Raw genomic sequence first — 57,671 nt, forward strand, 5'->3', positions numbered from 1 at the left:
AAACAGTGGCAAGAAGAAGTAAACCAGTTTAACTGGTAAGTGAAAGTGACAAATAACACTGAGCCTGAACAATTGAATTGTCAGGCTAGCGTCTTTAGGCGCAGTTTGGCAACAAGGGGTTATACCCCAAGAGCAAACCACCCGTTGGACGGGTGGTTATGATTTTGGGGAGACGGACTTTATCGAAGGCCCTGACTACTCAGTTTTTGCTCCCCGTCCGATCTTCCGGCATGGTATGATCTTTATCGGAGGGACTGCCATGCACGAAATGAACGAGAATCATATATTGCTCTTATCCAAAATCAATAAGCCTGGAAAAATCCAGGCGCCAGTGCCGCGTCCCCGGCTAATCGACCGGCTAAACGAAGGACTGGGCGGTAGGGCGACCTTGATCTCGGCTCCGGCCGGATATGGGAAAACGACTTTGCTCGGCGAATGGGCCAATCAATTGCATCGTCCGGTAGCTTGGCTGTCGCTGGATGATAAAGATAATGATTTGATCCGCTTTTGGCACTATGTTACGGCTGCGATCGAGGGGGCGGTGGGCCGGTTATCCGACGCGTTTCATGCGTCGTTTGCTATGCTGAGTCCCGGCCAATATGAACCGATGGTCATCGCGTTACTTAATGAGCTTAACGACTTGGCTCAGCCGCATGCCTTGATCCTGGACGATTGGCACGTGATTCAAGACCCGGACATTCTGACTTCCGTCGCATTCATGCTGGAATATCTGCCTCAAACGATACATCTCACTTTCGCTGCCCGGCATGATAACGACTTTATCAAGGCCCGGTGGATCAGCCGAGGTTGGGTATCGCAGATTCATGACGTGCAAATGCGGTTTGATAGGCCGGAAACGGTCGCGTTTTTTCGACTGGCTGCGCACAGGGAGTTGAATCACGATCAGATCGAACATGTTCTTCTGCAAACCGAAGGCTGGGTAACGGGGATTAAGTTGATTGCCTTGTCCTGGCGTCATGACGAAGGGCTCCGGGCACTGAAATTGCCGTCTTTTGAACGCAGCGGGGTGGAGGATTATTTATTCCAAGAAGTGTTCGACGCACTGGACGAGCCCATCCAACAATTTCTGCTCGATGTTTCCGTGCTGCAGCGATTGCACGGCTCTCTATGCCAAGCGGTTGCTGGAGAAGACGGGGCGGAAAGGCTCGATGAGGTTGTCCGGCTGAACCTGTTTTTGCTTCCGCTGGACGACGCTCGGCAGTGGTATCAATTCCATCGTTTGTTTGGCGATTTCTTGCGCAAGGAGGAGGAGCGTCGGCGACCCGGGAATGCCGCTATTCTTCTGCGCATGGCGGCGGAATGGTGCGAATCACGAGAACTGCTGGAAGAAGCGGTGGATTATTACTTAGCCGGAGCTTGCTACAAAGAAGCCATTCGACTTCTCGAGCAAATGAGGAGCGTCCTCATTCGCCGAGAGTTTTCAACGATGAAGTCCTGGTTGTCAGCCATTCCCGAAGATCTGTTGTTGCTCCATCCGTATCTTTATTTCTCCTACACGCATTCCCTGTTATGGTCGCAGGACGTCGACCTTGCGGAAACGTATCTGCGCCGAGCGGAGCTGCATGACGAAGAGATCGGGGGCAACTGGGAACCGGCGGAGAGAAATCGCTATTTGGGTTATCTGTATTACGTCAGGAATTTTAAGGCTACCCAATACGAAATGGATATGGTGAAGGGGCTGAAATATATTCAGCTTTCCTTGCAGTATAGTCCGGAGGGAACGGATCTGATTTTTGCCTCCCCCTTGATGCCGCTGTTGCCTTCCGTATTCCGTTCATATAACGGGAAGCGGGGGCTTCATTTGCCTCGCGGGTTAGCCGACGGTTTCTTCTTGAGCATGATCGACTTCATGGGAAGAATGGGTTTGCAGGATTCGGTGGTCGTCTGCTATGGGGAACTGTTGTATGAACGCAATGAGTTGGAACAGGCGGAAATTTATTTGAAAAGGGGTTTGCAGGGACAAAGCCAAGCGCATTATCAACCAGAAAAAGTATACGTCCCCGCTTCGTTATTCCTGTCTCGAATCCATCAAGCGAGACGAGATACGGAACAGGCCGAGGGCTGGATCAATGATGCGATCCGGCGAGCCGTTGAGGGGGGTGCCAACGAAGCTCTCGTCTTACTGGATACGGAGCGGGCAGCGATGCGTCTGCGTCAGGGAGACTTAAGCCAGGCGCTGGAATGGCAGGAGCGCTACGGCCTTTCGGTAGATGATCCGGTGTCTGTCCATCAGTTGTTCCCTTATACGTTCCTGGTTCGGCTGTTGAGCGAAACGGGGCGGTTAGACGAAGCGTGGCGTTTATCCGAAAGGTTGCTGTCGATCGCCGTGAGAGGCCACCGGCCGATGGATGCGCTGGATCTCGAAACGCTGCAGGCGATCATTTTACAATTGGCGGGAAAACCGCAGGAAGCACTGCTCAAATTGGAAACGGCGCTTAAGCTGGCGAAGCCGGACGATTACATCCGGGTGTTCACGGACAAGGGCCAACGTTTATCCGATTTGCTTGCCGAATACATTGAGCAGCGACAAAAGGGGAACCTGCGCGATGACAACGCCCCGCCGCTTGAGTATGTACGCAGAGTATGGTCAAGCTTTGATCGACCGGCGAAGGGGGCTGCTGCATCCTCGAAAGGCTTAGAGACGTTACTCACGCCGCGAGAACTTACGATCTTTCGCTGCATGGAGGAAGGGATGGATAATCCAACGATTGTAGAAGCATTAGGCATCGGTATGGGGACGCTTAAAGCTCACATTAACCGGATTTACGGCAAGCTGCAGGTGAAAAATCGCGTGGAAGCGATCAAACGGGGGAAAGAAATCGAAGGCTGAACCGGCGTGGTCTCTAAGAGTCGCACGTCCGGCTCAGCCTTTTTTTTCTAAGATGAAGATCAGATGGCTTATTTCTTTAGGAGATTGATGTGATCCAGGTCCGTGCTGCTATTAAATATGAATTCGAGTTTGTAATCGCCGCGGATATAGGTCAGTTTGGTCTGCTTGGCGTTGCCGTTCTTGATCGTGCTGCTTGCGTCCGGTGCAAACCAGTTTTGCTTCAGCATTTTCATGGTAATGCCGCCGATATTGGTTTGGCGTTCCACGTTGGTGCCGAAGTAGCGCATTTCCTGAATCTTATCTTTTGCATAGGAAAAAGCGTAACCCGGATTGCCCATGTTTGCGCTGTACAAGTCAAATGCCAAGCTTCCTTTGCCGGCGATAGAAGGCTCGCCGATCAGCTTGATCACGTCTTTCTTGCTGCTTTTGCCAACCGTCAAACCGGCGACGGCTCCAGGGAACTGCCCTTTTAATGCCGGTTTATAGAAGCTGTTTAAGGTATCTAAGGCATGCGCGGCGGCTTCCTTCTGGATCTGGGCAGCTGTGGGCTTCGGTGACTGCGCCTTAACGACACTGCTGGATGTAGCCCATGTGCTAATGCCAAGGATTCCGGCTGCGAGGAGTGCAATAACAGCTTTACTACTGATCATTTTATGGTTCATATTCAAGCTCCTTCTCAACCCTATGAAATGGAATGGGTTATGACGACGATGATCTACATTCCATATGATAGGGGAAACCGCAGGAGAACAAGTGTCGAATTCGTTAAATAGAAATTTCAATTTCGCAAGAAAATGGATTTACATTTTTCAAAATGAAGCATATACTAATGCTATAAAGTTGCACTAAGGAAACATTAATGGATATAGACAACATTGGATGGTTTAAGGGAGGGATAGTCAAGATGGAACAAAGTGTTGCGCATCAAACCACTCCAGTCACATCAAGAGGATTGGATCACAAATCGTCTGCGCATGCCGCACTGGATGGCAGAACGAAAGGATTGAAACGACTGCTGCCGTTTCTTGGACCTGCGTTCATCGCGGCGGTTGCTTATATTGATCCGGGTAATTTCGCGACGAATATTACCGCGGGATCCAAATACGGGTATCTTCTGTTATGGGTGATTTTTGCTTCCAATTTAATGGCGGTGCTCATTCAATCGTTATCGGCCAAACTGGGGATCGCCACTGGCAAGAACCTGCCCGAGGTTGCTCGTGAGCGGTTTCCGAAGGGGGTATCGATCTTCCTGTGGATCCAGAGCGAACTGGTCATTATCGCTACGGATTTGGCCGAATTTATCGGAGCGGCATTAGGATTATATCTGTTGTTTGGCATACCGATGCTGCCGGCTGCGGTTATTACCGCGATTGGTTCCTTCGCGATTCTGGAACTGCAGCGGAGGGGATATCGTGCGCTGGAAGCGGGAATCGCTGCGATGGTGCTAATCGTGGTATTGGCCTTTGCTTTTCAGGTGATTGCGGCGAATCCGGATTTCGGTGCGGTTGGAACAGGCATGATTACTCCGCGATTTGACGGGGTGGATAGCATATTGCTGGCTGCCGGTATTTTAGGGGCCACGGTAATGCCACATGCGATCTACTTGCATTCTTCGTTGACGCAAAACCGTATTGTCGGCCGTAATGAAGCTGAGAAGAAGAGAATATTCAAATTGGAATTTGTCGATATCGTGTTGGCCATGTTGATTGCCGGGGCGGTGAATATGGCGATGGTGATCGTATCCGCAGGACTGCTCTTTAAGAATGGGCTGGTGGTGGAGGATCTAGACGTTGCTTTCCACCAATTTGGAACGATAGCCGGACCCGTCACCGCCGTCTCCTTCGGGCTTGGCTTGCTGATTGCCGGCCTGTCGAGTTCTTCGGTAGGTACGATGGCAGGGGATGTCGTGATGCAAGGTTTCATCAACAAACGAATCAACCTGTACGTTCGGCGGGCCATTACGACCATTCCGCCGCTCGCCATCATTATTTCGGGCGTCAATCCGACAAGTGCGTTGGTCATGAGCCAAGTGATTCTATCGTTTGGCATTGCCTTTGCCTTGATTCCCTTGATCTTGTTTACTTCGAATCGCAAAATCATGGGTAGCCTGGCGAATCACCGGATTACCACGACGTTAGGTTGGATCATCTCCGCCTTGGTGGTCGGCCTGAATCTGTTCTTGATCGTTCAAATGCTGTTTTGATGTCGTGCAGACCCTGAAAAGGGTTATGAAGTGGACCTCCATTTCCGCTGAAGCGGGGATGGGGTCCTTTTTTATTTATTAATATGACATGCTGTTGTCAATATATAGGGCTTATGATGGAATCGTTAACAAGACATTCAGGTGAGGATCGGAGAGATAAAGGATGAACATGAATCAGGAGATTTTCGCATTTAAGCGGTTTTGCGAATGGCTCAACCTGTTGAACAACGTCGATTCAAAATTCTGGCTGAAGCCCGTGGCAAGAGGAAAGTGGTCTTCTGCCGAGATCGTATCCCACCTCATGAACTGGGATCGGTTTATTCAAGACTCGGTTATTCCCGCTGTAAGGCAGGGTCAAATGATTCGCTTCCCCGACGAGGACAGCTATAACCAACTTGCGGCGGATTACGCGAGATCAGGTATTTCACAATCTGAATTGATCAAGGAAACCATTCGGGAGAGGGAGCGGGTCGTTGCCGAACTCTTGGCGCTGCCGGAAGAGATTTACCAACTGAAAACGAACTATTCGTTAGCCTTTCTAATCCCCGAATTTGTAGGGCATGATGAACATCATAAAGGCCAAATCGAGCGGTTTCTCAGAAGCGAAGGGATCCTCCTCGTATAACAAAAACAAACGTCTCATCAACCGCCGAGAAAGCATGAGCTTCATCATCGTTAAGAAGGTCAATCGCAAAAAAACAAAGAGAACAGCCCTCAGGTTGTTCTCTTTCGTTGTCTGGTTTTAGAAGCACGTGAACGAGCGAATCTGATTCAAATCGATGCCGAAGTACCCCCAGAAGAACCCAAACCATCGGAACCCTGCAATGGAATTCCGCCCGACGAAAACCGGGAAGAACCAGAATTGCTCGCCGTTGTTCAGCCAAACGTAGGTGTTGCGAAACAGGCAACGTCTGATCCCGCCGGGATCGATGGCAAAGGTGCCGACCTGCATTTGCGGTACGAATTGCGGGGGTGGCGACGTTGGCGCTTGAACGCCTCCTGGTGAACCTCCCGGGAATCCTCCCGGCCCTCCGCCTGGAAACCCTCCAGGCCCCCCTCCCGGAAACCCGGGCCCTCCCGGTACGCCGGGCCCGCCTGGAAATCCCGGAAATCCTCCGCCGGGTCCTGGTGATGGAAAAAATCCCATATGTGATCGCTCCTTTTTTCGATGAATAGGCATTATCATCATATGCATTCGCGGAGAGAGCGGTTGGGCGGATGTCTATATACACCTCAAGATTTCGGATTCTCATTATTGGACGCAATTTAGCAGAGGCAAGTTCCTCTTAGAAGCTGGATTTTTCCGGTTGAGCGAAAAAGTACTTCATCATTGGCGGAGTAACGATCGTTGTTACCAACACGACTAGCACGATCACGGCAAACAGGTCGTCTTGGAGTAGACCGGCATCCTGACCGATGGCGGCGATGATTAAAGCAACCTCTCCACGCGAAACCATAGCCGATCCGATCCCTAATGCACGGCGCCAGCCGAATCCGGCCATTCGAGCTCCATAAGCTGAACCTACGAGCTTGGTGGCGATGGCCAGCACGCTTAAACCAATGATCAACGGAATCTGGGAAGCTAGCCCGGTGAAATCGACCTTCACGCCGATTGTGGTAAAGAATACGGGGACGAAGACCGCATAACCAATCGTTTCGATCTTCTCGGTCACTTCATGCTTGTAATCCGTCAAACTGAGAGCGACACCCGCGATATATGCACCGATAATAGCTGCTACGCCGGCATATTCAGCCATGTAAGCATACAGGAAGCAGATGATTAATCCCGCGGAGATCACCGATTCGGATACCTGCAGCGGAGCAAACTTGCGCATGACCCACGGAACGACTTTCCAACTCAAAACGATGACGACCGCAAAAAATATGAACTTCTTCAAGATGACCAACCCCAGGTTGACGTCCCCGCCCGCAAAACTCATGACGAAGGCCAACAGGATGATGACGAGGACGTCATCAATGACGGCCGCCCCGAGAATCGTGGTGCCTTCTCTGGATTTCAGCCGCCCCATTTCCTTTAATGCTTGTACAGAAATGCTAACGCTTGTTGCCGAGAGCAGCAGCCCGAGAAAAATTGCTTCAAAAAGGGGCATGCCCAACAGTATGGCCGCCAAATAACCAAATCCGAAGGGGAGAGCGATCCCTGCGAGTCCTACGTAAGTCGAGGCTTTCCCAGTCCGTTTAAACTCGTCGACATCCGTTTCAAGACCTGCGAGGAACATTAATAAAATCACGCCGATTTGGCTGATCTCTTCCAGTACTTCGGTTTCGTTAATCCAGCCCAGAAGGGCAGGCCCCAGGACAATCCCGATCAACAATTTACCTAAAACCGCCGGTTGTTTCAGCCGTACACTTAATTCTCCCGCTAGTTTGGAAGCAATCAAAATAATGGCCAGTTCTAAAATCAACATCTTATCATCCTCCGTTTGCTGTTAATTTGCGGAATTTGCAAAAAATAAATACAAAAAGAGCCTGCAACCACGGGCGGAATATACCGATAAACGGCATAGTCCACCCTTGGTGACAGGCTCCTCCGGGCAAAACATATCAAATTTAAATTAACAGAATCGATTATAACAAATCTAGCTGATAGGCGCCAGATGATTTTTGATCTCTTTTAAAGGACGGTGTATTACGACTGCTCGTCGCGGCCAATCAGATGGTAAACTCTCGATTTGTACTCATCCAGACCTTCGCAGCAACCGTACATCCGATTTGCGATTGTCTTCCCATTGCCGAAGAAGAAACGCTCGAACTGGTTTTGCCTTCCTCCGAATGCACCGCCGCCCAGTTCCCAAGCTAGTCTAAAGAGGATGATGCGATCCTTGGCGGGGCTGGATAATCCCTGTAAATAGACCTCGAGAGAGGTTTGGTTCTCCGAGTTGAAATCCGCTTCGAAGGGATTCATGATCAGCTGGCTCGCGCTAATCGAGCGGACCATGCGCAGCATTTCCTCATGCAAGTCGGGAAACTGAATTCCCGCCGCAGTCAGCGGAGCAAGCGCAGGTACATAGCAACCGGATTCCGTCATCGTCCCGCCGGTTTCGGCGGCGAGTCGCAACGCTTTCAGGTTTTCCAGCATCGCCATAACTTTGACGATTTGACTCACGAACGAGTTCTCGGTATCCGTATTTTGCTCCTCGGCCAACGCTTGCAGGAGTCCCAACAGAAATTCGGTCTTGGCGATGTACCGAGTGATAATGTGATGGCCCGCGTAAGCGTGGAAGTGCCCTTCTTGAAAGAGCTGATCGTATAGGCGTTCTTCTCCAACAAAGAATACCCGGTCATGGGGGACAAGGACCCGATCGAAGATGACCATCGTGTCCATCTCCTCATATCGACTCGAGAGCGGATGATCATAACTCGAATCATGCGCATGGCTCTCTCGGCAAATAAAGGTGATTCCCTCCAGATCATTAGGTACGGCAAAAGCGAATGCACTAGGGTTCACTTGTCCGTCTCCCATCATAAAAGATGGCGTAGGGAGGACAAGGATTTCTTCGCAAGTGGGTCCCTGGGTCGCCATGAGGAAAGCGCCGCTCACGACCCGTCCTTCCGGACGGGTCTCGATCACTTTGGCGGCAAGAGACTCTTCCGCATCCGCGGGTCCCGACCATTTGCTGGCCATAGGCTGCACAAAAGCGTGAGACAACGTAATATCGTGGTCCCGGCAATATTCGTAATAGTTACGCAGATTTTGGGCGTACTCTGTCGATGCTTTCTCCAATACAGTGGCGGCGGTATAAAAGGACATCAAAGCGGTGTTCATATAGTCGGGAGAGCGGCCGAGAAAGCCGTGATGGTAGTTAGCCCAGATTTCGGACATCTTCCTTCTGCGGATCAGGTCCTCAGCATTAGCCGGGGGGAGAAATGAAAGCCCGACGCGTTCGCCGGTTGCCGGAGACGCATACGACATGTCTTCACTCCGGCTTGCTTCACACTGCATCTCATACATCGCGGCCTGCGTCCGGATGAGCCCGCGAAAGGCGGGGTGCTCGGATAACGGCCCATTCACGCGTTCGCCGTTATACCATAGCTGAAGGCGCTGTCGATTGATCCGTTCGATATATTGCATTCCGTTTTTTATTGGCATGGATCCCCTAATCCCCCTTACGTTACTCTTTTATATATAGTGCATAGACGAATGGGGTGTGTATCGGCGAACTTCACGATTTTGCTTTCCGGAACGCCCATTTTTGAGGATAATCTAGATAAAACCCGTTATTTTCAAAAAAAGGGGGAGTTCGTATGGATTTGCATAAGGTCGTCGTGATTGACGACGAGGTGCTGGCGATCGAGCATCTGCGCCATTTGATCGACTGGCCATCGGCCGGTTTTGTCATAGCCGGCGAGACGACAAGGCCTACGCGCGCGCTTGCGCTCATTCAGGAGGTGAAGCCGGACTTGATCATATCGGACATCAAAATGCCGATGTTAGACGGAATTGAGCTTTGCAAGCAGGTCGTTGCCGCCGGGCTGCATTGCCGAATTCTGCTACTGACTTCTTATAAGGAGTTCGATTATGTGAAGGAAGCTTTAAAGTTCGGGGCATCCGGGTATCTTGTCAAACACGAGCTGGAGCCAGAGATCCTGCTTCGTGAGCTGGAAGCGATCAAACCGCAAATCGAGGAAGAACGGGAACGGCTGAAAACACAGCTGCGGCAATTGTTGATAGGACTGATCGATGGTAATTCGCTCGGCGAGATGTCGCTTGGTCCTTTGTTGGAGTCACTGCGACTAGTAGGCAGTAGCTTGACGTACGTGATGATCGCTGCAGGCAATGTGGTACCTCTCAAAGAACTGGGACAAGCATCGGTCTTCTTACCGGGCCTACCGCCGATTGATGCCCACCTGTTGTCTGAGAAAGTGATAGAGGTGTTCAATCTCTACAGCAAAGAGGGACAAGTAGGGATGGTGTTGGCCTTTCAACCCTCCAATAGCCGTTTGAAGTTAGCCGAAGCGCAATTCGAGGCGGTTTCGGAACTGCGGCGGCTATACCAAGAGGCTAATCCCGCGGAACCAATCTATGCCGCGTACTCCTCACCTTTTTCGGAATGGCGGTCCCTGGCTGAGGTTCATGCCGCAACGATGGAACGATTGAAGCAACGTTGGTTTAGTGGAAGCCAGCCGGTCATTTCCCCCGAATCGAGGGGGGGCAGCGGCAATGAGGCGGCACGAACCAACTATGAATGGCGGGAGCGGTTGGAGCGAGCCCGGAAAAATGAAGACCCCGAACAATTGTTGCAATTGATCACTGAGACATTCGACATCGCCAACCAGACGAAAGACGCTTTTATGTTGGAGCAGCTATGTGACGAGCTCGCCGGGTTGCTGAAAAACGAACGTCGAGCCAAGAAGATGGAAGCGCTTACTAGTCGGGCCGAAAATGACGAATTCGATATGCTGGAGTGGAGGGGGGCGGACGGGGTTAAGGAAGGTTTTCTGCGCCTATACCGGAACACCTTTCTCGAGAATTCAGCTTCCCGGTATACCGGGAAAGTACGCGAGGCAATCGAGTTTATCTCGCAAGCGTACAACACGGAAATCAGCACCGATTCCATCGCCAATCGGTTGGGAATCAGCGGAGATCATTTACGCCACCTGTTCAAGGAGGAGACCGGGCAGACGTTGCTTGAGTACATTACCGTTTATCGGATGGAGAAGGCGAAACGCTTGTTGAGAACTGGCCGGTACAAGCTATACGAGGTCGCGGATCGGGTTGGGTATCGCAGCAGTCACTATTTCAGCAAAATTTTCCACAAAACGACAGGCCTCCTGCCTCTGGAATACGCCAAGCGAAAGGAAAGGGAGGGGGACGAATGAAGCTGAAGCTGAGCTTCCGCAATAAAGTCATTACGGGCACAGTGCTGATCGTCTCGGTCTCTTTGATCGCGTGCAGCTATATTACTTTTAACTATGTGACCCAAATCGTCCGTGATCAGGCGGTCCGTGACAATATGACGAAGTTAGCGCAAATGTCTTCTTCGATCAAGCGGATGCAGGAAAGGCTGGAGAATACGGCAGAAACGATCATCGCTGCCGAAGAAATCAACAAACCGATCCTCTTGCGGGAAAGCGACAGCCTGCAGGAACGTTATTTCAAGAAAGTAGCGGTCCAAAAACAGCTTCAGCGTTTTGTCGCCCTGGATTCTAATTTGTTGAACATGATGATCATTCGGCCGGACCAGGAGGTGTTCTCCAACTATAGCGGATACGAAAGCTACTATGCTGATTATTTGCAGGGTGCTTGGTTAACGCCTTTCCTGTCGGGCCAGATCAGTCCGGGTCATTTCTCCGCTCCCCATGAGTTTCGTTATATCAACGGCAATCAGAAGGTGATCAGTTACGTAACGGCCTACAAAAACTGGGAGGATCTAAGCGCCGACGCAGCCCCTTATATCCTGGTGCTCGACTTGAAGCTGACTGAGGTGGAGAAGATTTTCGAGGATAGTGAGAAAGACTTTGCACGGCTCGCCTTGTCGATGGAAGACGGGATCGTCGTTTACGACAGCGCCGGCGTAAATCGGGAGAGGCCGAATGCAGCAACGCAACAGCAACAGCGTGTGATTCCATTGAAATATCAGGCCGATGACGGGAAATGGGTTCTGGAAGCCTTCTTATCCGAAAGCAAACTGATGGAAAGTGTACGCCCGATCCTGTATTTCTATCTGCTTATCGTGTTCGGCAGCCTGCTGTTTGCCATGGCGGTCATTCCGCCCGTAAGCGCCAAGTTTACCCGTCCGATCTCCCAACTGGCGCGTGCCATGCGCCGGGTGTCGGCCGGCGAGTTGAATACCCGCGTTTCCTTCCGTACCGGAGACGAGATGGAAGAGCTCGCAGCCGGCTTCAATCAAATGGTGAATGACCTGGATTTGTGGATGAAATCTTCCCTGCGCGAGCAAGAGATGAAACGCAAAATGCAAATCAATTTGCTATTGTCCGAAATTAACCCGCATTTTATATACAATACGCTGAATACAGTCATTTATTTGTCCCACGCTGGAAGAAACCAGGATACGATCACGATGACCAAGGCGTTCATTGACATCTTGCAGGATACGATCAAAACCGGGGAGGGCGCTTATTTCTGCACTTTGCAGGAGGAAATCGATATGATCCGGAAATACGTCGTCATTCAGCAATACCGCTATCCGGGCAGATTCCGGCTCGAATGGGATATCCCGAGCGAACTTCATTCCTGCCAGGTGCTGCGCATGATGCTCCAACCCTTAGTGGAAAACGCGTTATTTCACGGAATCGAAGATAACGGCTTAATCCGGATTAGTGCAGCGGTTCGGGAGGGGGGGCTGCATATTTGTGTTAAAGACAACGGGATCGGGATGGAACCGGAACGTTTACGGGAGCTCAGCTTGCCAAGGAAGGAGATGCCGGTCAAGAAGGGCATCGGCTTAGCCAATGTGATGGAGCGGATCACCTATCATTACGGAGAAGCCTATGGGATCGAGGTGGACAGCGAGCCGGGACGCGGTACCGTCGTTTCTCTGAGGCTGCCTTACCTAAGGGAGGAGGTCTCCGCCATTGACCCCCTTTTTTGATAAATCCCCGGATCATGAGCGAAATCGCCGAATCGTGAACTTTTGTTGAGGTGGAGCAAGCGTTATTTTAGATCTGTAAGCGATTTCAATCTTAGGGAGGGGTTCTGATGGAACGAGTACAGACAAGGCAACTGCCGGTCATGCTGATGGCACTTCTCATGGCATTCATTCTGGTCATAACGGGTTGCTCGTCAGGAGGGAACACGAAGTCTGACAATTCGAACGGGGCGGGGAACACCCCCGCCAATCAAGCAACGAACGGAGGCGCGGAGAATGCCGCTACCGGGAGCGAATCCGTCTCGCCTGCTGATTTGCAAGGAACGATCAAGGTGTGGGACTGGGACGAGGCTTTCCTCACGAAGATGGTTCCGGAATTCAACAAAGTGTATCCCAACGTCAAGGTGGAATACACCGTCGTCAACAACAACGACTATATGCAGAAAATTCAAAGCGGCATCGCTTCCGGCTCGGATGTACCGGACGTGATTCTTGGCGAAATGAATTATCGCGGGCAATTGTTTGACCTGGATATTCTCGACAATCTGGAGCAAGCTCCCTACAATTTCTCGAAAGACCAATTGCTTGATTATTTGGCGCCGATTCTTTCCAATCCCAAAGGAGAATTGGTTGGGGTAGATCAGTCGATTACGCCGGCCGGCTTGGCTTACCGCAGGGATTTGGCGAAGGAATATTTGGGCACGGATGATCCGGACCAGGTCGCTGCGTTATTCCCGGATTGGAATGCATTTATCGAGAAAGGCAAGGAGGTCGTCTCGAAGAGCGGCGGCAAAGTCACGATGTTTGCCAGCTTCGACGATGCTTACCGCATTTTGCGCGAGCAAACGTCCAAGGCGTACGTAGACGGGAACACGATCAATTTGACCGAACGATTGACGAAACCGCTTGGCACTGTGTTCCAAATGAGGGACGCCGGCATCCTAGGCAAATACGAAGCTTATACGCCAGGTTGGAATGCTTCGTTCGCGAAGGGCGACACCCTCTTCTATCCGATGGCGCCTTGGGGGGCCAAATGGAATATCGCCGCAAACGATCCGGACGGAGAAGGCCGGTGGGGCCTCATCGCGGCACCGGAAGGCAGCTACACGTACGGCGGGACTTCGATCAGCGTGTATAAAGGCAGCAAAAACAAGGAAGCGGCTTGGGCCTACATTCAATTTGCCTACATGTCCGACGAAGGCATGGAGGTCAATTACAAAGAGTTCGGCAATATGGCTGGTACAAAGGCTTTCTTCGAGAACCACAAGGATTGGATCGAAGCCGGTACGGAATATGACAAATTTTTTGCCGGGCAAAACCTCAATAAAACATTCTACGAAAAAATCGTCCCGACCGTCAAAGCAGAGCCGCAAACGAAATATCATTCCATCGTGCAAAACGCCTACAACTCGTTATATCCGCTCTGGATGAAGGATACGAGCATCGACTTGAACGCCGCGCTCGACAAGTTAAAGAGTGAAGTCCAAAACATGGCGCCGGATGCAACGGTAAATTAATCATTCGGCTTGAAGAGCGCAAAAGGAACGACTGCACTTCGCCAAGGGCGTTGGCAGCCGTTCCTTTCGTCCATGAAGTTGAAGGGAGTGGAAACGCATGAAGCTCAATACCGCAGCGGAATCGGCTCCGGTCACCGGACTGCCTTCCCCTAGCAAAAAACGCCTCAATCTTTGGCCGTACTGGTTCGCTTTGCCATTCATCGGTTGTTATCTTGCCTTTCAGTGTTACCCGCTGCTTTATTCGTTCTATCTCAGCTTACACGAATGGAATGGGATCGGCAGCAAGACGTTTATCGGCTTGAAGAACTATGTCATGCTGCTGACGAAGGACCCGCTGTTCTACAAGTCTTTATTCAATACGGTCGTCATTATGGCCTTGTCCGTGCCGTTCATGATCTTGCTCGGCATGGGGCTGGCTTACCTGATCTTTAATCTGACGAAAGGACGTACCCTCGCGCAAACGATTAACTTCTTGCCGTATATCACGACGCCGGTGGCCATCGGATTTATCTTCTCGTTTATGTTCGACTGGCAAACCGGCATCGTCAACATGCTGCTCGTCAAGCTGGGATGGATGACGGAAGGCTTCTATTGGTTGATGGACCCGTGGATGTCCCGCGTCATCATCGCGGTTATGATCATCTGGCGCAATTTGGGATACTTCATGGCGATTTATTTAGCGGGGATGACGGCGATCCCACAGGATATCTACGAAGCGGCGCGTGTGGATGGCTCGACCGGGCTGCATACGTTCCGCCGAATCACATTGCCGCTACTACGGAATATCACGGTATTTCTTGTCGTCACTTCGATCATTGGCGGCCTGCAGTTATTCGATGAACCGAAGCTGCTTTACGGCGGTTGGACGGCCAGCACCTCAGGAGGACCGGACAATGCGGCGCTGACGGTCATCTGGAAATTCGTCAACGATTCCTTTATTACGGGCACGAGGTTTGGCTACGGCTCGGCGATTGCTTACACGTTGTTTCTCGTCATCGTCCTATTTTCGATCTTCAGCTACCGGCTTAGCGCAGGGAAGGAGGAGAAGGAGTGAAAATCGTAAAATGGGGATTTATTGCGGCGATCTCACTCATATCGTTATTTCCGTTCTACGTCATGATCATGATGTCCACTTATTATTCGGAGGACATCTTCAAGGGTTTGCCGCTGGTGCCTTCCGATTACGGGCTGAACAACTTGCGAACCGTGCTGCAGACCGACTTTTTTCGGGTGTATGCCAATAGCTTAATCGTTTCCATTACGTCGGTGTTGTTGGGCGTAACGACCAGCATGCTGGTGGGTTATGCTGTAGCCAAGTTTCGGTTCAGGCTGAAGCGATTTTTGAATTACTTCATCATCATCACGATGATGGTGCCAACCCAAGTGGGCCTAATCGGCTATATCATCGAAATGAAAAACCTCGGGTTCGGCAACACGCTGATGCCGATTATTCTCACGTGGAGCGCTTGGCCGTTCGGAGCTTTCTTTATGATCCAGTTCATGCGCGACACAGTGCCAAACGAGCTGCTCGAATGCGCGCGGATCGATGGGGCGCCGGAGCCGCTGATCTTCGGTAAAATCGTGCTTCCGCTCGTCAAACCTGGCCTATCTACCTTGGCAACGCTCGTGTTCCTGTGGTCCTGGAACAATTATTTGCTCCCGTTGGTGACGATCAACAACTCGAAGTGGTTTACATTGCCGTTGTTCGTCTCTACGCTGGGGATCGTCCATCGGACGGATTACGGGGCGCGGATGGCGGCGCTCTGTATGGCGACGATACCGGTGCTGCTGATCTTCCTTATGGGCAGCCGCTCCTTCATTAAAGGGATTACGGCCGGCGCGATCAAGGGTTAATGTGATGAATTAATAAGAGGAAGGAGCTGAGCTAGAATGAGGATTCCCGACCATTTGCCTCGCAAGTTAACGATTTCGCTATGGGATTTCTCCTGGTATACAATGACAAGGCCGGGGGAGCCGTATTGCGATTTGGCGTCGCGGTTCGATGAGCTGGTCGAGCGGGGGTATAACACGATTCGGATTTGCGCTATGCCGTTTTTCCTGTTCGACGAGCAAGGGCGGCGTCCCGGTCCGCTTCGATTCAGCAGTCTGGGGGAGATCGGCCGGCGAACGCGATGGTATAACTGTCAGGGGGGAGCCGAGCTGGACGGGCATGCGCATTTGCTGGAGCTGTTCCGACAAGCTCAAGCCCATGGCTGCTACGTGATCTTGTCCTCATGGGAATATCAGCAGAGTCCGGCCTTTCTTGAGAGCCGGGAACTGGCGGACCAATTACAGCAAATTCCGCCGCACGAGCGATTTATGACGTTGGCTCGATCGATGAGCCGGTTGATCGATATGTTGAAGGAACGGGGGTACCGAGACCAAATCGCTTATGCAGAGCTTCATAACGAAGTCGAGTTCGGCGGGTTGGCGCAAATCGGTTTGGATCAAGGAATTCCGTTCGAGGATAGCCCGGCTATCATCGAGGCAATGAAGCCGTATCTAGAGGAAGCCGTCGGCTACTTGAAGGATCGCCATCCGGATATACTGATCACCGCGTGCTACACCTTGAACAGCGACTATGGAAAGGAGCAGGTGGCGCAAAACGTCCAGATCGCGCATTTCCACCTGTATTTAAACGGTGTACTGCAAGAGTTGATGGATGCAACGAACCTGCGCTCCCAAGCGGGGGACTTTCCGAACGAGATGGTGAAGGCGATGCTTCGTGAGGAGGCGCCACCGTTTGAGAGTTACCGCCTAGCGAAGGAAGAGGTGTGGCGGTTACAAGGGAACCCCGTAGGTTTGCGATTGTTCTACTTGCATGATTGGGCGGACCCGGACAAGTGGGACCTGTTCCTTTATGACCGATATCATGCCCATAAGTTGTCGATGCTGCAAAAAACGGACCAACGTTATGCAGAAGTCGGACGCTGGGCCAGACGACAGGGGATTCCGGTCGTGATTGGGGAAGGTTACGTCGGCTACACGCCGCTGCTAACTGGTTTCGAGGAGGGCCCTGTCGGCAAGTTCATTGCCGAATATGCGGTTCAGAAAGGGCTGGAGCAGGGTTTCTGGGGCATGGTGCTGTGCTCCAACTGCGCGCCGCATCACCCGTTCTGGCAGGATGTGGCGTGGCAAAAAAGGTTGAATCAACGAATTCTTGAAGAGGCGTAAACATGAGGCCGGATAAGCTAAACAAACGTGGAGTATCTTTCAATAAGACACTCCACGTTTATTTTATCGATTGGGGTCACGGCTAGCTGGAACTATATCTTCTGGATTTATAATACCCTTGGCCCATATGGCCATGACGACGCTTGTGATCAGAGGAGGAGCCTATCGGCCTCGCATAACCTTGGCTGCTGCTGTATCGTTTGCCGTTGTAAGGTCCCTGTCCATATCGTCTGGCAGAGCTACTGTAATGCCTTCGGTGACTATGCGATGCTGAGTGGAGGAACTTATTGATGAATCTCCGTAACATGTCATAAACCCACCTTTCTGATTTGAATTGCTTTTTATTCTATTGTATTCGGTGTTGGACATAAAAGAAACCCGGCGTTCAACGCTGCAGACTCCGCAAAGCTTTCAGATCCGCAATCGCTTCCGATGCATGAGCATATGGATCCCGGAGTTGAAGGAGTCGTTCGACCCGGGTTGTCAGCTCACCAGACAGGTGTAATTCGTCTTGCCAGCTTGACTCTGAAATTTGACGGTTCCCATGAGTCGGGTGCGAGGACTGACGCTTCGTATCAAAGGAGGAGTAGAGCAGAAATAACAAGAAATGACCAACGTCTTCCAGATCGGATTGCGGTTCCGCGGGAATGAAGGCGCGGGAGGCCGCATGTTCTCGTTGATGCCAGCGCCCCTGAGACTGCAGAGCAATCGGCGACTCGCCAATTCCGCGGGACAAGCCAAAATCGATGAGATATAACTCTTCTTCCTGAAATACGACGTTGGGGATACGCAAATCAAGATGAACGAATCCTTGACGATGAATATCGTCAACCAGTTCCAGCAACTGAAGAGTGACCCTGACGGATTCCGCTTCGTCGTATCTCCGGCCCTGTCCAAAAATCAAATCCTCCAACGTGGCCCCCCTTAAAAAAGTCATGACCAGGTAGCTGTTGCGACCTTCCTCTAATTGATCTAAATAGCCGGGGATGCGCGGATGGTGTAGCGTTTTTAAGACATTGGCTTCATGCACCAGCAGTTGCTTGGCGTACTCCCCTTTGCTGGGCCGGGCTTGCTTGACAGCCACGATACTGCCAGTGGTTTCGTCCGTGCATTTGTAGGTCAACCCGTAGCTGCCCTCGCCGATCAATTCCCGAACCGTATATCGATTTGCTAGCTGCGTGCCGGAGTCTAGCCGATAATCCCGCCATGCTGCCGCAAAGGAACTGAAGAATGAAATCATTCGCATTTCCTTTTGACGACTCCCCTCGTGATCCCAGACTTAGGTCTAGGAGAATCACCGACCCTTGCCGTTTTCGTTACTTGTTATTTTATACTATGATTATAATGAATTCTTGAGCCGAGGTATAATGATATGACGATAATCCCTACAAGTACGGAGGCGGCAGCGGACCGCGGGTATCGACAGGCCCTGGATAAGGCGGAGGGATATTTGGCGTCGCTGGAAACAAACATTCGCAATAAGGGTTACACGGCTTCATTACTTGACGATTTCGGCGAATGGAAGAAGGGGCATCTTCCGCGCCCCTTTCAGCTAACCCGATGGTTTCGGCGTTTCGCCTCGCCCGATCCTGCCGATTCTGCCCGTTATCTTGCCTGGTTAACCCGTACCGGGAAGCTGGACGACTATTTGGAGCGAAGCGTTTCTTACATGTTCTTGCGCGACTTGGGCCATGATCTGTCATCTCCGCGGACCTTGGCAAGAATCGAGCGCTTTACGGTCGAACTGAAACGCCGTTTGGAACGCCAAGACGATGATCCCTCGGAACCCGCTTCCGAATTTCTCAGCATGGTTGCGTTGTATCGGTGGGCCCAGCGTGAAGCGATTGAACCGGAGATGATTTGGGTCATCGATAAGCTGAAGCGGGTATCCTCCCATTTGCCCGAAGCAATGAATGCGGAGGAAGCCGAACGCAAGTTGATCAAAATTATATTCGGTGTCGTTATGCACGTGATTGACGAGATGGACGAGGGAATCCCTTCCAGCGAACGTTCCCGCAGATTAGGGGATGCGCTGAAGCTGGGTTATTATTATGGGTTGACGTATCCATTCATCGACGATCTTCTCGACTCTGAGGTGCTGAATGAAGGGGAGAAAGAGCAGTACTCCCGAATGATCCGCATGACGATTCGAACCGGGATCGTACCGGAGCTGGGGGAGTGGACCGGGAACCATTTCGAAATGATCCGCTTTATCCATGCCGAGCTGCGAGAGGCTTATGAATATATCCGTCAGGTGCAGAACCGGGAAACCCAAGAAATTTTCTTTGAACAGTCTCTTGTCTTTTTTGAGTCTCAGGATGAGGACCGGACCAAAGATCTGGCGCATGCGCATTACACGAACAAGGACATATATTTGCCGATCATATTAAAATCGGCATCCTCGCGATTGATCGTACGCTCCGTGATCGGGGCTTCGAGGGACGAGGGTTTTGAGCAGCGCGTCTTTTATTATGGTCTGTACAACCAGCTTGCCGACGACCTTGCCGACATGTTCGCGGATATGAACACCGGGGCAGTGACCCCGTTCACTTATTACTTCAAGTACCGGGATAAACGTTCCGATTTGATCAACCCTTTCGAGCTTTATTGGGCGGTGATCTCCCACTTGATTCACGAAGTATACCGTTCGGAACCGAAGACGCGGGAAATTATCCTTGACCGTGCGATCAACGGACTCAAGCGGTATCGACAGCGCGTGGGTCAAGAGGAGTTTGACCGCATCATGGAGGTTTTCGCGTTTGGGCAGCCGGAGCTGGAACGGTTAATCCAGCGGTTGGTGCGTCAAGCGGAGGACGTAGCGTTTTATGATAAAATGCTGCGGGATCAATTGCTAGGCGCGATGCGAAGCAACCGGCGGGAGCAGGAGGAATTCATTAGCATCGTCAAAAAGGCACGTGCCGAAATTAACAACTTGCTGCCGGTTCAACCGCCGACTGAAGAAGGAATGAAGGAGACCGGACTGCTGTTTGAAACGGCGAACTACAGCCTAGTGGGCAACGGAAAGCGGCTTCGGCCGATCCTCTCTTGGGTGATGGGCGTGCAGGAATACGGTTTGGATGCCGCTGCTTTGGCTCCGCTGTTCCGCGCGTTGGAGTACATGCACGGCATCCTTGATTTTCGACGACCTTCCTTCCCAGGACAACTCGGCAACCCGCCGGGGCCGGCCGACATTGCATGAGTTGCATGGCAGTGCCATCGCAGAGCTAACCGGCATTTTTCTCATTCAAAAAGCGGTCGAGGAGCAGGCTTCTTTGAAGGAGTTTGATCGTCAATCTGTGCTTGGGTTGCTGCAATACTTATCCCGGAAAGCCGCGGAGATTTGCATGGGGCAGGCGATGGATTTGAGCGCCAAGGGCAAAGTGCTGACTGTTGAGGAGCTTGACCGGGTATGCTTTTACAAAACAGGAATTGCATTTGAAGCTTGTTTGGTGGCGCCGGCCATTTTAGCTCGGGTTTCGGAGACGGAAATCGAAATTTTGAAGAAAATCGCCTATCACATGGGCATCGCCTTCCAAATCAAAGACGATCTGCTGGATGAGGAAGGGGATCCGCGTTTACTGGGCAAACCGGCCGGGAAGGACGCCGAGAATGACAGTTCAACTTATGTGACGGTACTGGGGCCGGTAGCCGCGAGCAAAGCGATGTGGGAACATTATTGCCTGGCGATGGAAGCGTTGATGGACCTCCCGCGACCTCCCGTTTTTTTGAAACATTTGCTCAATTACATCATCCACAGAGAAAATTGACATGGACTTATCTTCTTAACCTACGATAATGTTTCTTGATCCTCCTAAGGGACTATGTTAGTATTTTATTATCTAAATTGAGGGAGTTGAAACGGATGGATATTTCTTGCTAAGGATTTGGAACCGAAATGCGAATGTAATTCGCACGGTTTATTTCTTATGCAAGAAAGTTACTTCATCCTTTCACTCCAACCGTATATACAAATCCATACCCGACGTGGGTTGGATTTGATTTATATTTTTGGGCTGTAAGAAAGGTAACTTTCTTGCGGCCCATTCTTTTTATGTAGGAGGGATGTTGTTCATGTCCTTAATTAATGTGAACCATCTGACGTTTGCCTATGAAGGCAGTTACGATCATATCTTTGAGAATGTGAGCTTTCAAATCGACACCGATTGGAAGCTTGGCTTTACCGGAAGAAACGGACGGGGGAAGACGACCTTTTTAAATTTGCTGCAAGGTAAACACGAATACAGCGGTCAAATCTCCGCGGATGTAAGCTTCGATTACTTCCCCTTTGATGTGAAACATAAGGAAGATAACACCTTGGATGTCGTAGAGGAAATCTATCCGGACTATGTATTATGGGAGTTCATACGGGAGCTTTCCTTGCTTCAGGTGTCCGACGATGTGTTATATCGGCCTTTTGAGTCTCTCTCGAACGGAGAACAGACGAAGGTCATGCTGGCAGCGTTGTTCCTGAAAGAAAACAGCTTTCTTCTGATCGATGAACCAACCAACCACTTGGACATGGAAGCGCGGGAGCTTGTGGGTGATTATTTAAACCGCAAGAGCGGGTTTATTCTTGTGTCTCATGACCGTGCTTTTCTGGATCGCTCAGTAGATCATATCCTGTCCATCAACAAGACGAACATTGAGATTCAAAGGGGCAATTTTTCCGATTGGTGGGAAAATAAACAGCGTCAGGACAACTATGAGTTGGCCGAAAACGATAGGCTGCGGAAGGACGTCAAACGTTTGTCGGAAGCGGCGAAACGGACGAGTAACTGGTCGCATGAAGTGGAGAAGACGAAGAACGGTACGCGAAATTCCGGTTCGAAGGTAGACAAGGGCTATATCGGCCATAAAGCGGCTAAGATGATGCAACGCTCCAAATCGATTGAGCAACGGCAGCAGACCGCGATCGAAGAGAAGTCGCGCCTTCTCAAAAATATCGAAACCTCGGAAAGTCTAAAAATCGCACAGCTGCCTTACCACAAAACGCAGCTCGCCGAATTGGATCATGTTTCGATTTATTACGGAGAGAAGCAAGCTTGTCACGATATCAGCTTTACGATCGACCGTGGGGATCGGATCGTGCTGATGGGACGCAATGGCTCCGGCAAATCGAGCATCCTGAAACTGCTCTGCGGCGAGGACATCCGCTATTCAGGCGCGTTACGTCTAGGAAGCCAGTTGAAAATTTCTTATGTTTCGCAGGAAACGTCGTGGCTGCAAGGAAACTTGACCGATTTTGCCAGAGCGCATGACATTGACGAGAGTCTGTTTAAAGCGATTTTACGGAAGTTGGATTTTTCCAGACTGCAGTTTGAGAAGGATATGGCAGATTACAGCGGCGGCCAGAAGAAGAAGGTGCTGATCGCTAAAAGTCTCTGCGAAAAAGCGCATTTGCTGGTTTGGGACGAACCGCTGAATTTCATCGACGTGATCTCCCGCATGCAAATTGAAGATTTGCTGCTGGCCTATGCGCCTACGATTTTGTTTGTTGAGCATGACCGCGAGTTCTGCGAACGGATCGCGACGAAACAAATACGACTCTAGAACGAAAGACATATTTATTAAAACTTAAAGGAGGATCAACCAATGAAAGACCAACTGGAAGTCGTAGATGATTTAGCGAACCTGTCAACAAACCTGACTCTTGACACGGTTCAAATCAAACCTATACGGAGACCGGAGCTTTGTCCAGCGATTTACAGGGATACTTAGCGGTCATAAAGCGTTCAAAGTAACGTTTCGTACCGTGTCCAAAGTGATATCGCTTAGGTCGAGGTAACGCCAAAGGAGCACCGGTGAGTCGTTAGGGTGTTTTATTGGCGTTTTTTCTCCGGTTTAAAGGAGAAAATGACGATGAAACCAATATCCAAATACGTGAGAATCGGACAGCTCTTAGCAAGTCTGAAGCAACCCGATTATCGGTACCGGCAAATCACGGATGCGATCTTTAAACATAGAATCACCCGTTTTGAGCAAATGACCATGCTGCCAAAGTCGCTGCGCGAAGAATTGGGGAGGGAGCTGGGAGAGCACATCCCCAGCATCACGCCGATCTTGGAGAAGAGCTCTAGCCAAGTCCATAAGGTTCTATTCTCTATCGACGCGGGAGAACGTATAGAGGCGGTCCGATTAAGTTATCAACGCGGTTGGGAGTCGTATTGCATCTCTTCTCAGTGCGGGTGCGGCTTTGGATGCCGATTTTGCGCCACGGGAACGATGGGGTTAAGGAGAAACCTGACGGCGGATGAAATCACTGATCAGCTATTGTCATTCCATTTGCGTGGATATCCCTTGGATAGCGTATCTTTCATGGGGATGGGGGAAGCGCTGGCTAATCCGCAGCTGTTTAACGCGCTCCATTTGCTGACCGACCCGCAGTTATTCGGGTTAGGCCACCGCAGAATTACGGTTTCGACGATCGGCATTCTGCCGGGAATCCAAAGACTGGGGGACGAGTTTCCGCAAGTAAATCTGACGTTCTCGCTGCACTCGCCGTTCGACGAGCAGCGCAGCCAGCTGATGCCGATTAATGATCGCTTTCCGTTGCAGGACGTGCTGGTTGCATTGGATCACCATATTCAGAAAACAGGACGGAAGGTGTATATTGCTTACATTCTGCTACGGGGGATTAACGATTCTCCAGAGCATGCAGAAGCGGTAGCCTCCTTATTCCGAGGGCGAGGAGCATGGGAGCATCTCTATCACGTCAATTTGATTCCTTACAATTCGACGGATGCGACGCCCCAACGTTATGAATCGTCCGATAGATCCCGCGTGAACCGATTTGTCCAAATCTTGAAATCCAAAGGGATTCATGCCACGATCCGAACCCAATTCGGCAGTGATATCGATGCGGCCTGCGGTCAGTTGTATGCCGCGGAGCAATAAAGAACAAAAAAACAAGGCAATCCGCTTTCGCGGTTGCCTTGTTTGGTTTATTTGGTGCTCCTTACGGCCTCAATAGGCCTTCTTTGGTATTGCGTGGCAGTCTCATTTCGTTATACATGGTTTCATCTCCCAAATTCATGAATTCAGATGGCAGACGAGCCGATTAGCACAAAAAAACGCACAGCCATTCAGATGGCCCTGCGTTTTTGCTGCACACTGATATTATTAGATTAACATTTATTTATTAAAAAAATCAATCCATTTCCGAAGGACGCAATCAGGGAGATTGGGGCATATACATATACATAAGTAACTTAGAAAGGGGTGGCTCCATGAGAATTACGGTGCAATATATCCCTCTGAATAAGCTTAAGCCCGGAATATCCATTCAACTTACGCAGCGAATCAAGAATCTTCGGAAAGCCGCGCAGGATTGCATGCATCTGATGGTTGTACGCAAAAGTCGGAAGGACGGAGGCTATGTGATCGTCAGCGGCAATCACCATTATGATTTTTTAAGAAAACATACCAAAAATGTGGTTGCTCCCTGTTTAGTCGATGAAGGTAAAGCTTCATCACATCTAAACTCGTTGATCCACCGTTTGCGAAAGCCGAATCTACCTTATGAAGCACCACGTCTCCAGCGGGAGCGGGCTTCGGCGAACAGCTGGTCGATCATTCGCAAGTTTATGCGGCAAGAACCTCGTTTCAAGCAACTGTCTCGTACGCAGCAGCTCAAAGTTCTGCGGCTAGCGCTGCAATACCGTAAGACCACCATCTTATCGATGAAAGCGAAGGTGGACGGTTACCTGAAGACTCAAAAGACGGGATAACCCTAGAAAATCTAGAACGCGCGGGTTTAGGCGCGTTTTTTATTTTGTCTCGCTGAAATTCCCATACCTTTGTTCGGCCAGCACAGGATCATTGTAAACGGCGATTTTCGAATCGATCAGATCCAAATTTTGTTGCAACGCATCCATCTGCTTGAGGACCTGCAAACGATGATCCGCCAACATGGCTTTCCGTTCCTCCAGCGTTTCCATTCCTTTGGCACACCAATCCGCGTATTGTTTGATTTCTTTGATGGGCATTCCCGTATCCTTCAAACAACAGATCATGGCCAACCAGTCGAGATCCTTCTCCATAAATATCCGGTTGCCGGAGGGTTCCCGACCGATAAAAGGCAGTAGTCCTTCCTTATCATAGTAACGCAGGGTATGCGCAGTTAAGCCGAACTTTGCCGCAACTTCTTGAATGGAATATTTCATATTCTCCCCCTTGACTTAGAGTTAACTCGAAGCAATATACTCACTATAGTCCACAGCATCTCACAGATCAAGTGGCGAATTACGACGAAGAGGAGAAGTGATCGAAAGATGAAACCCATGAAGAAAATTGCGCTGGTAACCGGCGGCAGCCGTGGTCTTGGCAGAAATAGCGCACTGGCGTTCGCACGTAAAGGAATAGACGTGATTGTGACGTATCATACCCGGAAGGAGGAAGCGGAGAAGGTCGTTCAAGAAATCGAAGCCTTTGGGCAAAAGGGGGCCATGCTGCAGTTGGATACCGGTAAAGTCTCCTCGTTTGATGTTTTCGTTTCGCAGCTGACGGACATTCTGAACGAAGGATGGAACCGCGATACCTTTGATATCCTGGTGAATAATGCGGGATTCGGGATCCATGTTCCGATTGCGGAAACGACGGAGGAACAGTTCGACAGCCTGATGAATGTTCAGTTTAAAGGGGTCTTCTTCCTCTCGCAGAAGCTGTACCCTTTGATCGCCGACCATGGCCGTGTCGTTAATCTTTCCACGGGTCTGACCCGCTTTGTCATCGAAGGGTTCGGGGCCTATTCGGCAATGAAAGGCGCTATCGAGGTATTAACGAGATATATGGCAAAAGAATGGGGCAAGCGGGGGATTCGTGTCAACGTGATCGCTCCGGGGGCTATCGCTACGGATTTCGGTGGGGGATCCGTCCGGGATAATGAGCAGATGCGAGGGTTTATCGCAAATAATATTGCCCTCGGCAGAGTAGGCGAGGCCGACGATATTGGAGGCGTTATCGCTTCCCTTTGCACGGAGGAGTTCGGCTGGGTCAACGGGACGCGACTCGAGGTATCAGGCGGTCAGATGCTCTAAACGCCGGTACGGGTTTGCACTCCCAAAAGAGGATTAGTATAATGTTCGTAATCTAGCAACATGGGGCGACGAATACGATTCTCTTGAAAGGGCAGGTGCATGCCATGAAGTTTAGCGAATACCGCTATGAACGCCCAGATGTCCAAGTTTTTAGGCAGAGATTCAAGGAGCTACTTGACGCGTTTGCAGCGGCAGATACTTATGAAGAGCAGGGCCGGATCATGAGAGAAATCAATCAACTGCGGAGTGGCTTTGACTCGATGCAGGAGATCGCCAGCGCCCGGCATACCATCGACACCAACGACGAATTTTATCAGGCGGAGCAGGACTTCTACGATGAGAACAACCCGATTGTGCAAGAATTCATTTCGGACTACTACCGGGCGTTGATTGGCTCAAAATTCCGCGCGGAGTTGGAGCAGCAATGGGGACGTCAACTGTTCCAGATCGCCGAGCTTTCGTTGAAGACGTTCAGCCCCGAAGTGATTGAGGATTTACAGCGGGAGAACAGACTGACGACCGAATACGCCAAGCTGATTGCCTCTGCGAGAATCCCGTTTGAAGGCGAGGAGCGTAATTTATCCCAGTTGGTCCCCTTTCAGCAATCGACGGATCGGGAGATTCGCAAGCGTGCGGCTGAAGCGGCGTATGGTTTCTTAGCCGAGCATGAGGACGAACTTGATCGCATTTACGATGAGTTGGTCCAAGTGCGAACGAAGATCGCCAAGAAGCTTGGATATCGCAACTTCGTTGAACTTGGTTATGCCCGGTTGTCACGCACGGATTATGATGCTGAGAAGGTAGCAAACTTCCGGAACCAAGTGCAGAAGCATATTGTGCCTGTTGCCACAAAGCTGAAGGAGCGGCAAAAGAACCGGATCGATGTGGAGCAACTGCTGTATTACGACGAGAGTTTTTCCTTCAAGTCGGGAAACGCGACCCCAAAGGGCGACCCCGAGTGGATCGTGAAGAACGGGGCGAAGATGTATACGGAACTGTCTTCCGAGACGGATGAATTTTTTAGTTTTATGACGGAAAATGAACTGATGGATCTTGTCGCCAAACCAGGCAAACGGAGTGGTGGGTACTGCACTTTCATTAGCGAATACAAAGCGCCGTTTATTTTCTCGAATTTTAACGGCACGTCCGGCGATATCGATGTGTTGACGCATGAAGCTGGGCATGCTTTTCAGATGTATGAAAGCCGGGGGTTTGAGGTTCCGGAGTATCAATTCCCAACGCTTGAAGCCTGTGAGATCCACTCCATGAGCATGGAGTTCTTCACCTGGCCGTGGATGGATTTGTTCTTTGAAGAACAAGCCGATAAATACCGATTTGATCATTTAGCCAGCGCACTCATTTTTATTCCTTACGGCGTGGCGGTCGATGAATTCCAGCATTATGTCTATGAACATCCGGAGGCTACGCCTGCGGAACGCAAGCAAACTTGGCGGGAGATCGAGCGCAAATATGTGCCTTACCGGAACTATGCGGATAACGATTATTTGGAACGAGGCGGATTCTGGCACAGGCAAGGTCATATTTTCAACTCACCGTTCTATTATATCGATTATACGCTGGCGCAAATTTGTGCGTTTCAGTTCTGGAAAAAGATGCACGAGGACCGCGAAGCGGCATGGGCCGATTACCTGCTCTTATGCAGACAGGGGGGGAGTCGCTCCTTCACGGATTTGGTGGGGATTGCCGGCTTAATTTCACCGTTTGAAAATGGCTGTGTCACTTCGGTTATTGGAACCATCGAAGCATGGTTGAATCGGGTTGATGATACCGTGCTCTAAAAGAGCGACAGGATTAAGACGTTTGCATGAGATTACATTTGCAAACGTCTTTTTTCTATGGATTTCTTCTCGCCTGGCTTCTTGGTATTCCCCCGGAACATGAAATAGTACAGGAGTGAGGCAGCTGTATATAAGCAACCGGTCATGCTAAAGGTAATGGCGTAACCCCAATACGTTCCGTAGGCGGTGACCAAATACGATTGAACGGGACCCATTGTGGCCCAGCCTAACATGAACGCCGTTTGGGTCAGCGAATTAGCGATACCTCTCCGCTTGTCGGCTACGCGATCGATCATGATGGCGGATTGGATCGGATTGGCGGCATTCATCAACGCCTGCCGGAACAGGAAGCTTACGGCGGCTATGGCGAATCCATTCGTAAATCCGGTGAGCAGCAGGAACGGCAGGGATAACATTTGAAAGAGAACAACGGCTTTAACTTGTCCCACCCGACTCGCCAAGGATGGGCCAATCAGCATGGAGAAGATCGTCATGACCTGACCCAGCGAGATTAACAGACTCATCAATGACAAGGAAACGGAGAATCGATTCGTGAAGTAGAGATTTAGATAGGGTACCACGAGGCCCGAGCCTAAACCGATGAGCAGCTGTGCAGCAACGAAACGGGCAATGATCCGGAAATCGGCGGCATCGGCGCTCGTGATATGAGCGGGAAGGGAAGCCTCCGGCTCCAAAGGCGCTTGGTCATCCGTCTTTGGTTTCAAGCTCGAAGCCTTGCGTTCGCGCACGAACAACATCGGTATAAAGGCGGCCAAGGTTGCGGCTCCACCGATGACCAATACGGTTCTTAAGCTAAGCAAGTTTTCGAAGCCGAGAGACTTAAGGACATCAGCGAACACGCCGCCGCCTAAGCTGCCAATCACTTGTGAAGCAAGGCCTAGGGAGGAGAAATAACTGAACATTTTGAGCCGGTTCGCGGGGGTGACATTTTCGGCCAAAAACGGGATTGAGATGACTTGAAAGAAAGAAGCAAATAGGCCGGTAAACACGGCAAACCCAAGCAACGCGGTGTCTCCGGAGGAGAAAGAGCGAAGAATGAAAGCGACGCCGCTAAGCAAAGCGCCTAATACGAGGATTTTTTTGCGGCTTGTTCGGTCACCCCAGATGCCGATCGGTACGAACATCAGAGCCGTAGCAAAGGACTGAATGCTGACAACGCGTCCGTTCATAGCGTCATCGTAACCCAGTCCTTGTATATATAAATTATAGAGCACTCCAAACATGCCAGTGCCGATTTGATAGAGGATGTTCGCCAAGAAAAATAATTTGATATTTCTGGACCATCCCTGCATCTCCTGGTTTAAAGCTCGTAAATAACCCACTTGGTTCATCCTCCGGTTGCTTGTTGTCAGCTAAAAGTTAATTCTAGCACTTTACTACAAGCGAAGGAAGAGGCGAGCGCGCGGTAAAATAGGAGAAGCAGAGACCTATTTGGTCTCTGACTTGGATGCTTTGGCTGGACGTTTGGCCTTCTGTTTGACCCGCTGATCGATTCCGGCTTCGCCTTGAATTTCGGCCGCGGCTTCCATCTGTTGGTTTAATTGCTTTTCAATCTGGCCAATGCCATGGGCCCCTTGATGATTTCTGCTAGATGCCATCGCTGTTGTAGTACCTCCCTAATTCGTGTGTGGAGTGTCGGTTTCAGACTTTACGATACGTCAGAACGTGCTCAAATATGCACCGCAATAAATCGATGGTGTTATTTACCGATTCCCGCTAAGATTAAATTAACATCTTTGAGACGGGTTGGAGGGCATGGTCCTACTATGTTTCTGATTCTAGTGTCAGTGTCCTCCGTAGTCCTCATTCTAACGCAGAACCATTCTTTAAATGGGAGGGGTAGCCATGCAGCAAAATTGGATCCGTACGCCAGGGGATCTGCTAGATTCCAATGGGGTGTTGATACAGAAGGGATACTCGACAGAGGCCATTCTGACTTATAACCGGGACAGTATTAAGGCACGGCCTTGGCGAATCAAAGAGTGGGATTTCTATCAAGTCTCTAATAACGATTTCTGCCTGCAACTGACGATCGGGCATGTCTCCTATGCAGGGAGTGTTTCCGTTAAACTATTTGAATTTGCGACCGGCAGACATTATGAAGTGACTCAAATGCTGGTCCTGCCGTTCAACTCGTTACGCATGCCGTTATCGGCAGACGAAGGTGATTTAACGGTTGACCGAAAGAATATGTTCATGCAATTTCAGGTGTTCGAAGGCGGCAGGAAGCTCATTTGCCGTGCAACGGGGAAACAGCTACCTAAGATGGAGCTCGAAATCGAACTATCCCAACCCGACAAGACGTCGATCGTTATGGCTACTCCATTTGATGAAGATCCGTCCCACTTTTATTACAATCATAAAATAAACAGTATGCCTGCTAGCGGCTTCGTGCGTGCTGATGGACGGGAATATCGGTTTGAGCCGGAATCCGCCTTTGGTTTGCTGGACTGGGGTCGCGGCGTATGGCCCTTCTCGCATGAATGGTTTTGGGGAAACGGGAGTTGCTATATCGAAGGGAAACGGTTCGGATTCAATATTGGGCATGGATTTGGCAACACCTCAAACGCAACGGAAAATATCCTTTTCTATGATGGTACCCCTCACAAATTGGGTCAGGTTCACTATAATTTGTCAGCGGGAGGGTACATGTCCCGAAAACAAATTACGAGCGAGGACGGTAGATTTGAGATGGAGTTCATGCCGATCTATGATCAGCAAACCGCCACCAAACTGTTATTTATCGACAACAAATGCCACCAGTTGTTTGGTACGTTTCATGGGAAAGCTGTGTTGGATGACGGGAAGGTCCTCGAGATCAACAACATGGTTGCTTTTATCGAGCATGCTGTGAATCATTGGTGAGAGAAGCAGGGGGTATACTATAAATATCTTGAAAGTCGGAGGATTTCGATATGGAATATGTGAAATTCGGAAATACCGGATTGGACGTCTCCCGAATTTGTCTGGGGTGCATGAGCTTCGGTGAAGTGGTACCCGGCTGGCATTCCTGGGTGCTTGATGAGGAGAAGAGTCGTTCGATCATCAGAAGAGCGCTTGATCTCGGCATCAACTTCTTTGACACGGCCAATGTCTATGCAGGGGGGACGAGTGAACAGATCACGGGACGGATTCTCAAGGAGTTTGCGAATCGAGATGAAATCGTGCTCGCCACGAAAGTGTGGGGACGTATGCATTCAGGTCCGAATGGAGCGGGGTTATCCCGGAAAGCAATATTAAGCGAAATCGACAAAAGCCTAAAACGGCTGGAGACCGATTACGTGGACCTGTATATCATTCATCGCTGGGATTACGATACGCCCATCGAGGAAACGATGGAAGCTTTACATGAGGTAGTGAAGTCGGGAAAAGCCAGGTATATCGGCGCTTCCGCTATGTACGCTTGGCAATTCCAGAAGGCGCAGCACATCGCGGAGAAAAACGGCTGGACACGGTTCATCTCCATGCAAAATCATCTCAATTTGATTTACCGGGAAGAGGAGAGGGAGATGATGCCGCTATGCAAAGACCAAAACATCGCGGTAACTCCTTACAGCCCGCTAGCCTCCGGTCGATTGATTCGCGATAGTTCGGTAACAACCCCTCGATCCGAAACCGACGCGATTCAAAAATCCAAGTACGATCCGACCGCAGAAGCAGACCGCTTCATCATTGAGCGAGTAGCGAATCTGGCGACGAAGCATGGCGTACCCCGTGCACATATCGCGCTGGCTTGGTTGCTGCAGAAAGATCAAGTCGCTGCACCTATCGTTGGAGCTACGAAAATTTCGCACCTAGAAGATGCTGTCGGGTCATTATCAGTTAATCTAAGTGCAGAGGAAATCACTTATCTGGAAGAGCCGTATGTTCCGCATCCTGTAGTGGGGGCGGAGTAAATACAATGCGAAAAAGGAACCCATGAATAATCGGGGTTCCTTTGTTTATTGCATAGCAGAAAAAACGATGTTATAATCGGAGGACGACTGTCACCACTATAAACAAGGCGTAATTATCCATTTTACAATTTAATCTTATCATGCAGTCGAAATCTTGTCAAACGTTTTTTTAAATGAATCGAAGGAGAGATGCTCGTGAAATCATTGGTTATTGGGCTACGGGAGTTGGACCAAGCGCAGCTATCGCATGTCGGCGGAAAAGGAATGAATCTGTCCAAATTGTCTACGATTGATGGAATTCACGTCCCTGACGGCTTTATTGTAACAACCGCAGCTTTTCAACAAGCCGTCGAATCTAACGAAACCTACCGTGGTTTATTAGATCAGCTGATGCAGCTTCAAACTGAGGATCTTAAACAACTCGGCGAAATCAGTCGTCAGATTCGTCAGATCCTGATGGAAGTCGCGATTCCTCCAGAACTAGCAGAAGCGGTGTATCGCCATCTCTCCCGGTTTGATGAAGCTCAGGCTTATGCCGTACGTTCCAGTGCAACGGCTGAAGATTTGCCGCAGGCTTCTTTCGCCGGTCAACAAGACAGTTATTTGAATGTTATAGGTTATGAGTCCGTCCTGGAGCATTTACGCAAATGTTGGGCTTCCCTCTACACGGATCGCGCAGTGATGTACCGGCTGCGGAATGGATTTCATCACGGTCACATTTCCATATCCGTGATCATTCAAAAGATGGTGTTCCCGCAAGCCTCCGGGATTTTATTTACGGCGGATCCGGTTAATTCCAACCGAAAGGTACTCACCATCGATGCCGGCTTCGGATTGGGAGAGGCCTTGGTTTCCGGCCTGGTGTCTGCAGATGGTTATAAAGTAAAGGAAGGAAAGATCATCGAGAAGCGGATCGCAGCAAAAACCTTGGCGGTTTATGGCCGAAAGGATGGCGGTACAGAGACGAAATCCATTGATCCCGATCAGCAAGAGGCTCAGGTCCTCACGGAGGAGCAAATCTTACGCCTAGATCGGATTGGTAGACGGATCGAAGCCTTCTTTGGCCAGCCTCAAGACATCGAATGGTGTTTGTCGGAGGATACGTTTTATATCGTCCAGAGCCGTCCGATCACGACGCTATTCCCGATCCCCGAACAATCGGATCAGGGGAATCACGTCTATATTTCTGTCGGACATCAGCAGATGATGACCGACCCCATGAAGCCGTTGGGTCTGTCATTCTATTTACTAACGACTCCGGCACCGATGCGTACAGCAGGCGGTAGGCTGTTTGTCGATGTGGCGCCTATGCTTGCTTCGCCGGACAGCAGGCAAATGCTACTCGACACCATTGGAGATTCAGAACCGCTGATGAAGGATGCGTTAATGACCGTAGTTGAACGAGGCGACTTCATTCCATCGATCCCTCCTGATCAGGATGGATCGAACTCCGGAAAGAGAACGCCCCTGCCGGGGACGGATGATCGGTTCGGGATCGACGAGACCGATCCAAGCCTCGTATCGAATTTGATCAAACGGAGCCAAGCGTCGATTGAAGTGTTAAAACAAAACATCCGTGAGAAGTCGGGAATGGAAATGATGAATTTCATCCAGGAAGACCTCGCGGAATTAAAGAAAATTTTGTTTGATCCGCAAAGCTCGGCGGTGATTATGGCCAGTATGAATGCATCCAAATGGATGAACGACAAAATGAATGAGTGGCTAGGAGAAAAAAACGCTGCAGATTATATCTCGCAATCCGTGCCAGGCAATATTACTTCGGAAATGGGCCTTGCGCTTATGGATGTCGCTGACGCAATTCGTCCCTATCCGGAGATCATCGCTTATTTGGAGCAAGCAGAAGACGACGCTCGTTTCTTGGATGAACTCTTAAGGTTCGAGGGAGGGGCGGATGTACGTGAGGCTTTCCACGATTTTCTTAGCAAATATGGGATGCGATGCCCTGGAGAGATCGATATGACGAGAACGCGTTGGATCGAATGCCCGAACATGCTGGTGCCGGTGATTCTGGGCAACATCAGAAATTTCGAACCTCATGCCAACCGGCGGAAATTTGAGCAGGGACGTCAAGTCGCTTTGAACAAAGAACAAGAGCTTTTGGAACGTCTGAGACAATTGCCGGATGGAGAACAGAAAGCCATCGAAACCAAACGAATGATCGACCTCATCCGGAATTTCTCGGGTTATCGGGAGTATCCGAAATACGGCATGATCTATCGCTACTTTATATATAAGCAAGCCTTGTTGAAAGAAGGCGAACGACTTGCGCAAGCGGGGGTCATTTCAGACCCGGAAGACATCTACTACCTCTCGTTCGAAGAACTTCGAGAGACCGTACGGACGAACCGATTGGATGAACAGATGGTCTCCAAACGAAAAGAAGATTACAAACTCTATGATAAACTCATTCCCCCTCGTGTAATGACGTCAGATGGCGAAATCATTCGGGGAAAGTATCAAAGAGAGAATCTCCCCGCCGACGCGATTGTTGGCCTTGCGGTTTCTTCGGGCGTGGTCGAGGGACGCGCACGCATCATCACGAAAATGGAAGATGCCGTGCTGGAAGAGGGGGATATCCTAGTCACCCCATTTACCGATCCTAGCTGGACGCCCCTGTTTGTATCGCTTCGAGGATTAGTCACCGAGGTAGGCGGCCTGATGACCCATGGCTCCGTGATTGCGAGAGAATATGGCCTTCCTGCCGTCGTCGGCGTGGAAAATGCGACACGGCGGATTAAAGACGGGCAACGCATTCGCGTGAATGGCACGGAGGGGTATATAGAGTTGATCTGATCGCCCGATTGCTGAAGGAAAAGCCCATCCTGGCGTGCATATCCAAGAAGGTTGCTAAACAATACCATAAGTCAGTAACTAAGGACAAAAATAACATTATCCTATTTTATTACATGATAATGTTATTTTTGTCTCCATATTTTCTACATAATTCGTCATTTATTTTCCGGTTTGAATCAAGGTTCATTGACTACACAAAAGAGATAGGGATAATATGGAAGCAGTTTTTAATAAATTGCGGGAGGTAGTTTAATGAAAAGAAAAATGAAGGTCTCTTTCGCTCTATTGCTCCCAGTCCTCATGTTGGTATTCGCCTCATTACCTGCATTCGCTTCAGACGTTCCTGCGGACAAGTACGCTTATTCTTTGTCCGGAGAAGTAGGGACGCAGTCAACCCGAATTGAACTTGAAGAGTTTGATGATAACCAAAATTTCAGAAATATTCTTGCGGAGAAAAACTACAAAATCGTTCTCGTCAAGGATGGAGCTGAAATCAAATTCACCCCCAAGGAGAAAATGCCCGCTGTAGTAAGTTATTATACGGTGGATGGTGCTTATGGCGGCGCTCTGTTCTGGACGATTGACGGTTCAGAGGAAGCTGTGAATGAAATTGGCGCCAACCAAACCGCAAGTACCACCCTACATAAAAATTATGGCGGCTTTACGGGTGGTCTTTATTTTGTGCTTGAAATCGGGAAGGGTGATCAAAGCACGAAAATCATTTACTGGGTTTCCGATGGTTCGGCACCCGAAACGACGAAAACGGAACAACCGAGCTCGACTTCTTCTTCCGATACAACTTCCGGATCGAATCAGCCGTCAGAGAAACCCGCCGCTAAACCTGTGCAAACGGCGGTAGTAACCGCAACGGCTTCCGTTTCTAAGGTTTTAGTTGACGGAAAACAGGTGCCGTTTGAAGCCTACAATATTAACAACAACACGTATTTTAAACTGCGTGATATTGCGAAGGCTGTGGACGGAACCGACAAGACCTTTGAAGTTGGCTGGAACAGCGAGCATAATGCCATTAACCTGATTTCTGGCGAAGCGTATACTGCTCAAGGCGGGGAGCTTGCGGTATCTGCCCATCCACAAGCGAAGAAGGCGACCTTATCTACTTCAAAAGTGTACCTTGACGATGAGGAAGTTAAGCTTACCGCTTACACCATTGGAGGAAACAACTACTTTAAGCTTCGCGATATTGCAGAAGCGCTGGGCATCTCAATCACTTTCGATTCCAAAACCAATACGATCGGCATCGTTACCAATGAATAATTAGTGAAGTAACTTTGTAACTATCGGAGGACACCGCCAAGCAACAGAAAAGAGCACTGCCGTTGATCCGGTAGTGCTCTTTTTGTTTTTAGTTGTTTCAGACGTTGCTTAGATGAAGTTAATTAAAGGGAGCTAAACACCATATTGCGCAGCTTGCGGGTGATCGGTAAGGTGCCAGCGTCTTTCTTCTGAACCATAAATAAGAACGTCAAGCGATCTTGAGGACTGTTACAGAAGTACGCCCCAAGCCAACCGTCCCATCCATATTCGCCTTGACTGCCAATGACCCCGGCTTGTCCGGCATCGGTGAGGATACGCATCTGTTTGCCGTAACTATGTCCGCATAGGGTATGCCACGAATCGAAGCTCTTTTGCTGGGCATCGGACAAAGAAGCCAATGTCAGATATTGAACGGTTCTTGGCCGCAGAAGTTGTATGCCATACAGGCTACCTTCGTTCAGAAGCATTGTGGTAAATTTTGCAGCATCTTCGATGGTGGAGGCAAGTCCCGCGCCACCCGATTCGAAGGCGGGCTTGCGATCCATTTCATGGATGATGCCAAGATGGTTATCCTTATAGAGCTTTAACCCGCCTTCACCGTTATCCTGATAGGTATGAACCAGGCGGTTTCTGCTCTCTTCAGGCAGCCAGAAGCCCGTGTCATTCATCTCGAGGGGTTCAAAGATTTCCTTCTTCAAAAAATCTCCGTAACGCATGCCGCTCACTGCTTCCACGATTGCACCAAGCACATCAGCCGACGTCCCGTAAGCCCAAGATGATCCGGGCTCGAAGGCAAGGGGCCCCTGGCCCAGGCGATTCGCGAATTCCGTCGTACTCATGGGATCTTGTCCAAACAACCGGATTTCGAGCTCTTGAAACAAAGCCTGCGTGTGCTGACCGGTTTGGTTGGGGCCATCATAGATCAGTCCTGAGGTCATGTTCAGCAGATCATGAAGGTTGACTTCCCGGGTGGCAGGGATCAGTTCATCATTTTTCTCAACTCGTTGATTCTTAAAACCGGGAAGATAAGCGCTCACAGGATCAAATAGATCGATCTTTCCTCCTTCGAGAAGGATCATGATCGCGGTCGCGGTAATCGGTTTTGTCATCGAATATAACCGAAATATCGAATCTCTTGAAATAGGCCGCTTCGCTTCGAGATCCGCGTAACCGTCTTCATGATATAACACTTCTTTTCCGTCCTTGATGATCATGAAGTTGGCTCCGGCAATTTCATGGTGGTCGAGGCTTGCTTTGAGAGTTGCTTTTAACTGGCTAATCGTATTGGAATCCAGCATGTCTGTTCTATCTCCCTATTGAATGGATTAATATAGGGTCTATGTTATTCGCGCAGGCTGAAAAAATCAACTACGGCAAATAGAGATCGCTCTGATCTGAATGAAGATTTAATGAATAAGTCATAAATGGTTGATTTCTCTAGTAAATTCCTTTATCAAGGAAATAGAGGGATTCATTCTGTCACACGCAGCCCCAACCATTTTAATTAAAGGAGAGGTGCTTATGGACGCAAAGGCCATGACGAATGCCGGGAAATGTCCCGTATTTCATGGAAGTGCTACCAGTCCCAGAACTAGCGGTACGACGAATAAAGACTGGTGGCCCAATCAGTTGAACTTGAATATTCTTCATCAACATGACCGCAAATCGAACCCAATGGGAGAGGACTTCGATTATGCCGAGGAATTTCAAAAGCTGGACTACTTTGCACTTAAGCAGGATCTCCGTGATCTAATGACAAACGCACAGGATTGGTGGCCTGCCGATTATGGACATTATGGGCCATTGTTTATACGAATGGCATGGCACTCTGCAGGGACTTACCGTACGGGCGACGGCCGAGGGGGGGCTGGCACCGGAACGCAACGGTTCGCCCCCCTGAACAGCTGGCCGGACAACGTGAATCTGGATAAAGCCCGCCGTTTGTTGTGGCCGATTAAACAAAAGTACGGAAATCAAATCTCCTGGGCGGATTTGCTCATTCTGACAGGGAATGTTGCGATTGAATCGATGGGCGGCAAGACGTTTGGTTTCGGCGGCGGCCGAGCGGATGTTTGGCAACCGGAAGAAGACATTTACTGGGGTGCGGAAAAGGAATGGCTTGGCGATAACCGTTACACGGGCGAGCGTGAATTAGAAAATCCGCTTGCCGCTGTACAGATGGGTCTCATTTATGTCAATCCGGAAGGTCCAAATGGAAATCCGGATCCGCTTGCCAGCGCTCGCGATATCCGTGAGACCTTCAAACGGATGGGAATGAATGATGAAGAAACCGTCGCATTGGTCGCCGGTGGCCATACGTTTGGCAAGGCTCACGGTGCAGGTGACGCCGCGCTCGTTGGCCCGGATCCGGAAGCAGCTCCGATTGAGGCTCAAGGTTTGGGCTGGAGCAGTACACATGGCACCGGCAAAGGCCGCGACACAATCGGCAGTGGGATTGAAGGCGCCTGGACCGCAAATCCAACACAGTGGGATAACGGTTTCTTTGAGCTCTTGTTCGGTTACGAATGGGAGTTGACGAAGAGTCCAGCCGGCGCTCACCAATGGGCTCCCGTAAATCCTGCTGCGGAGCATCTGGCACCGGATGCAGAGGATTCGTCAATCCGCGTTCCGACGATGATGACCACCGCGGACATGGCCTTGCGTATCGATCCGGAATACGAGAAAATTTCGCGCCGTTTTTATGAGAATCCGGATGAATTTGCTGAAGTGTTTGCGCGTGCTTGGTTCAAGCTCACGCATCGCGACATGGGTCCTCGCGCAAGATACTTAGGGCCTGAGGTTCCTGCTGAAGAGCTTATCTGGCAAGATCCCGTGCCCTCTGTAGATGATGATCTAACCGAAGCAGAAATCGCCGATCTCAAAACGAAAATCCTCGATTCGGGACTTACGATCGGCGAACTGGTCACGACGGCGTGGGCTTCCGCCAGCACTTACCGCGGCTCCGATCATCGGGGCGGCGCGAATGGCGCCCGTATTCGTCTGGCTCCACAGAAGGATTGGGAAGTGAACCAGCCCGAACAATTGACCAAAGTGTTATCCATTCTGGAAGGGATTCAGTTTGATTTCGGGAAGAATGTGAGCCTGGCCGATCTAATCGTATTGGGAGGCAGCGCTGCCGTTGAACAGGCCGCACGGGATGCCGGCTATGATGTCACGGTTCCATTTACTCCCGGACGCGGCGATGCCACGCAGGAGCAGACGGATGTAGAAAGCTTCGCCGTACTCGAGCCGGTTGCCGACGGTTTCCGTAATTACCAGAAACAACAATTTAGCGTCAGCCCGGAAGAACTCTTGCTGGACAAAGCCCAATTGTTGAATCTTTCTGCCCCGGAATTAACGGTTCTGATAGGAGGGATGCGTGTTCTGGGCACCAATTTCGGTGGTACGAAACACGGTGTATTCACCGATCGCATCGGTGTCCTTACCCATGATTTCTTCGTGAATTTGCTGGACATGAACAAGGCGTGGGAGCCCGTGGAAGACGGCCTATATCACTTGCGTGACCGCCGTTCCGGGGAAGTTGTGTTTACGGCCACCCGAGTGGATCTCGTGCTTGGCTCCAACTCCGTTCTGCGTGCGCTTGCCGAAGTATATGCTCAGGACGATAACCAGGAGAAATTCGTGCGTGATTTTGTCGCCGCATGGGTCAAGGTCATGAATGCGGATCGGTTTGACTTGAAGCACCTCTAGCTATTTACTTTCCGAAAAACAGGTGTATAATACCGATAAACTATAACTTTCATCGAAAACAAGAAGGAGCACAACGCCAAGTTGTGCTCCTTTATTTTTTTCACAATTCCAATTTGGGAGGTTGTTCAGAGTGCTCCAAGAACTAGGGTTTAGTCCAAACGATCGGGTGATTATCATCAACGCCGATGATTTAGGGGTGACGCGGTCTACGAATCAAGCCATTCTACAGATGTTTCAAAGTCATGCCATAACATCCACTTCCCTCATGGTTCCGGCAGATGCTGCTTACGAAGCTGCACAGCAATGTTCGAGGATTCATACACTGAGCGTCGGAATCCATATTACTTTAACCAGTCACAAAAGTCGCCGCTATAAACCCATCACGACTCAAGAAAAAGTGTTAAGTTTAACCGATGAACAGGGGTACTTTTATGATGAGGCATCTGATTTTGAGAAATTTGCAGACCCCGCCGAGGTGAAAATTGAAGTTGAGGCGCAAATTCAAAGGGCCATATCTTTAGGAATCGACCCCACCCATTTAGATAGCCATGCGGGGAGTGTATTAGGCCTTTATCACAATCGCGATTTTTTAGAAGTGATTTTGGAATTGTGTGTAAAGTACGCACTTCCATTTTGTTTGCCGATCCGGATTCTGGAGCACCCCAATTTTAGTTCGGAACAAAAACATCTATTTAGTCAAAGGATCCGTTTAGCTAATCAACTTGGTATCCTCTGTATCGACGATCTTGCTGGACTTGACTATCATTTTTCGAGTGACGGGGGCTATGAAGGGGCTAAGCGAGATTTAATTAATCAAATGAATGATCTGAAACCTGGGATTACACAATTCACTACACATCCGGCATTTATCTCGGATGAATTGAAAGAACTGACTCCGTATGATGAGAATCGTGAGATGGAGGTTCAGCTTTACAATGATCCAGATGTAAAGGATCAAATGAAGCGGCAGAACCTTAAATTAATCTCTTGGAAAACCATTCGTGATTTGCAGCGGAAAGGGGATTCATGATCGCCAAGTCATATCCGAAATAAGCCGTCGCGCAACAAACCATACCCAAAAGCGTCTAATTAACTAGAAAAACAACTAGAGAGGTAGTCAGATGAAGATGAAAGTAATGACGATTTTGGGTGTTGTTCTCGGTTCCATGCTCATTTCGGCAGGAAGCGCGGCTGCGGCAGAACGGTTTACCGATCTCCAGTCTGTGAAGTGGGCGTCAGACAGCATTAATTATATGGCGGAAAGAGGAACCGTTGCTGGATATGGCAAGGGGAAGTTTGCTCCTGAGAAGCAAGTCACAAGAGCGCAAGCCGTGACTTTCCTGGTACGGGAGCTCTACCCTGAACAGTTACAATCCGGTGCGGCAAGCGCGAGCTATACCGATGTGGCGACAACCCATCCCTTTTATCGTGAAATTTCCATTGCTGAGAAAAAGGGGCTGACGGGCGGGTTTCCCGACGGTACCTTCCATCCCGAAATGGCGATGAGCCGTGCAGAGACGGCTGCGTTTCTTACACGCGCGTATTCTCTTGCCGCTGGCAAGCAATCCGTTAGCTTGAGAGATGTAAATCAACATTGGGCGGCGGCGCCTATTCTCGTGATGAGCTCCAACGGGCTCATCGGCGGATATACGGATGGCACTTACAGACCAGATCGATCTGTTACACGGGCGGAGTTTTCTGTATTTCTGGCAAGGGTGATTCGATTTGAACGCGAAACTGCCATACAGGCGAAGGATTGGGATAAGCTGATCTCCTATATGACCGTCAGCGAGCAAATCGGCCAAATGCTGATGCCTGACATTAGACAATGGAATGGCCAAGTCACCACCACCGTTAATGAAGGATTGAAACGCAGCATTCATGATCAGGAGGTGGGTGGGCTTATTCTTTTTGACAAAAATATTGTCGACGCCCGTCAGGTCGTAAAACTGACTCATGATCTGCAAAACGAAGCGGGTGACATTCCTCTCTTTCTCGGTATTGACCAAGAAGGAGGCGTAATTAAGCGAATTCCTGGAGGAACGAATCTGCCGGGTCAAATGGCGCTTGGCGCAACCGGAGACGCGGCGTTGGCCGAAGCGGCCGGGAAGCTCACAGGCGAAGAGTTGAAGACGCTTGGGCTGCAAGTCAATTTTGCCCCGGTGCTTGACGTTAACAGCAATCCGGATAATCCGATCATCGGGATCCGTTCCTTTGGCTCAGATGCGGACCTGGTATCTCGGCTTGGACTTGCCACAATAAAGGGGCTGCGACAATCCGGGGTTATCGCGGCTGTGAAGCATTTTCCGGGGCATGGGGATACGACGGTAGACTCCCATCTGGGAATGCCGGTGTTGACGCATAGTCGTAATCGGCTCGATGAGGTGGAATTGAAGCCATTTTGGGCGGCGATCGAGGGTGGGGTGGAGATGGTCATGACCGCTCACATCGCTTTCCCAGCAGTCGATAATGAACACGTGACTTCACTCAAGGACGGGAGCCGTGTGCCGATTCCCGCGACTTTATCGAAGAAGGTGCTAACCGGACTTCTCCGGGAGGAACTAGGATATCAGGGGGTCATCATTTCGGATGCCTTCACGATGAATGCAATTGCGGAGCATTTTGGAGAGAACCAAGCGGTGGAACGAGCCGTCAACGCCGGTGTCGATATCATCTTGATGCCGCAGGATCCGGTGGCTACCCATCAAACGTTGGTTCAAGCGGTAAAGAGGGGGACGATTCCGTCTGAAACCATCCATAAATCGGTTAAGCGCATCCTGGAATTGAAATCGAAATATGGTTTGTTTGACCAGGAAAACAACCTTGCTCAGAAGTTAACTGCATTAACTAATGTCATCAGTTCCGAAAAGCATCGAGCCGTGGAGCGGGAAATTGCTGAACGGTCAGTCACCTTGTTGGCCAGTCGTGACGGAGCCCATCCGGATTTCATACAACTAGACGACCGGGTCGTCATTGCTGCTGCTGATCAGGAGCAGGCAGAACAACTTCAGCGACAACTAACGAGTGTTGCAAGCAACCCATCGTTAAAGCCGGAAATTACCGTGATCGGTCAAGGCAAAACATCGGATGCGCTTCAGGCGATGGAGCAAGCGGATTATGTCATTTTGGCCTCCTACCAGTTCCGTAACGTGGCCAGTCAATTCGGTTGGGCCGAGATCCAAACGATCATCGATACGCTGAATAAGCGAAATAAGCGGTACGCGCTATTATCGCTCGGCAATCCGTACGAAACGATCTATGTGCAGAACGTGCGCTCGGGCCTTGCCGTTTATGGGAAGCAGGAGCCGAATACCAACGCAGGGATTAAGGTGTTGCTTGGCCAATCGGAAGTCGGTGGCGTGTTGCCAGTTACAACGAAGTAATGGATACTTACGGATTTTTCACAAAATAATTTGTGGCCTCGTCAATATCAGTTGACGAGGTTTTTGTCTCTTTAGTAGACTTCTGATAAGTGTAATATTCGTGCAGTGCATGCACTTTAGTCAAGGTGAGGGGATGATATAACATGATCCATCAGCGTGAATGTCCAATTGAGACACTTATTCATGTTTTAGCTGGCAAATGGAAGCCCATGATTTTGTGGAATTTGATTGATTCCACAAAGCGGTTTAACGATTTAGAGAAGCTTATACCTGATGTGTCTCAAAAAATGTTATCACAACATCTCCGAGATTTGGAAGGCGAAGGCATAGTTGATAGAACGGTCTATCCTACTGTCCCTCCGAAAGTAGAATATTCCCTAAGTGAATACGGGAAAACATTGATTCCTGTCGCTGAAGTGATGTGCGCTTGGGGAGAACAACATAATCAACGGAAGTACACTGAATCAGTGTCTTAAAGCGGATCCATTGGTCATAAATTCAGGTTCCTGTTCTCCCGGCCTTCCTTTTTGCCATGCTTACTTTTAAGTAAGTACCCCACTAAATAGTGGGTTCTTACCCTAAATTTGAAGCGATGCTATGCTAAAGTTAACTCGAATTTAGGATCATGAAATGGAGGAAGGGACTATGAAAATTTTAGTTTTTGGAGCGACTGGGAATACAGGAAAAAGGGTTTTGGCTCAAGGGATACGAATGGGGTATGAAATGACCGCATTTGTGCGAAATGCTGAAAAGCTCTACGAACAATTAGGTGAGATTTCATCACAGCAAGTTAAGGTGATCGCGGACGATATTCTTGACCCTGCCATAGTTAGAGAAGCGCTCAAGCATCAAGACGCCGCTATAGTTGCAGCTGGTCATGCGGGTCAGGGAGAAGAGTTCGTTCGTATGATTGATAATATTATAAGCCAATGTGAATTCCAACCCACATTCTCTGGGCGGGTATGGATCATGGGAGGTGCCGGACTGCTGGATATTCCTTACACCGATCTGATCGGCAACAATTTGCCTGGCTTCCCGCCTGAGTATAAAAATCATAACCGGAATTTCGATCGGCTACAGCAAACAAAGCTCGATTGGTCCATTATGTGTCCGGGCACAATGATGGATTCGATAGATCATCTCAATCTGGTTCATCTGCATGTAACAACCGAAACTTTGCCAATCCCGATTCCGGAGACAATCAAGGAATTTTCCGAAGCAGAAATAGCCGGTCACTTGTTCAGCCGGCTACAAGAATTGTCTGTTGCTTATGACGATGTAGCGAAATGTATGCTGGACCATCTGAAACTTGGAGGTCTGTTTAAAGGCAAAAGAGTAGGTCTTGCCTTCAGAAGCGATTTTTCGGAGTAATGAATTCCTCGCCGTTCAATTGGCATGACTGAATAATGAATAGAATGACGGAAGAGTCGCTCATAACGAGCGGCTTTTTTTGATTCGGAGGGATTACAAGTGTGTGTTAATCTATTAAATAGAGAACACCATTAAAGCGGGGGATGTTGCTTGAGAAGAAATGTTCTATATATTGAAGATAATGAGAAAATAGGCAGTTGGGTTAAAGAAGAATTGGAGCAGCGAGGATTCTCAGTTCAGTGGTTGCTTTCTGGTGAGGGTGCCGATAAAGAAGTTAACCAGCAGGACGTCGTTATTTTGGACATTATGTTACCGGGGTTAGATGGATTTACGGTGGGAAAACGATTGAAGAAGGCAGCTCCTGCTGTTCCTATTTTGCTGTTATCTGCTCGAACCTCGATCGAGGACAAGGTGGATGGATTACAATTTGCCGATGACTATTTAACGAAACCGTTCCATACGGAAGAATTGGTTGCTAGACTAGAAGTGCTAATCCGTCGAACGGGTGGAACACCTACCGAACGTATCTCACTGGGGAATCAGATTGAAGTGTATCCAGAAGGCCAAATGGTCTATGACAAACGCACGGGAGAAGAAATTATTTTGACAGGGAAACAACATCAAATCTTAATGTACTTCTTGCGGCATCCTAATCAAGTTATACCCAAAGAGCAAATCTATGAAGCCATTTGGCAAGAATCCTATATTACGGGTGACAAAACAATTCAGGTGCATATCCATCGACTACGTCAAAAACTGGAACGTGACCCGGATTCTCCGGAGATTATTGAGACGCTAAAGGGAATTGGCTATCGGGTGAAACTATGAAGCAGACAGGATCCTTATTTCGTCGTTTTCTAAAAATCCATTTTCTGTTCATCTTTTTACCTCCGATGATTCTCATTTTCTTCAGTGCCTTTTTTGGGGGTTCTGGTATCCCTAAAAAAGAAATGAATCCATTAAATCTGTTTTATATTACCGTACTTTTGTTTGGTTTGATTATTGTCGCGTTTGTGATCTTATCGTGGTTGTTCTTCTTGAAACTTCAGAGACGTCTCTCTCACTTGCAAGAAGTCATGTCAATGACAGCTAGAGACAGCGCATTCCCTAAACCCGTATCTGTTCAATCGGATCGTATGGATGAGATCGACCAGTTAGGAAGTTCTTTTAATTGGATGATGCAGCAGCTTGAGGACAGTCGCAAGCGAGCCTATGAAGAGGAATTATTACGACATCGACTTATTGCGAATTTATCACACGACTTACGAACACCACTTACGATTTTGAGAGGACATGTCACCCGATTAAATCATGAGTCCGTTAGTCTAGAAGGGCAACTCTCTTTAACAGAGATGGACCATACGATTACTAGAGTCGGAGTGCTAATGGATGATTTACTGTCCTACACTTTGCTTACATCAGGGAAATATCCATTTGAGCCCGCGTCAACGGATATTGGACGTTTAGTCAGAGCTTCTGTTGCTGCGTGGTATCCTGTTTTTGAGGAGAAAGAAATTCAACTGGATGTTGATTTGCCGGCAGACGAAACTTTTTATTGGGAAGTAGATCCGAAATGGATGACACGGGTGCTGGATAATTTATTTCAGAATATTATTCGCCATGCGGCTGAAGGGAAATATGCAAACATTGTGGTTGATGCAGCAAAAGAACAGATCCTCGTTGCAGACCGTGGTCCCGGTATGGACAACTCTTCCTATGAACGTGGGGTAGGGATGGGGTTATCGACTTGTGATTATATGTTAAATAAGATGATGCTGAAAGCGAATATTACATCCAATGACAAGGGAACAAGAGTAGCAATTGGTCGAGCTTAACCTAAAGGTAACCCAGAAGTAAACCACAGAATCGCCGGGATGTAACTTTGCTTCTATATAATTGGACCATAACAGAAAGGGAGTGTTATGGTTGCTTGAAATTAGGAACTTGGTTAAGCGTCGCGGAGCTCAAGAAATCTTATCTGGAATCAGCTTTAAGGCGAGACCAGGTAGAGTCACTGGTTTTTTAGGTCCAAATGGGGCAGGGAAGAGTTCGACTCTTCGCATATTGCTTGGGTTAGATCGTGCGACTTCTGGGACCGCACTCATTAATGGAAAGCCATTCGCACAATTGCATCATCCATTAGCAACAGTGGGCGCCGCTCTGGATGGGTCTGGAGCGCATCGTAGCCGAACAGGACGAGCACACTTGCGTTGGATGGCTTGTGCCGCAGGATTGCCTCGCTCACGTGTCGAGGAAGTTTTGGAAATCGTAGGTCTTACAAAAGCAGCGGGTCAAAGAGTAGGGAAGTATTCTCTGGGAATGGGGAAAAGACTCGGAATGGCAGCCGCGTTATTGGGTGATCCAGAGATATTGATTTTGGATGAACCCGTGAACGGGCTTGATCCGGAAGGAATACGCTGGATTCGGACGTTTCTGCGTGAACGTGCTGAGTCTGGAAACACCGTATTATTATCCAGTCACCTCATAGGAGAGCTTGCAGAGACGGTTGACGATGTGGTCATCATGAAGCATGGAAAAATTGTTGCCTCTGGAACACTGGAGGAAGTAACAGGGTATCATTCCTCGCTGGAGGAAGCCTATTTTGCCCTAACAGCTGACAAAGCAGGTGGAGTGGGATGAGAGCCTTTAATGCCGAACTATATAAATTGTTCTCTCTGCCGGGGATTTGGCTGTCCTTACTTATTGGGGCATTCGCTCCAGCGCTCATAGCGGCCTTAGACAGTATGGCACAGAGAGCGGAAATCATTGCTGGAATTAGCACACGACTATCGGAAGTTGGCTATATTGGATTCGCACTTGGGGTGCAAGGTGTCATTATTCTCGGTGTGCTTGCTGTCAGCAGCGAGTATTCGATAGAGAGCAGTGAATCGGGTGGAGGACAACAGATTACAACAAGCTTAACGGTTGTCTCATCAAGGCTTCATTTATTACTGGCAAAAGCAGGCGCTGTGATCGTGGTCAGCATACTGCTATGTATTCTGGCTATAATGACAACGATATCAGCCACGTATCTTGTTCTTGGTGAATATACTCCTGCATTTGAATGGTCCAAGCTGTTCGGTGTAGTTTGTTACTGGGTATTTACTGCTCTTTTAGCGTTTGGGATTACGGTTCTTACCAAGAATGGCACGATTCCGCTTGCGGTCCTTATTATTAATACATCGTTTGTGTCCTTTAGTTTCCTGCTGTCCAAGGTCACAAAGCTGGCATTATACTTACCAGACCGAGTTGGAATTGAAATGTTTATGTTTACGGGCGATCGATTTCTTTCCCCGTTCATGGGCGGGTTAGCTATGTTTGCCTGGGTGGTTGTCCTTTTCATTACTGCAACCATTGTGTTTAATAGGAGGGACGTTGCTGCATGAGTGTCTCTTCTATTAAACGGTTCACACGAACCCTACGTGCTGAAATGGATAAATTAATAACGCTACCATCGGTATGGATTACTCTTATATGTACATTCATTCTTAATCTAGGAGTTGTTGCAGCTTTTACTTCGGTTGGTCTAAAAGGGGAAGCAGGGACGCAGGGGATATTGATCATTGGGCTTTCATCTATGGGCTATCTTCAAGCTGGATTCATTATCATTGGGATCCTAACAACTTGTTCAGAGTACACCGGTGGACAGATTCGAACTACATTAACTGCGATACCTTGGCGTAGCCTACAATTAACCACCAAGCATTTAGCATTGGCCATGGTGACTATTCCCGCGGCGTTTATTATCGTTGTTTTAGGTATGCTATATCCTTGGATAAGAATAAGAGACACAGCAGTAGGGGGTGATATAACCCCCCTGACTAAGGCGTTAATAGGAGCGACAGGCTACCTAACCTTAACCACACTACTCAGTGCAGCTATAGGTGCTATAATCAGACGAACCACTCCAACTTTAGTGATCCTGCTTGGTTATTATTTCATTGTCAGTCCATTGATGAAAGGCTTATTGCGTAGCTTTATTACTTACTTGCCGGATGCGGCGGGGCAATCTATGTATAGACCGTCTTCCACGGATGAATTAAATGCTCTAACACCTGTGCAGGGGACAGGAATATTGATGTTGTGGGCACTGATCTTGATTGCTGTAGCTGTTGTATTTTACCGTAAGAGAGATGCCTAAGTCACGCTTATTTGACTAAACGCCTGAAAACATAAACTGCATTTTCATCTGAAGGAGGTAAGATCAAGGAAGAGGTGCTAATGAAATTTCTAGTGGAACACCAATTAATTGTATAGAACCATTCCATGAGGATGGTTCGCTCAAGGACGACTTGGAACTGCGGAGCTCTGATTTAACCGATTTAGGAAATGAATTCTTCAAAGAGGTTTTTCCCAAATGGTCTGCTACTGTTCTTTTAAAGGGATTGAACAAGCTGCTCGCTAACAGAGAACGATGATAGTTGATTGAAATTTGTCAGAGGACAAGAACATAGTCCCATAACGTTTCAGAAGTAAAAGTATTGTGGCCATAGGCGCAGCTCCCATGGAGCTAAAAATTCCCGGAAGCCAGTTGACAAAGGTTACGAATTCGCATGATGTACTGTCTGGAGAAGCTATGGTTTCCGGAGATGTCGTTACTGTCGGAGGAGGAATTGCTGTCGATGGAGGTTTATCCTTATATGTATTACTTGTTCCAAGTAGAAATTTGACATTATCTTGGTTTCCCTTTTGGGAGATGTCGGGATAATGTTTTTTCTATTGCATGCCCATTATACATTCCAAGAGTTATGCTGTTCAATTTCTTCCCAAAAGGACATCTCCTTCCCCTTGGTACGATTCGCCCTTTAAGATTTTCCTATAATCTAAATACATAGAAGAGCAGTGGTGAATTTAAGGGAGTTACGGGAATACTCATTTCTCTTCTAAGGGGTCAAACGCCAATAATGAATGGTCAGCTAAAGAAAAGATGAGCTCTGCCAGTTCTAAACTGGAGACTATAAATCCTTCTTGTATCCATTCTTGTATGATCGCTAAGCTTCCATTGACCAAGTAAGAATAGGTATAACGTTTCAACCTGTCGGGTACGTTGAGTTGAAGCTGACTATCGATATTCTTGAGTATTTCATTAAGAAGGCGTTTGGGAAATAACTAAGCTTTTTGGGGCAGTAAGAAAAATTGGGAGTCGATTCCGGGAAAACTATCCGAGATGAAGAAATTCACTTATTGGAACAAAGTCATAAAGCTCGATCATGGCTATGATGAGAATAAGCCGGCTTCACAATTAAATATTGAAGATATGAAGGGGCTGCAACATTCCGCGGCGGTGAATGCTTATCTACAGAGATGGCGACGGGGGATTGGGCAGAAAAACTTGAATTCAAATGTGCATTCGGACATACGTTTAGCGCCAGTCCCAAACTGGTTCTTGAGGGAGGACATTTCTGCCCTCAATGTGAACGTGAAAGCTGGAATTACAAAGAACGCGCTAAACGTGAACCGTTTTTCGCCCAAGTGTGGAGCCCTATTCAAAGCAAGGATGATGGACGAGAATATAAAAAAGTTGTATCTGAATTAGATGTTGCAGATCATTCCTAACTTAACAAAACGATGATGAAACGTAATTTACGTGAAAACAAAAAAGAAATGACAGCGCAAATTTTAGCAGAAAAGGCTTTGAGTTAGCTTTGGAAAAAGGGATGGATACGTCATTGAGGATGTGGTAAGAGCTTGGAAAGCGCATTAATGTAGGCCGCAGCAGATAATTTCCAGCCGAAATTCAATGAAACCTCTCGGTAAAATGTGATTTTCTCCCGAATGCTTGCCTATTCGCAGGATCTATCTAATGGATAACATTGCTATCTGGATAGTAGAAGAGGGATGTACCGTCAAATTCGTCAACCGAAGCGCATGCGTGAACAGAAGGGGCGAGTTTTCGCTCCTTTTTGTACTGCTCTGCTGCACGCTGCATCACGTACCTCCGGAGGCTTTCACTCCCATTTCTCGACGGTTCAATGCCCCTTCATTCCTTCGTTACGCCTATCCGGTTGGTGGAGGCTGGTTATCCTAACGGTACGAGGTCAGTGCCCTTTTGTTCAACGCAATCCGCTACTCCGTGCACTCTTGAAATCCCGCTTATAAGCCAATATTCATGCTAGTTGAGAATCGGTTAAGCAACATGTTTCATAGGGAGATCTCGATCCAGTTCGTAAGCTTCGCCACTCTGTACCATGGCAACCAACAGCGTGCCATTTTTGCCGCAAAGCTTCATGACGGAAGCGCATCGGTTTCATGCTTTTCGTTTTTACATTCACTTCGTGCTGTCGTTTAAACGTTACGTCATTCATAATATGGGCCCTGGTTGCCATGAACTGGGCATGCCGAAGCCTTGGTCGACACGTTTACTGATGGACTTGGACATTTGGCCTTTCCATTTGCCTGAACTTGCTTCAGCCAGGTTGAGGCCGGCATGCTGTAGCAACGCGTTACCATGTGCATAGCTGCTGAGGTCGCCAGTTTCACCGAGAATAACGGGCTATGACCCGTGTTACCCCATCGTAATGGAGGCGCTCGTTTTTGTGCAAAGCGCAAATATAACTCTCTACAGGAATCCTAACGGGCAGAATAATTCAATCGAGGGCATGGAAAACTACCCAGCTTTGCTTGCCACGTTCAGGAGATGGACAGGACAGGAGAGGATTTTACATTGAGAATTGCTCTTGTATAAGTGCATGCTGCAGCATATTACGTCTTAAATACTTGCACTGAAAGTTGGAACAATTATTCAGCTATTTCAATTAAATTTAATTAATTCGGCCCTTATTAATCGTTTTCTCAGCTGATTAGGTGTTTATTTACATATATTACATGGAATGAATGTTCCATAATTGCCTTGACTAACACTAGATCCGAGGGTATTATAAATCCCGTGGAACGATTGTTCCAACGTAATGAGGGAGGCGAAATGCACAAGCAAATTCAATGAATTGGATAACAGTCGAACAAAAGCATATCAAATAAAAGACAATCACAAAGGAGTAACAAAAATGAAAGTATATGACAAGCTGTTTATCGGTGGTCAATGGAAAGCCCCAGTAAATCAAGAAGTGATCGAGATTCGTTCTCCACATGATCAATCTCTAGTTGGTAAAGCGGCACAGGCTTCCCCAGACGATATTGATCTAGCCGTCACTGCAGCTAGAAAAGCATTCGATAACGGTCCGTGGCCGAAAATGACGCCTAGCGAACGACAGGACATTGTCACTCGCTTCAATGAATTGCATGCTGCGCGTGCGGATGAGATTGCTGCTTTAATTACATCTGAGAACGGCACACCTAATTGGTTTACGAACGGTTTGCAACACTCGCTCGCCGAGCAAGCGAATGCTTACATTCGCGCAGCCAAATCGTATGGGTGGGAAGAAACTTTGAACGATGGAAAAGGTCCGATGATTCGTCGTGAGGCGGTTGGCGTTGTCGCAGCGATCATACCTTGGAACGCACCACATCAATCGGCTCTTGCTAAAATGATCCCTGCATTACTGGCGGGCAATACAGTTATCTTAAAGGCATCTCCAGAAACTTCCCTTAACGCCTTGTTGTTAGGCGAGATCTTCGCTGAAGCAGGATTTCCTGAAGGTGTAATTAGTATCGTGCCGGCTGGTCGTGAAACAAGCGAATACCTCGTATCCCATCCTGGAGTAGATAAAATCGCATTTACCGGTTCGACCGGAGCTGGGCGCCGTATAGCATCGATCGCAGGTGAACAGCTAAAACGCGTAAGCTTGGAGCTCGGAGGCAAATCCGCAGCAATCATTTTGGATGACGCGGATTTAGAAGCGGCAGTTCAAGGCTTGAAGTATTCATCTTTCGTTAACAACGGGGAGAGCTGTGTAGCGCATACCCGCATTCTTGTTTCGAAAAAACGTTATGAAGAAGCAGTCGAGCTAATTAAGACAATGACGGAAAGCCTCGTCGTTGGTAACCCTGCCGACCCGGGGACTTTCATCGGACCTATGGTGAGAGCAGACCAACAAAAACGTGTTCAATCTTATATTGAACTGGGTATTCAAGAAGGCGCGCGCCTGGTTACTGGCGGAGCGGATGTTCCTGCAGGATTGGAAGGTGGATTCTACGTCAAACCAACGGTATTCGCGGATGTGAACAACAGCATGCGTATAGCCCAAGAAGAAATTTTTGGACCAGTTCTTGTCGTTATCCCTTACGATGACGAAGCAGATGCCGTACGCATCGCCAACGATTCGCCATTTGGCCTCGGTGGTGGCGTTTGGTCTGGCACACTAGAGCATGGACTCGAAATCGCTCGTCAAATCCGCACAGGCTACTTTATTGTTAATGGAGCAATGGCTTCTTACGAGGGCCCATTCGGCGGATACAAAGCCAGCGGGATCGGACGTGAGTTTGGCGTTGTCGGTCTTGGTGCCTATGTTGAGCATAAAGCAATCAATATCTAATAGTATCTGACAACTTGACCTTATAGTGCCCTTAATTACCAAATTTAAGGTGATTAAGGGCATAAATATGGGCGGTCTCAAGCTTTGTGACACAACGATAATAATATGCCAAAGTATAAAATTCGGAATTTTTATTCCATTATAGTTGCAAACACCTTTAATAATCCTATATAGATGGGCCATTTTATTAAGATTTACCGGAATATATATTCCATTAATCCTTGACCAAGCTAAATCGTAGAGCCATACTAACTATGGAATGAATATTCCAATACACATTGATAAGGAGAATATTCTTATGAATAAAGTTTGGCTGATTACTGGTAGTTCCCGAGGGTTTGGTCGTAGTCTTGCGGAAGCGGTACTCGCTAATGGAGATCGACTTGTCGCAACAGCTCGCAATACAGAACAGCTTGCAGATTTAGCGGACCGTTACGGAGACCAAGTTCGCCTCGTGCAATTGGATGTGAATAATTACGACCAAGCTGAAGCAGCCATTAAGGCCGCATTCGAAACATTCGGAAAACTGGATGTTCTTGTTAATAACGCAGGTTACGGAAATGTTTCCTCCATTGAGGAAACAGCGATGGAAGACTTCCGCGCACAAGTTGAAACAAACTTTTGGGGTGTAGTCAACGTAACAAAAGCCGCGCTGCCTTTGCTCAGAGAGCAGGGTCACGGCCATATCATTCAGTTCTCTTCCATTGGCGGTCGTATCGGCGCTCCAGGCCTTGCACCTTATCAAGCTGCGAAATGGGCGGTAGAGGGCTTCTCTGAAGTGCTTGTGAAAGAAGTACAGCCGTTGGGAATTAAGGTTACATTAATCGAACCAGGCGGTTTCCGTACTGATTGGGCAGGCTCTTCGATGCAACAAATCCAGCCGCGTGACGAATACAAAAACACTGTCGGCTATATGATGACCTATTTCCGTGAAAACACTGGAAAAGAGAGTGGAGATCCGGCGAAAGCTGCACAAGCAATCCTCACTATCGTTAAGGAAGAAAACCCGCCGCTTCGCTTACTGCTTGGGAGCGATGCCGTCGAGCTCGCAAATGCGATGGATAACGGAAAATTAGAAGAAACGAAGCGTTGGGAAAAACTTAGTCGCTCGACAGATTTCTAAGCCATTGCATATTTGTCCTATTGTATCGACTGTCGGAAGCGGTAATCTATGCCGTTCTCCGAACAGTCGTAATATAGCAGAAAGAGGGTGTCACATTGAAAGTAAGTGCTAGAATCGCATTATTGTCGATGGCTGTAACGACTACCTTCGGAACAATGATGGCAGCGCCGGCTCTTAAACCGCTTGCCGTGGCATTTCCGAATACGGACGCTCTGTTAGTACAGTGGGTCGTAACGTTATCTTCCTTATTCATTTTGCCGACATTGTTCTTGTCAGGAATTCTTAACAGAAAGTTTAATCGGAGATCCATCTTGATCACGGGTCTAGTCTTATATTTATTTGGAGGCGTCGGACCAGCCTTTATGAACTCATTTCCGTTCATCTTGGCTTGTAGGGCGCTCTTAGGCCTAAGTATTGGCTTAATTTCGCCGACATTCAACTCATTAATTGCGGAGAACTTTCAAGGAGAAGCACGTTCGCGCATGAACGGCATTCAAACGTCTATCAACGGGATAGGCGGGGCTATCTTCCTCTCTATCGGTGGATTTATCGCGACGCTTGGGTGGAGAGACGTCTTTATGACGTATTTCTACGCGGTCATTTTATTAGTAATGGTCGTTGCATTTCTTCCTAAATTCCCGCCGCTTCAGGTGAGTCAATCGGCGAAGTCATCCATAAAGATACCGAAGTTTTTCTACGCAGTAGCGCTTGCGGGAGGATTGCATACGATGATGTTTGCTCTGATTCCGACGAACCTTTCGTTATTTCTTGCGCATAACGGTATCGGCAGCATTTCTTCAGCTGGCTATTTGATAGCATTCTCATTAATCGGTGTTTTTATAGGTGGACTTTCTGTTACGAGGTTAACAGGTGCATTGAAGAAAAGACTCGTTCCACTGGAGCTGGTATTAATGGCTGGGGGATTCCTGCTTATTTCTTCCGCACATGCGGTGTGGACAGTCGCCTTGGGGGTATTCATGATTGGCCTATCCGAAGGAGTGCTATTCCCGCTGTCATTCATTAAGACCTCGGAAGTTGTTCCAAAATTAATTTTGACAACAGGGATATCCTTATTGCTGGCTTGCGTCTACACATGTCAGTTCCTGAGCCCGTTGTTCGTCAGAGGGATCGAACTGCTCTTATACTCAAATTCTACGCGAGACGTGTTCATGGCAGTGGCTGTTGCCTTGGTTGCTGTCGCTGTCGGATTCCTACTTTTTTCTCGAAACAGTATGCATCAAACAGTGACAGACGTTTCGTAAACTAAACTGACAATAGGTGGTCTAAAAATATGAGAAATATAACCCAAATTTACATTAAAGGAAAGTTTGTCACTCCTCAAGGCACTGAGCGTCAAAAACTGGTAGACCCTACAACACGCGAAGTTATCGGAAGTGTAGTCCTTGGCAACGAAGAAGACGCTAAGCTTGCAATTACGGCAGCGAAAGCCGCATTCCCGGCGTTTTCAAAAACAACGGTACAAGAAAGAGCAGATATGCTGCAACGTCTGAACGATGCAATATTGTCGAAAATCGACGAGCTTGCAGAAGCTAACATTCTTGAATATGGCGCACCTCGGATGGCGGCTACCGGACGTGTTCAATTGGCAGCAATGAATTTAATAATTAGCAAAGAAGCACTTGAGCAATACGAATTTGTTCACTATATCGGTAAAGCCAAAATCGTGTCCGAACCTGTAGGCGTTATGGGTATCATCACACCATGGAACGCAAGCTATTCACAGATTACGGCCAAGCTTGGTGCGGCGATCGCTGCCGGATGTACGGTTGTAATCAAGCCAAGTGAACTTAGTGGATTGCAAACGCAATTGCTGACGGAATGTATCGATGCTGCTGGCATTCCGGCTGGCGTAATTAACGTCGTTAATGGACTTGGTTCGACAGTAGGAGGAGAATTGACTCGCAATAAAGACGTCGCAATGGTCAACTTTACCGGCTCGACTCGCGTCGGTAAAGAAATCCGCAGAGCGACAGTAGATTCAATGAAACGTGTAACGTTGGAGTTGGGCGGGAAATCGCCTAACATTATTCTTGATGACGCGGATTTCTCCAAAGCCATTCCAGCTGCTGTTAAATCGTGTTTTTCGAATAACGGTCAAGCTTGCGTTGCAGGTACAAGATTGTTCGTTCCGGAGCATCGTTTGGAAGAAGTGAAGCAGCTTGCCCGCGCAACCGCGGAATCGATGAAAGTCGGTTTGCCATCCGAATCCGACACCGTGCTTGGACCAATCGTGACAGAGAAACAATATAATCAAGTCCAGTACTTTATTAAAGCCGGCATTCAAGAGGGTGCTGAGCTGGTAACGGGCGGAGAAGGCCACCCTGTAGGATTAGAGCAAGGAAACTTTGTTAAACCCACGATCTTTGCTAACGTAACTCCAGATATGACGATCGCTAAAGAAGAAATTTTCGGACCAGTTCTTTCGATATTGACGTTCAAAACCGAAGAAGAAGCGATCGAAATGGCAAATAACACAGACTACGGCCTTGGCGCTTATATTAGTTCGGGCAATCTGGAGAGAGCTAACGAATTGGCCTCCCTCATTCAAGCAGGCGTTGTGCTTATTAACGGCGCCGGATTCGAAATGAAAGCTCCATTTGGCGGCTTCAAGCATTCCGGGATCGGTCGTGAATATGGCATACACGGTATGAAAGATTGCTTGGAGACAAAAACAATAACTGGATTCGATTTGCTGGCGTAATGTCCATTTGCTAGCTATAAAAAAGCCATACATGATCCCCTTCAACTAAACACTCAACAAACTGTCCTGTTACTTGGGGGTTAGAGTGAATCTTGGAGGGGATATTTTTATGGTGTTACAGCGGAAGGGAGGGATAGACATGAGGTGGTAGCCCTAAAGTATAAAGCAGATATATCTCATTCTTTGTCATAAAGAGGAAGAACCTAACTCATAATAAAATGGAAACAGAGGACATTTAAAAAATCGAAAGTTGGGACTCGGCTTTGGATATCGTCATCTTAATATTGGTGTTGTTAGTCTTAATTGGCGTTTCGAATGTCGTGCATCGGTTCGTTCCGTTTGTACCCGTGCCACTAATTCAAATCGCACTCGGCGCGTTTTAGAACCCGAGTTATTTTTCCTGCTGTTTATATCGCCTTTACTTTATTACGATGGCGTCCATGCGCCGCGTTTTGAGTTATGGCGCCTTCGAAGACCGATTTTAGTGTTTGCACTCGGCCTCGTATTCGTTACTGTCTTTATCGTGGGTTATATCGTTCATTGGCTTATTCCATCTATTCCACTCGCAGCGGGATTCGGATTGGCCGCTATTTTGTCGCCTACTGATACATTGGCGGTCACAAAAAATGATTCCAAATTGTCGAAACGATCACAAGGAGACGAAATGCAAATTCGAATTCAAGCACTAAACATTGAACGCAATCATATACGCATCCGAATGGAAAACGGCACGATTACGCGAGAACAAGCTGAAATCTATTATAGAATTCTCG

43 protein-coding genes and 3 pseudogenes are annotated in these 57,671 nt (G+C 48.7%); 35 read left to right on the forward strand and 11 right to left on the reverse strand.

The genetic code is table 11. The annotated features are described in order from the left end of the window. The first annotated feature begins 259 nt into the window (after window positions 1–259). Window positions 260–2,851 (forward strand): winged helix-turn-helix domain-containing protein, encoded by a 2,592-nt coding sequence (locus IM700_RS11440; protein ID WP_193416288.1) that lies wholly within the window; start codon window positions 260–262, stop codon window positions 2,849–2,851. A gap of 68 nt (window positions 2,852–2,919) precedes the next feature. On the opposite strand, the gene IM700_RS11445 is transcribed toward IM700_RS11440, so the two are convergent. Further along, window positions 2,920–3,513 carry a YjgB family protein gene (locus IM700_RS11445; protein ID WP_193416287.1) on the reverse strand — a complete coding sequence of 198 codons (594 nt, stop codon included), beginning with the start codon at window positions 3,511–3,513 and terminating at the stop codon, window positions 2,920–2,922. Window positions 3,514–3,755: 242 nt separating this feature from the next. On the opposite strand from IM700_RS11445, the gene IM700_RS11450 reads away from it, so the two are divergent. Further along, window positions 3,756–5,054, forward strand: a complete 1,299-nt coding sequence (locus tag IM700_RS11450; protein ID WP_239483821.1) for an Nramp family divalent metal transporter — start codon at window positions 3,756–3,758, stop codon at window positions 5,052–5,054. 163 nt (window positions 5,055–5,217) lie between these two features. After that, on the forward strand, window positions 5,218–5,679 hold the full coding sequence (locus IM700_RS11455; protein ID WP_193416286.1) for a DinB family protein: 462 nt from the start codon (window positions 5,218–5,220) through the stop codon (window positions 5,677–5,679). Window positions 5,680–5,796: 117 nt separating this feature from the next. On the opposite strand, the gene IM700_RS11460 is transcribed toward IM700_RS11455, so the two are convergent. From IM700_RS11460 to IM700_RS11470, 3 genes are all read right to left on the reverse strand, one after another. Next, window positions 5,797–6,201, reverse strand: a complete 405-nt coding sequence (locus IM700_RS11460; RefSeq protein WP_193416285.1) for a collagen-like protein — start codon at window positions 6,199–6,201, stop codon at window positions 5,797–5,799. A gap of 139 nt (window positions 6,202–6,340) precedes the next feature. Next, window positions 6,341–7,483: a cation:proton antiporter gene (locus IM700_RS11465; protein WP_193416284.1), complete on the reverse strand. Its 1,143-nt coding sequence runs from the start codon at window positions 7,481–7,483 to the stop codon at window positions 6,341–6,343. Window positions 7,484–7,704: 221 nt separating this feature from the next. Further along, a complete protein-coding gene (locus IM700_RS11470) occupies window positions 7,705–9,165 on the reverse strand; it encodes a 4-hydroxyphenylacetate 3-hydroxylase family protein (protein WP_193416283.1) in 1,461 nt (486 codons plus the stop codon). A 155-nt stretch (window positions 9,166–9,320) separates the two neighbouring features. Between IM700_RS11470 and IM700_RS11475 the strand changes: the two genes are divergently transcribed. The 6 genes from IM700_RS11475 (at window position 9,321) to IM700_RS11500 (ending at window position 17,316) form a co-directional block, all read left to right on the forward strand. Continuing rightward, a complete protein-coding gene (locus IM700_RS11475) occupies window positions 9,321–10,895 on the forward strand; it encodes a response regulator transcription factor (RefSeq protein WP_193416282.1) in 1,575 nt (524 codons plus the stop codon). After that, window positions 10,892–12,628, forward strand: coding sequence for a histidine kinase (locus tag IM700_RS11480; protein WP_193416281.1), 1,737 nt, complete (start codon window positions 10,892–10,894; stop codon window positions 12,626–12,628). The genes IM700_RS11475 and IM700_RS11480 overlap by 4 nt, the downstream gene beginning before the upstream one ends. Before the next feature lie 107 nt (window positions 12,629–12,735). Then, window positions 12,736–14,142, forward strand: a complete 1,407-nt coding sequence (locus IM700_RS11485; protein WP_193416280.1) for an ABC transporter substrate-binding protein — start codon at window positions 12,736–12,738, stop codon at window positions 14,140–14,142. A 97-nt stretch (window positions 14,143–14,239) separates the two neighbouring features. After that, the gene (locus tag IM700_RS11490) at window positions 14,240–15,196 is read left to right on the forward strand and encodes a carbohydrate ABC transporter permease (protein ID WP_193416279.1); all 957 of its coding nucleotides are present in this window, start codon (window positions 14,240–14,242) and stop codon (window positions 15,194–15,196) included. After that, window positions 15,193–15,996, forward strand: a complete 804-nt coding sequence (locus IM700_RS11495; RefSeq protein ID WP_193416278.1) for an ABC transporter permease subunit — start codon at window positions 15,193–15,195, stop codon at window positions 15,994–15,996. Before IM700_RS11490 ends, IM700_RS11495 begins: the two co-directional genes overlap by 4 nt. A gap of 36 nt (window positions 15,997–16,032) precedes the next feature. After that, entirely contained in the window at window positions 16,033–17,316 is a 1,284-nt protein-coding gene (locus IM700_RS11500) for a cellulase-like family protein (protein WP_193416277.1), read from the forward strand. Window positions 17,317–17,701: 385 nt separating this feature from the next. On the opposite strand, the gene IM700_RS11505 is transcribed toward IM700_RS11500, so the two are convergent. Further along, window positions 17,702–18,562: a serine/threonine protein kinase gene (locus tag IM700_RS11505; RefSeq protein WP_193416276.1), complete on the reverse strand. Its 861-nt coding sequence runs from the start codon at window positions 18,560–18,562 to the stop codon at window positions 17,702–17,704. Window positions 18,563–18,688: 126 nt separating this feature from the next. Here IM700_RS11505 and IM700_RS11510 point away from each other — a divergent pair. The 4 genes and pseudogenes from IM700_RS11510 (at window position 18,689) to IM700_RS11525 (ending at window position 25,043) form a co-directional block, all read left to right on the forward strand. After that, a pseudogene (locus tag IM700_RS11510) lies at window positions 18,689–21,083 on the forward strand (polyprenyl synthetase family protein). A 304-nt stretch (window positions 21,084–21,387) separates the two neighbouring features. Next, on the forward strand, window positions 21,388–22,866 hold the full coding sequence (locus tag IM700_RS11515; protein WP_193416275.1) for an Lsa family ABC-F type ribosomal protection protein: 1,479 nt from the start codon (window positions 21,388–21,390) through the stop codon (window positions 22,864–22,866). 309 nt (window positions 22,867–23,175) lie between these two features. Further along, complete coding sequence (locus IM700_RS11520; RefSeq protein ID WP_193416274.1) at window positions 23,176–24,210, forward strand: Cfr family 23S rRNA (adenine(2503)-C(8))-methyltransferase; 1,035 nt, start codon at window positions 23,176–23,178, stop codon at window positions 24,208–24,210. Between the two features lie 332 nt (window positions 24,211–24,542). Next, window positions 24,543–25,043, forward strand: a complete 501-nt coding sequence (locus tag IM700_RS11525; protein ID WP_193416273.1) for a hypothetical protein — start codon at window positions 24,543–24,545, stop codon at window positions 25,041–25,043. Window positions 25,044–25,082: 39 nt separating this feature from the next. Here IM700_RS11525 and IM700_RS11530 read toward each other — a convergent pair whose 3' ends face one another. Next, window positions 25,083–25,478 carry a MerR family transcriptional regulator gene (locus IM700_RS11530; protein ID WP_155605997.1) on the reverse strand — a complete coding sequence of 132 codons (396 nt, stop codon included), beginning with the start codon at window positions 25,476–25,478 and terminating at the stop codon, window positions 25,083–25,085. Between the two features lie 108 nt (window positions 25,479–25,586). Between IM700_RS11530 and IM700_RS11535 the strand changes: the two genes are divergently transcribed. Both IM700_RS11535 and IM700_RS11540 read left to right on the forward strand, forming a co-directional pair. Then, window positions 25,587–26,351, forward strand: coding sequence for an SDR family NAD(P)-dependent oxidoreductase (locus IM700_RS11535; protein ID WP_193416272.1), 765 nt, complete (start codon window positions 25,587–25,589; stop codon window positions 26,349–26,351). 104 nt (window positions 26,352–26,455) lie between these two features. Then, a complete protein-coding gene (locus IM700_RS11540; protein WP_193416271.1) occupies window positions 26,456–28,150 on the forward strand; it encodes a M3 family oligoendopeptidase in 1,695 nt (564 codons plus the stop codon). 32 nt (window positions 28,151–28,182) lie between these two features. On the opposite strand, the gene IM700_RS11545 is transcribed toward IM700_RS11540, so the two are convergent. Continuing rightward, on the reverse strand, window positions 28,183–29,493 hold the full coding sequence (locus IM700_RS11545; protein ID WP_336244895.1) for an MFS transporter: 1,311 nt from the start codon (window positions 29,491–29,493) through the stop codon (window positions 28,183–28,185). Window positions 29,494–29,598: 105 nt separating this feature from the next. After that, window positions 29,599–29,769, reverse strand: coding sequence for a hypothetical protein (locus IM700_RS11550; RefSeq protein WP_167521196.1), 171 nt, complete (start codon window positions 29,767–29,769; stop codon window positions 29,599–29,601). Window positions 29,770–30,016: 247 nt separating this feature from the next. Here IM700_RS11550 and IM700_RS11555 point away from each other — a divergent pair, with 247 nt between their 5' ends. From IM700_RS11555 to IM700_RS11570, 4 genes are all read left to right on the forward strand, one after another. After that, the gene (locus IM700_RS11555; protein ID WP_193416269.1) at window positions 30,017–31,036 is read left to right on the forward strand and encodes a DUF2804 domain-containing protein; all 1,020 of its coding nucleotides are present in this window, start codon (window positions 30,017–30,019) and stop codon (window positions 31,034–31,036) included. A gap of 50 nt (window positions 31,037–31,086) precedes the next feature. Continuing rightward, window positions 31,087–32,067, forward strand: a complete 981-nt coding sequence (locus tag IM700_RS11560) for an aldo/keto reductase (protein ID WP_193416268.1) — start codon at window positions 31,087–31,089, stop codon at window positions 32,065–32,067. Between the two features lie 195 nt (window positions 32,068–32,262). Continuing rightward, the gene (gene ppsA / locus IM700_RS11565) at window positions 32,263–34,881 is read left to right on the forward strand and encodes a phosphoenolpyruvate synthase (protein ID WP_193416267.1); all 2,619 of its coding nucleotides are present in this window, start codon (window positions 32,263–32,265) and stop codon (window positions 34,879–34,881) included. Between the two features lie 252 nt (window positions 34,882–35,133). Beyond that, entirely contained in the window at window positions 35,134–36,156 is a 1,023-nt protein-coding gene (locus tag IM700_RS11570) for a stalk domain-containing protein (RefSeq protein WP_193416266.1), read from the forward strand. Window positions 36,157–36,278: 122 nt separating this feature from the next. Here the strand turns inward: IM700_RS11570 and IM700_RS11575 are convergent, their stop codons facing one another. Continuing rightward, window positions 36,279–37,454, reverse strand: a complete 1,176-nt coding sequence (locus IM700_RS11575; protein ID WP_193416265.1) for a serine hydrolase domain-containing protein — start codon at window positions 37,452–37,454, stop codon at window positions 36,279–36,281. A 223-nt stretch (window positions 37,455–37,677) separates the two neighbouring features. On the opposite strand from IM700_RS11575, the gene katG reads away from it, so the two are divergent. The 10 genes from katG to IM700_RS11625 all read left to right on the forward strand — a co-directional run bounded on the left by katG (window position 37,678) and on the right by IM700_RS11625 (window position 48,762). Then, entirely contained in the window at window positions 37,678–39,867 is a 2,190-nt protein-coding gene (gene katG, locus IM700_RS11580) for a catalase/peroxidase HPI (RefSeq protein WP_193416264.1), read from the forward strand. 130 nt (window positions 39,868–39,997) lie between these two features. Next, window positions 39,998–40,897 carry a ChbG/HpnK family deacetylase gene (locus IM700_RS11585; RefSeq protein ID WP_193416263.1) on the forward strand — a complete coding sequence of 300 codons (900 nt, stop codon included), beginning with the start codon at window positions 39,998–40,000 and terminating at the stop codon, window positions 40,895–40,897. A gap of 91 nt (window positions 40,898–40,988) precedes the next feature. Then, window positions 40,989–43,250 (forward strand): glycoside hydrolase family 3 N-terminal domain-containing protein, encoded by a 2,262-nt coding sequence (locus IM700_RS11590; RefSeq protein ID WP_193416262.1) that lies wholly within the window; start codon window positions 40,989–40,991, stop codon window positions 43,248–43,250. Window positions 43,251–43,393: 143 nt separating this feature from the next. Next, complete coding sequence (locus IM700_RS11595; RefSeq protein WP_193416261.1) at window positions 43,394–43,726, forward strand: winged helix-turn-helix transcriptional regulator; 333 nt, start codon at window positions 43,394–43,396, stop codon at window positions 43,724–43,726. A 169-nt stretch (window positions 43,727–43,895) separates the two neighbouring features. After that, on the forward strand, window positions 43,896–44,621 hold the full coding sequence (locus IM700_RS11600; protein ID WP_193416260.1) for an NAD(P)-dependent oxidoreductase: 726 nt from the start codon (window positions 43,896–43,898) through the stop codon (window positions 44,619–44,621). 150 nt (window positions 44,622–44,771) lie between these two features. Further along, the gene (locus tag IM700_RS11605; protein WP_193416259.1) at window positions 44,772–45,449 is read left to right on the forward strand and encodes a response regulator transcription factor; all 678 of its coding nucleotides are present in this window, start codon (window positions 44,772–44,774) and stop codon (window positions 45,447–45,449) included. Then, window positions 45,446–46,456: a sensor histidine kinase gene (locus tag IM700_RS11610; RefSeq protein ID WP_193416258.1), complete on the forward strand. Its 1,011-nt coding sequence runs from the start codon at window positions 45,446–45,448 to the stop codon at window positions 46,454–46,456. The genes IM700_RS11605 and IM700_RS11610 overlap by 4 nt, the downstream gene beginning before the upstream one ends. 82 nt (window positions 46,457–46,538) lie before the next feature. Continuing rightward, window positions 46,539–47,261 carry an ABC transporter ATP-binding protein gene (locus IM700_RS11615; protein WP_336244896.1) on the forward strand — a complete coding sequence of 241 codons (723 nt, stop codon included), beginning with the start codon at window positions 46,539–46,541 and terminating at the stop codon, window positions 47,259–47,261. Further along, window positions 47,258–48,007 (forward strand): ABC transporter permease, encoded by a 750-nt coding sequence (locus tag IM700_RS11620; RefSeq protein ID WP_193416256.1) that lies wholly within the window; start codon window positions 47,258–47,260, stop codon window positions 48,005–48,007. Before IM700_RS11615 ends, IM700_RS11620 begins: the two co-directional genes overlap by 4 nt. After that, complete coding sequence (locus IM700_RS11625; RefSeq protein WP_193416255.1) at window positions 48,004–48,762, forward strand: ABC transporter permease; 759 nt, start codon at window positions 48,004–48,006, stop codon at window positions 48,760–48,762. The genes IM700_RS11620 and IM700_RS11625 overlap by 4 nt, the downstream gene beginning before the upstream one ends. 731 nt (window positions 48,763–49,493) lie before the next feature. Here the strand turns inward: IM700_RS11625 and IM700_RS23500 are convergent. Continuing rightward, window positions 49,494–49,706: pseudogene (locus tag IM700_RS23500) on the reverse strand (TetR-like C-terminal domain-containing protein); the annotation flags it as partial. Window positions 49,707–49,788: 82 nt separating this feature from the next. Here IM700_RS23500 and IM700_RS11635 point away from each other — a divergent pair. Next, entirely contained in the window at window positions 49,789–50,157 is a 369-nt protein-coding gene (locus IM700_RS11635) for a hypothetical protein (protein ID WP_193416254.1), read from the forward strand. Window positions 50,158–50,922: 765 nt separating this feature from the next. Here the strand turns inward: IM700_RS11635 and IM700_RS11640 are convergent. Then, window positions 50,923–51,108, reverse strand: coding sequence for a transposase (locus IM700_RS11640; protein WP_193416315.1), 186 nt, complete (start codon window positions 51,106–51,108; stop codon window positions 50,923–50,925). Between the two features lie 517 nt (window positions 51,109–51,625). Here IM700_RS11640 and IM700_RS11645 point away from each other — a divergent pair. The 5 genes and pseudogenes from IM700_RS11645 to IM700_RS23445 all read left to right on the forward strand — a co-directional run. Beyond that, complete coding sequence (locus tag IM700_RS11645; protein WP_193416253.1) at window positions 51,626–53,053, forward strand: aldehyde dehydrogenase; 1,428 nt, start codon at window positions 51,626–51,628, stop codon at window positions 53,051–53,053. Window positions 53,054–53,351: 298 nt separating this feature from the next. Beyond that, window positions 53,352–54,176: an oxidoreductase gene (locus IM700_RS11650; RefSeq protein WP_193416252.1), complete on the forward strand. Its 825-nt coding sequence runs from the start codon at window positions 53,352–53,354 to the stop codon at window positions 54,174–54,176. Between the two features lie 95 nt (window positions 54,177–54,271). Then, window positions 54,272–55,438, forward strand: coding sequence for an MFS transporter (locus IM700_RS11655; protein WP_193416251.1), 1,167 nt, complete (start codon window positions 54,272–54,274; stop codon window positions 55,436–55,438). Between the two features lie 29 nt (window positions 55,439–55,467). Further along, window positions 55,468–56,898 carry an aldehyde dehydrogenase family protein gene (locus IM700_RS11660; protein ID WP_193416250.1) on the forward strand — a complete coding sequence of 477 codons (1,431 nt, stop codon included), beginning with the start codon at window positions 55,468–55,470 and terminating at the stop codon, window positions 56,896–56,898. Between the two features lie 263 nt (window positions 56,899–57,161). Then, window positions 57,162–57,520 (forward strand): annotated as a pseudogene (locus tag IM700_RS23445) (cation:proton antiporter domain-containing protein); the annotation flags it as partial. Between the last annotated feature and the right edge of the window lie 151 nt (window positions 57,521–57,671).

This window comes from Paenibacillus rhizolycopersici (genome assembly GCF_014947195.2).
Lineage (GTDB): Bacteria > Bacillota > Bacilli > Paenibacillales > Paenibacillaceae > Fontibacillus > Fontibacillus rhizolycopersici.

Bases quoted from the DNA above. Each gene is read 5' to 3' on its own strand.
- IM700_RS11520 (WP_193416274.1), top strand. From the start codon at position 23,176: ATGAAACCAATATCCAAATACGTGAGAATCGGACAGCTCTTAGCAAGT.
- IM700_RS11530 (WP_155605997.1), bottom strand. From the start codon at position 25,478: ATGAAATATTCCATTCAAGAAGTTGCGGCAAAGTTCGGCTTAACTGCG.
- katG (WP_193416264.1), top strand. From the start codon at position 37,678: ATGGACGCAAAGGCCATGACGAATGCCGGGAAATGTCCCGTATTTCAT.
- IM700_RS11450 (WP_239483821.1), top strand. From the start codon at position 3,756: ATGGAACAAAGTGTTGCGCATCAAACCACTCCAGTCACATCAAGAGGA.
- IM700_RS11480 (WP_193416281.1), top strand. From the start codon at position 10,892: ATGAAGCTGAAGCTGAGCTTCCGCAATAAAGTCATTACGGGCACAGTG.
- IM700_RS11600 (WP_193416260.1), top strand. From the start codon at position 43,896: ATGAAAATTTTAGTTTTTGGAGCGACTGGGAATACAGGAAAAAGGGTT.
- IM700_RS11465 (WP_193416284.1), bottom strand. From the start codon at position 7,483: ATGTTGATTTTAGAACTGGCCATTATTTTGATTGCTTCCAAACTAGCG.
- IM700_RS11485 (WP_193416280.1), top strand. From the start codon at position 12,736: ATGGAACGAGTACAGACAAGGCAACTGCCGGTCATGCTGATGGCACTT.
- IM700_RS11650 (WP_193416252.1), top strand. From the start codon at position 53,352: ATGAATAAAGTTTGGCTGATTACTGGTAGTTCCCGAGGGTTTGGTCGT.
- IM700_RS11540 (WP_193416271.1), top strand. From the start codon at position 26,456: ATGAAGTTTAGCGAATACCGCTATGAACGCCCAGATGTCCAAGTTTTT.
- IM700_RS11575 (WP_193416265.1), bottom strand. From the start codon at position 37,454: ATGCTGGATTCCAATACGATTAGCCAGTTAAAAGCAACTCTCAAAGCA.
- IM700_RS11505 (WP_193416276.1), bottom strand. From the start codon at position 18,562: ATGCGAATGATTTCATTCTTCAGTTCCTTTGCGGCAGCATGGCGGGAT.
- IM700_RS11440 (WP_193416288.1), top strand. From the start codon at position 260: ATGCACGAAATGAACGAGAATCATATATTGCTCTTATCCAAAATCAAT.
- IM700_RS11635 (WP_193416254.1), top strand. From the start codon at position 49,789: ATGAAGAAATTCACTTATTGGAACAAAGTCATAAAGCTCGATCATGGC.
- IM700_RS11625 (WP_193416255.1), top strand. From the start codon at position 48,004: ATGAGTGTCTCTTCTATTAAACGGTTCACACGAACCCTACGTGCTGAA.
- IM700_RS11475 (WP_193416282.1), top strand. From the start codon at position 9,321: ATGGATTTGCATAAGGTCGTCGTGATTGACGACGAGGTGCTGGCGATC.
- IM700_RS11525 (WP_193416273.1), top strand. From the start codon at position 24,543: ATGAGAATTACGGTGCAATATATCCCTCTGAATAAGCTTAAGCCCGGA.
- IM700_RS11490 (WP_193416279.1), top strand. From the start codon at position 14,240: ATGAAGCTCAATACCGCAGCGGAATCGGCTCCGGTCACCGGACTGCCT.
- IM700_RS11590 (WP_193416262.1), top strand. From the start codon at position 40,989: ATGAAGATGAAAGTAATGACGATTTTGGGTGTTGTTCTCGGTTCCATG.
- IM700_RS11500 (WP_193416277.1), top strand. From the start codon at position 16,033: ATGAGGATTCCCGACCATTTGCCTCGCAAGTTAACGATTTCGCTATGG.
- IM700_RS11445 (WP_193416287.1), bottom strand. From the start codon at position 3,513: ATGAACCATAAAATGATCAGTAGTAAAGCTGTTATTGCACTCCTCGCA.
- IM700_RS11460 (WP_193416285.1), bottom strand. From the start codon at position 6,201: ATGGGATTTTTTCCATCACCAGGACCCGGCGGAGGATTTCCGGGATTT.
- IM700_RS11620 (WP_193416256.1), top strand. From the start codon at position 47,258: ATGAGAGCCTTTAATGCCGAACTATATAAATTGTTCTCTCTGCCGGGG.
- IM700_RS11560 (WP_193416268.1), top strand. From the start codon at position 31,087: ATGGAATATGTGAAATTCGGAAATACCGGATTGGACGTCTCCCGAATT.
- IM700_RS11515 (WP_193416275.1), top strand. From the start codon at position 21,388: ATGTCCTTAATTAATGTGAACCATCTGACGTTTGCCTATGAAGGCAGT.
- IM700_RS11455 (WP_193416286.1), top strand. From the start codon at position 5,218: ATGAACATGAATCAGGAGATTTTCGCATTTAAGCGGTTTTGCGAATGG.
- IM700_RS11660 (WP_193416250.1), top strand. From the start codon at position 55,468: ATGAGAAATATAACCCAAATTTACATTAAAGGAAAGTTTGTCACTCCT.
- IM700_RS11550 (WP_167521196.1), bottom strand. From the start codon at position 29,769: ATGGCATCTAGCAGAAATCATCAAGGGGCCCATGGCATTGGCCAGATT.
- IM700_RS11570 (WP_193416266.1), top strand. From the start codon at position 35,134: ATGAAAAGAAAAATGAAGGTCTCTTTCGCTCTATTGCTCCCAGTCCTC.
- IM700_RS11535 (WP_193416272.1), top strand. From the start codon at position 25,587: ATGAAACCCATGAAGAAAATTGCGCTGGTAACCGGCGGCAGCCGTGGT.
- IM700_RS11470 (WP_193416283.1), bottom strand. From the start codon at position 9,165: ATGCCAATAAAAAACGGAATGCAATATATCGAACGGATCAATCGACAG.
- IM700_RS11645 (WP_193416253.1), top strand. From the start codon at position 51,626: ATGAAAGTATATGACAAGCTGTTTATCGGTGGTCAATGGAAAGCCCCA.
- IM700_RS11595 (WP_193416261.1), top strand. From the start codon at position 43,394: ATGATCCATCAGCGTGAATGTCCAATTGAGACACTTATTCATGTTTTA.
- IM700_RS11610 (WP_193416258.1), top strand. From the start codon at position 45,446: ATGAAGCAGACAGGATCCTTATTTCGTCGTTTTCTAAAAATCCATTTT.
- IM700_RS11555 (WP_193416269.1), top strand. From the start codon at position 30,017: ATGCAGCAAAATTGGATCCGTACGCCAGGGGATCTGCTAGATTCCAAT.